46 protein-coding genes, 2 tRNA genes and 1 pseudogene (1 of these 49 running past the window's edge) are annotated in these 57,671 nt (G+C 65.0%); 16 read left to right on the top strand and 33 right to left on the bottom strand.

The genetic code is table 11. The features are described from left to right. Positions 1 to 713, bottom strand: the 5' end (the start) of a protein-coding gene (locus tag ACXDF8_RS12905; RefSeq protein WP_457223655.1) for an ABC transporter substrate-binding protein. Its footprint begins 1,948 nt before the window's first position; only the first 713 of its 2,661 coding nucleotides appear in the window; the start codon lies at positions 711 to 713; its stop codon lies beyond the left edge, outside the window. 101 nt (positions 714 to 814) lie between these two features. Here ACXDF8_RS12905 and ACXDF8_RS12900 point away from each other — a divergent pair, with 101 nt between their 5' ends. Further along, a complete protein-coding gene (locus tag ACXDF8_RS12900) occupies positions 815 to 1,993 on the top strand; it encodes a M20 family metallopeptidase (RefSeq protein ID WP_457223654.1) in 1,179 nt (392 codons plus the stop codon). Positions 1,994 to 2,222: 229 nt separating this feature from the next. Here ACXDF8_RS12900 and ACXDF8_RS12895 read toward each other — a convergent pair whose 3' ends face one another. The 12 genes from ACXDF8_RS12895 to ACXDF8_RS12840 all read right to left on the bottom strand — a co-directional run bounded on the left by ACXDF8_RS12895 (position 2,223) and on the right by ACXDF8_RS12840 (position 16,500). After that, positions 2,223 to 3,716: an aldehyde dehydrogenase family protein gene (locus ACXDF8_RS12895; protein ID WP_457223653.1), complete on the bottom strand. Its 1,494-nt coding sequence runs from the start codon at positions 3,714 to 3,716 to the stop codon at positions 2,223 to 2,225. Between the two features lie 38 nt (positions 3,717 to 3,754). Continuing rightward, positions 3,755 to 5,389 (bottom strand): GMC family oxidoreductase, encoded by a 1,635-nt coding sequence (locus ACXDF8_RS12890; protein ID WP_457223652.1) that lies wholly within the window; start codon positions 5,387 to 5,389, stop codon positions 3,755 to 3,757. A gap of 36 nt (positions 5,390 to 5,425) precedes the next feature. Beyond that, positions 5,426 to 6,826 (bottom strand): hypothetical protein, encoded by a 1,401-nt coding sequence (locus tag ACXDF8_RS12885; RefSeq protein WP_457223651.1) that lies wholly within the window; start codon positions 6,824 to 6,826, stop codon positions 5,426 to 5,428. Positions 6,827 to 7,090: 264 nt separating this feature from the next. Then, the gene (locus ACXDF8_RS12880; protein ID WP_457223650.1) at positions 7,091 to 7,729 is read right to left on the bottom strand and encodes an SRPBCC family protein; all 639 of its coding nucleotides are present in this window, start codon (positions 7,727 to 7,729) and stop codon (positions 7,091 to 7,093) included. Positions 7,730 to 7,772: 43 nt separating this feature from the next. Further along, positions 7,773 to 8,270: a (2Fe-2S)-binding protein gene (locus ACXDF8_RS12875; RefSeq protein ID WP_457223649.1), complete on the bottom strand. Its 498-nt coding sequence runs from the start codon at positions 8,268 to 8,270 to the stop codon at positions 7,773 to 7,775. Further along, the gene (locus ACXDF8_RS12870; protein ID WP_457223648.1) at positions 8,267 to 10,645 is read right to left on the bottom strand and encodes a xanthine dehydrogenase family protein molybdopterin-binding subunit; all 2,379 of its coding nucleotides are present in this window, start codon (positions 10,643 to 10,645) and stop codon (positions 8,267 to 8,269) included. Before ACXDF8_RS12870 ends, ACXDF8_RS12875 begins: the two co-directional genes overlap by 4 nt. After that, positions 10,642 to 11,499, bottom strand: a complete 858-nt coding sequence (locus ACXDF8_RS12865; protein ID WP_457223647.1) for an FAD binding domain-containing protein — start codon at positions 11,497 to 11,499, stop codon at positions 10,642 to 10,644. Before ACXDF8_RS12865 ends, ACXDF8_RS12870 begins: the two co-directional genes overlap by 4 nt. A 30-nt stretch (positions 11,500 to 11,529) precedes the next feature. After that, on the bottom strand, positions 11,530 to 12,789 hold the full coding sequence (locus ACXDF8_RS12860) for an FAD-dependent monooxygenase (protein ID WP_457223646.1): 1,260 nt from the start codon (positions 12,787 to 12,789) through the stop codon (positions 11,530 to 11,532). A 1-nt stretch (position 12,790) separates the two neighbouring features. Beyond that, entirely contained in the window at positions 12,791 to 13,822 is a 1,032-nt protein-coding gene (locus tag ACXDF8_RS12855) for a 2,5-dihydroxypyridine 5,6-dioxygenase NicX family protein (RefSeq protein WP_457223645.1), read from the bottom strand. A 1-nt stretch (position 13,823) separates the two neighbouring features. Further along, positions 13,824 to 14,687: a carbon-nitrogen hydrolase family protein gene (locus ACXDF8_RS12850; protein ID WP_457223644.1), complete on the bottom strand. Its 864-nt coding sequence runs from the start codon at positions 14,685 to 14,687 to the stop codon at positions 13,824 to 13,826. Then, complete coding sequence (locus ACXDF8_RS12845) at positions 14,684 to 15,289, bottom strand: flavin reductase family protein (protein ID WP_457223643.1); 606 nt, start codon at positions 15,287 to 15,289, stop codon at positions 14,684 to 14,686. Before ACXDF8_RS12845 ends, ACXDF8_RS12850 begins: the two co-directional genes overlap by 4 nt. Positions 15,290 to 15,459: 170 nt before the next feature. Beyond that, positions 15,460 to 16,500, bottom strand: a complete 1,041-nt coding sequence (locus ACXDF8_RS12840; protein ID WP_457223642.1) for a formamidase — start codon at positions 16,498 to 16,500, stop codon at positions 15,460 to 15,462. A 234-nt stretch (positions 16,501 to 16,734) separates the two neighbouring features. Here ACXDF8_RS12840 and ACXDF8_RS12835 point away from each other — a divergent pair, with 234 nt between their 5' ends. Beyond that, entirely contained in the window at positions 16,735 to 17,628 is an 894-nt protein-coding gene (locus ACXDF8_RS12835; RefSeq protein ID WP_457223641.1) for a LacI family DNA-binding transcriptional regulator, read from the top strand. Positions 17,629 to 17,759: 131 nt separating this feature from the next. On the opposite strand, the gene ACXDF8_RS12830 is transcribed toward ACXDF8_RS12835, so the two are convergent. Together ACXDF8_RS12830 and ACXDF8_RS12825 are read right to left on the bottom strand one after the other, a co-directional pair. Beyond that, entirely contained in the window at positions 17,760 to 19,934 is a 2,175-nt protein-coding gene (locus ACXDF8_RS12830; protein WP_457223640.1) for a glutamine synthetase III family protein, read from the bottom strand. A gap of 214 nt (positions 19,935 to 20,148) precedes the next feature. Continuing rightward, entirely contained in the window at positions 20,149 to 21,147 is a 999-nt protein-coding gene (locus tag ACXDF8_RS12825) for a LysR family transcriptional regulator (protein WP_457223639.1), read from the bottom strand. Positions 21,148 to 21,248: 101 nt separating this feature from the next. On the opposite strand from ACXDF8_RS12825, the gene ACXDF8_RS12820 reads away from it, so the two are divergent. The 6 genes from ACXDF8_RS12820 to ACXDF8_RS12795 all read left to right on the top strand — a co-directional run bounded on the left by ACXDF8_RS12820 (position 21,249) and on the right by ACXDF8_RS12795 (position 30,522). Continuing rightward, positions 21,249 to 23,618, top strand: a complete 2,370-nt coding sequence (locus ACXDF8_RS12820; protein WP_457223638.1) for an FdhF/YdeP family oxidoreductase — start codon at positions 21,249 to 21,251, stop codon at positions 23,616 to 23,618. After that, positions 23,606 to 24,430: a formate dehydrogenase accessory sulfurtransferase FdhD gene (fdhD, locus tag ACXDF8_RS12815; protein ID WP_457223637.1), complete on the top strand. Its 825-nt coding sequence runs from the start codon at positions 23,606 to 23,608 to the stop codon at positions 24,428 to 24,430. The genes ACXDF8_RS12820 and fdhD overlap by 13 nt, the downstream gene beginning before the upstream one ends. A 108-nt stretch (positions 24,431 to 24,538) precedes the next feature. Continuing rightward, on the top strand, positions 24,539 to 25,876 hold the full coding sequence (locus tag ACXDF8_RS12810; protein WP_457223636.1) for a nucleotide disphospho-sugar-binding domain-containing protein: 1,338 nt from the start codon (positions 24,539 to 24,541) through the stop codon (positions 25,874 to 25,876). A 92-nt stretch (positions 25,877 to 25,968) separates the two neighbouring features. After that, complete coding sequence (locus ACXDF8_RS12805) at positions 25,969 to 26,340, top strand: SpoIIAA family protein (protein WP_457223635.1); 372 nt, start codon at positions 25,969 to 25,971, stop codon at positions 26,338 to 26,340. 182 nt (positions 26,341 to 26,522) lie between these two features. Continuing rightward, complete coding sequence (locus ACXDF8_RS12800; protein WP_457223634.1) at positions 26,523 to 29,546, top strand: pyruvate formate lyase family protein; 3,024 nt, start codon at positions 26,523 to 26,525, stop codon at positions 29,544 to 29,546. Positions 29,547 to 29,553: 7 nt separating this feature from the next. After that, complete coding sequence (locus tag ACXDF8_RS12795) at positions 29,554 to 30,522, top strand: glycyl-radical enzyme activating protein (RefSeq protein ID WP_457223633.1); 969 nt, start codon at positions 29,554 to 29,556, stop codon at positions 30,520 to 30,522. Between the two features lie 64 nt (positions 30,523 to 30,586). Here the strand turns inward: ACXDF8_RS12795 and clpX are convergent, their stop codons facing one another. From clpX to ACXDF8_RS12770, 5 genes are all read right to left on the bottom strand, one after another. Beyond that, a complete protein-coding gene (clpX, locus tag ACXDF8_RS12790; protein WP_457223632.1) occupies positions 30,587 to 31,867 on the bottom strand; it encodes an ATP-dependent Clp protease ATP-binding subunit ClpX in 1,281 nt (426 codons plus the stop codon). Between the two features lie 358 nt (positions 31,868 to 32,225). Beyond that, positions 32,226 to 32,873 (bottom strand): ATP-dependent Clp protease proteolytic subunit, encoded by a 648-nt coding sequence (locus ACXDF8_RS12785; RefSeq protein ID WP_457223631.1) that lies wholly within the window; start codon positions 32,871 to 32,873, stop codon positions 32,226 to 32,228. Positions 32,874 to 32,877: 4 nt separating this feature from the next. Then, a complete protein-coding gene (locus tag ACXDF8_RS12780) occupies positions 32,878 to 33,510 on the bottom strand; it encodes an ATP-dependent Clp protease proteolytic subunit (protein ID WP_457223815.1) in 633 nt (210 codons plus the stop codon). A gap of 82 nt (positions 33,511 to 33,592) precedes the next feature. Continuing rightward, positions 33,593 to 35,014 carry a trigger factor gene (gene tig / locus ACXDF8_RS12775; protein WP_457223630.1) on the bottom strand — a complete coding sequence of 474 codons (1,422 nt, stop codon included), beginning with the start codon at positions 35,012 to 35,014 and terminating at the stop codon, positions 33,593 to 33,595. A gap of 58 nt (positions 35,015 to 35,072) precedes the next feature. After that, positions 35,073 to 35,146 (bottom strand) — tRNA-Pro (locus tag ACXDF8_RS12770). Between the two features lie 137 nt (positions 35,147 to 35,283). Here ACXDF8_RS12770 and ACXDF8_RS12765 point away from each other — a divergent pair. Continuing rightward, positions 35,284 to 35,357, top strand: a tRNA-Gly gene (locus ACXDF8_RS12765). Between the two features lie 61 nt (positions 35,358 to 35,418). Here ACXDF8_RS12765 and madM read toward each other — a convergent pair. The 3 genes from madM to ACXDF8_RS12750 are packed head-to-tail and all read right to left on the bottom strand — an operon-like array spanning position 35,419 to position 39,406. Next, on the bottom strand, positions 35,419 to 36,183 hold the full coding sequence (madM, locus tag ACXDF8_RS12760) for a malonate transporter subunit MadM (RefSeq protein ID WP_457223629.1): 765 nt from the start codon (positions 36,181 to 36,183) through the stop codon (positions 35,419 to 35,421). A 1-nt stretch (position 36,184) separates the two neighbouring features. Next, entirely contained in the window at positions 36,185 to 36,586 is a 402-nt protein-coding gene (gene madL, locus ACXDF8_RS12755; RefSeq protein WP_457223628.1) for a malonate transporter subunit MadL, read from the bottom strand. A 27-nt stretch (positions 36,587 to 36,613) separates the two neighbouring features. Next, on the bottom strand, positions 36,614 to 39,406 hold the full coding sequence (locus ACXDF8_RS12750) for a malonyl-CoA decarboxylase domain-containing protein (RefSeq protein ID WP_457223627.1): 2,793 nt from the start codon (positions 39,404 to 39,406) through the stop codon (positions 36,614 to 36,616). Positions 39,407 to 39,618: 212 nt separating this feature from the next. Between ACXDF8_RS12750 and ACXDF8_RS12745 the strand changes: the two genes are divergently transcribed. Further along, positions 39,619 to 40,281, top strand: coding sequence for a GntR family transcriptional regulator (locus ACXDF8_RS12745; RefSeq protein ID WP_457223626.1), 663 nt, complete (start codon positions 39,619 to 39,621; stop codon positions 40,279 to 40,281). A 24-nt stretch (positions 40,282 to 40,305) separates the two neighbouring features. Here the strand turns inward: ACXDF8_RS12745 and ACXDF8_RS12740 are convergent, their stop codons facing one another. From ACXDF8_RS12740 to ACXDF8_RS12730, 3 genes are all read right to left on the bottom strand, one after another. After that, on the bottom strand, positions 40,306 to 41,610 hold the full coding sequence (locus ACXDF8_RS12740) for a hypothetical protein (protein WP_457223625.1): 1,305 nt from the start codon (positions 41,608 to 41,610) through the stop codon (positions 40,306 to 40,308). 165 nt (positions 41,611 to 41,775) lie between these two features. After that, positions 41,776 to 42,027 (bottom strand): hypothetical protein, encoded by a 252-nt coding sequence (locus ACXDF8_RS12735; RefSeq protein ID WP_457223624.1) that lies wholly within the window; start codon positions 42,025 to 42,027, stop codon positions 41,776 to 41,778. A 163-nt stretch (positions 42,028 to 42,190) separates the two neighbouring features. Then, positions 42,191 to 43,819, bottom strand: coding sequence for a metallophosphoesterase (locus tag ACXDF8_RS12730; protein ID WP_457223814.1), 1,629 nt, complete (start codon positions 43,817 to 43,819; stop codon positions 42,191 to 42,193). A gap of 340 nt (positions 43,820 to 44,159) precedes the next feature. Here ACXDF8_RS12730 and ACXDF8_RS12725 point away from each other — a divergent pair, with 340 nt between their 5' ends. Together ACXDF8_RS12725 and ACXDF8_RS12720 are read left to right on the top strand one after the other, a co-directional pair. Then, a complete protein-coding gene (locus ACXDF8_RS12725) occupies positions 44,160 to 45,341 on the top strand; it encodes a serine hydrolase domain-containing protein (protein WP_457223623.1) in 1,182 nt (393 codons plus the stop codon). Positions 45,342 to 45,395: 54 nt separating this feature from the next. Next, positions 45,396 to 46,247: a DUF1542 domain-containing protein gene (locus ACXDF8_RS12720; RefSeq protein ID WP_457223622.1), complete on the top strand. Its 852-nt coding sequence runs from the start codon at positions 45,396 to 45,398 to the stop codon at positions 46,245 to 46,247. On the opposite strand, the gene ACXDF8_RS12715 is transcribed toward ACXDF8_RS12720, so the two are convergent. Genes ACXDF8_RS12715 through ACXDF8_RS12690 form a run of 6 tightly spaced genes read right to left on the bottom strand, consistent with a single transcriptional unit; the run spans position 46,244 to position 52,085 of the window. Continuing rightward, the gene (locus tag ACXDF8_RS12715; RefSeq protein ID WP_457223621.1) at positions 46,244 to 47,935 is read right to left on the bottom strand and encodes a cation:proton antiporter; all 1,692 of its coding nucleotides are present in this window, start codon (positions 47,933 to 47,935) and stop codon (positions 46,244 to 46,246) included. The two genes, ACXDF8_RS12720 and ACXDF8_RS12715, sit on opposite strands and share 4 nt — an antisense overlap. A gap of 46 nt (positions 47,936 to 47,981) precedes the next feature. Continuing rightward, a complete protein-coding gene (locus tag ACXDF8_RS12710) occupies positions 47,982 to 48,773 on the bottom strand; it encodes an Fpg/Nei family DNA glycosylase (protein WP_457223620.1) in 792 nt (263 codons plus the stop codon). Positions 48,774 to 48,776: 3 nt separating this feature from the next. After that, on the bottom strand, positions 48,777 to 49,256 hold the full coding sequence (locus ACXDF8_RS12705; protein ID WP_457223619.1) for a ribose-5-phosphate isomerase: 480 nt from the start codon (positions 49,254 to 49,256) through the stop codon (positions 48,777 to 48,779). A gap of 23 nt (positions 49,257 to 49,279) precedes the next feature. Further along, on the bottom strand, positions 49,280 to 50,233 hold the full coding sequence (locus tag ACXDF8_RS12700; RefSeq protein ID WP_457223618.1) for an isopenicillin N synthase family dioxygenase: 954 nt from the start codon (positions 50,231 to 50,233) through the stop codon (positions 49,280 to 49,282). Continuing rightward, on the bottom strand, positions 50,230 to 50,679 hold the full coding sequence (locus ACXDF8_RS12695; RefSeq protein ID WP_457223617.1) for a nucleoside deaminase: 450 nt from the start codon (positions 50,677 to 50,679) through the stop codon (positions 50,230 to 50,232). The genes ACXDF8_RS12700 and ACXDF8_RS12695 overlap by 4 nt, the downstream gene beginning before the upstream one ends. After that, positions 50,676 to 52,085 (bottom strand): purine-cytosine permease family protein, encoded by a 1,410-nt coding sequence (locus ACXDF8_RS12690; RefSeq protein WP_457223616.1) that lies wholly within the window; start codon positions 52,083 to 52,085, stop codon positions 50,676 to 50,678. Before ACXDF8_RS12690 ends, ACXDF8_RS12695 begins: the two co-directional genes overlap by 4 nt. 1,119 nt (positions 52,086 to 53,204) lie before the next feature. Between ACXDF8_RS12690 and ACXDF8_RS12685 the strand changes: the two genes are divergently transcribed. Next, the gene (locus ACXDF8_RS12685; protein ID WP_457223613.1) at positions 53,205 to 53,645 is read left to right on the top strand and encodes a MarR family winged helix-turn-helix transcriptional regulator; all 441 of its coding nucleotides are present in this window, start codon (positions 53,205 to 53,207) and stop codon (positions 53,643 to 53,645) included. Between the two features lie 302 nt (positions 53,646 to 53,947). Next, a complete protein-coding gene (locus ACXDF8_RS12680; protein WP_457223615.1) occupies positions 53,948 to 55,114 on the top strand; it encodes a hypothetical protein in 1,167 nt (388 codons plus the stop codon). 225 nt (positions 55,115 to 55,339) lie between these two features. Here the strand turns inward: ACXDF8_RS12680 and ACXDF8_RS12675 are convergent. Next, a pseudogene (locus ACXDF8_RS12675) lies at positions 55,340 to 56,021 on the bottom strand (transposase); the annotation flags it as partial. A 370-nt stretch (positions 56,022 to 56,391) separates the two neighbouring features. Between ACXDF8_RS12675 and ACXDF8_RS12670 the strand changes: the two are divergent. Beyond that, a complete protein-coding gene (locus tag ACXDF8_RS12670; protein ID WP_457223614.1) occupies positions 56,392 to 56,946 on the top strand; it encodes a hypothetical protein in 555 nt (184 codons plus the stop codon). Positions 56,947 to 57,230: 284 nt separating this feature from the next. Then, positions 57,231 to 57,671, top strand: a complete 441-nt coding sequence (locus ACXDF8_RS12665; protein WP_457223613.1) for a MarR family winged helix-turn-helix transcriptional regulator — start codon at positions 57,231 to 57,233, stop codon at positions 57,669 to 57,671.

The following is a 57,671-nucleotide window of genomic DNA, read 5'->3' as shown; positions in this document are numbered from 1 at the left end:
GAGTCGCGGGCGGCGGCGGGGCGCGTGATCGCCGCGGCCACCGCGTCGCTGCAGGTTCCGTCGCCGATGATCCACGGCTGATCGGCGAGCGCATCCGGGCTGACCCGATCGCCATCGAACTCCACGTCCGCCGCGGTGACCGCCACGATCTCCTCCGCGAACAGGAACGTCGACCGGGTGCCTGCAGGCCGGCGGCTGCGACGATGACCGCCTGGACCGATGACGTCGAAGACGATCGCCAGGTCGGCACGTCCGCCCTGCACGGTCGCAATGGCGTGATCGGAATCGGTGGCTTCGGCCACCGTGACATCGAGGTTGGGGAAGTGCGTGGCCAGCCACGACGACACCGGGGCCAGGATCACGCCGATCGATTCGGGGGGGCCGATCAACCGGACGGTGCCCGCGCGGCGGCCGAGCAGTCGCGACAGTTCCGTGGCAGCCGCCGTCAGGCTGGCGTCGATCCGCGGGGCGTGTTCGGCCAGCAGTGCCCCGGCCGGGGTCAGCTGTGCCGAGCGGGAGCCGCGAACTACCAGAGCTGCACCGAGTTTGGACTCCATGCGCTGCACATGCTGGGTGATGGTCGGCTGCGAGTACCCCAGCTGGCGGGCGGCCCCGCTAATCGATCCGGCTTGGTCAATGGCGACCAGGATGCGCAGCGCATGCAGATCGAGCGCCCGGGTCAGCGCGTCGATCTCGGTATGCACATCGTCCATGGTCGGCAAGTCTGACACAGATATAGCCTGATGCAATCGTTATATGTAAACCCATTGTTAATTGTGATGCCAGGACGCGATCCGCTGCCATACTCGTGCCTATGCCCCACTGCGATCCGGTGAGCACCGTCGAATCCGAAGTCGGCCGTCGGCGCCACGACCTGGTCGAACTGTCCCATTCGCTGCACGCTGAACCCGAGCTCGCCTTCGACGAGCACCGCAGCTGCGCCAAGACTCAGACGCTGGCGGCCGAGCGCGGTTTCGACATCGCCCCCGGCGTCGGCGGCTTGGCGACGGCGTTCCGCGCCGTCTACGGCAGCGGTTCGCTGGTGCTGGGCATCTGCGCCGAGTACGACGCTCTGCCCGAGCTGGGCCATGCATGCGGACACAACGTGATCGCCGCCGCCGGGGTCGGCGCAGCGCTGGCGCTGGCCGAGGTCGCCGACTCCCTTGATCTGACCGTCGTGCTCCTGGGCACCCCCGCCGAAGAGGCCGGCGGAGGCAAGGTGCTGATGCTTGAGGCGGGTGCCTTCGACGACATCGCGGCCTCGGCGATGATCCATCCCGGACCCCGCGACATCGCAGCCCCGCGATCCCTGGCACTCTGCGACGTCGCCGTCGACTACCGCGGCCGAGAGGCGCACGCCGCGGTGGCTCCGTACGCCGGCCTCAACGCCGCCGACGCGGCGACAGTGGCGCAGGTGGGAGTCGGGCTGTTACGCCAGCACCTGGCTCCGGGCCAGATGGTGCACGGCATCGTCACCGACGGCGGACAGGCGGCCAACGTGGTCCCCGCCCACGCGGCGATGCGTTACATCATGCGCGCCGACGACACCGCATCGCTGGACCTGCTACGAGAGCGGGTGACCGCCTGCGTTCAGGCCGGCGCGATCGCCACCGGGTGCGAATTCAGCATGGCCGATACCGAGCCGCGCTATCTCGACCTCACGCCGGACGAGTGGCTCTCCGAGGTCTTCGCCGACGAGATGCGCCGACTGGGCCGGGCACCGGTCAGCGCCCGGGTCGCGGCTGCCGCCCCGTTCGGCTCGACCGATATGGGCAATGTCAGCCAGGCGATGCCGGCAATCCACCCCATCGTCGGCATCGACGCCCAGGGCGCGTCGATCCATCAGCCGGAATTCGCCCGCGCGGCAGGCGGACCCAGCGGCGACGCCGCCGTCATCGACGGGGCGAAGATGTTGGCCCGCACGCTCGTCCGGCTGGCCCAGTCACCAGCCGAACGAGCGCGCCTTCACGAACTGGCCGATCAGAGGATGTAGAGCAACGTTGTCCTGAGCCCAACCGCCGTGATCAGGGCACAATCGCGCCCGCTCGATCCGACTCGTCTGTTCGTCGACGGCATGAGCACTACCGAAAGCGCATCCGGCAACTCACGTCCGATTGCAGCCCGAGGCCTTCGGCCCCAAGTCGCCTCCAATACCAACTTGTTCAATAACGGTCAGGGGAACGGGGTCTGCAGCCTCGATCTCTGAGGCGCCGTCTAGCTGATCACAGGGCGGCGCAGACGGATTTGACCTCGGTGAAGGTACGGATGGCCTCTGAGCCTTCTTCGCGTCCCCAGCCGGATTGCTTGTAGCCACCGAAAGGCAGAGCGGGATCGTAGAAATTGTGGGCGTTGATCCACACGCTCCCGGCCTTGATCAACTTGGCCATCTTGTGCGCGACTCCGATGTTGCTCGTCCACACACTTGCGGACAGGCCGTAGACCGTGTCATTGGCCTTGCGCGCTACTTCGGCGAGGTCGTCGTCCTCGAACGACTGGGCACACAACACCGGTCCGAAGATCTCCTCGTGCACTACCGACATGAATTCGGTCGTGTGCGCCAGCACCGTCGGCTCCATAAAGAAGCCGTCGCCGGCTACTGCGTGGCCGCCGGTGACCAACTGGGCGCCCTCGGCCACGCCGGCCTCGACATATCCGGTCACCTTGTCGCGCTGGGCCGCTGAGATCAACGGGCCCATCGTCGTCGAGGTATCCAATCCGTGCCCGAGAACCAGCTTGCGACTTTCGGCCACGATGCCCTCGAGCACCTGATCGTGAACCGAGGAATGCGCGTAGAGCCGGGTACCTGCGGTGCACACCTGGCCCTGATGGAAGAAGATGGCACTGGCCAACGCCGGGATCGCCGCATCGAGATCGGCATCGGGGAACACGATCATCGGTGCCTTGCCCCCGAGTTCGAGGCTGACCCTCTTGAGGTTGCCGGTGGCCGAGGCGGCGATCCTCTTTCCCGTTGCCGTCGATCCGGTGAAGGCAATCTTGTCCACCCGGGCGTGCTCGGCGAGCGCGACACCGGCCTCGGCGCCCAACCCGGTCACCACGTTGATCACCCCAGGCGGGAAGCCGACCTCCTCGGCAATCTGCGCAAGCCGAATCGTGCTGAGCGGCGTCAGTTCCGACGGCTTGAGGATCGCGGTGCACCCGACGGCGAGCAGCGGCGCCAGCTTGTACGCGGTCAGTACGAGTGGAAAGTTCCACGGCGTGATGGCCGCGACGACACCGACTGGCTCACGCAGCGTGTATGCGTGGAAGTCACCAGGGGTGGACACCGATACGGTCTCGCCACTGACCTTGCTCGCCCATCCCGCCATGTAGTGGTAGATGTTCGCGGTGAGGCCGACGTCGACTGCCCGCGCATACGCCAAGGGCTTGCCGCAGTCGATGGCCTCGATCTCGGCAAGCTCGTCGCCCAGTTCTTCGATTCTTTCGGCGAACCTCGAGATCAGCTTGCCGCGTTCCAGACCGGTCATGGTCGACCACGGACCAGAATCGAACGCCGACCTTGCCGCCGTGACTGCCCGGTCCACGTCTTCGGACCCGCCTGCCGCCGATCGCGCGATCTCCCGCCCCGTCGCCGGGTCGAGAACCGCGATGGTCTCACCCGAGGCGGCCGGAACCCAGGCACCGCCGATGTAGAGACCGTGAGTAGCTTCGATGAAGTCCCGGGTAGCTGCGCTGCCGCGCTGAAGTGAGAGTGTCATGTCTGAGCCTCGCTCTTGGATCGGAAAGTGATGGCGGGTCACACTGCAGCATGAGTGTGGGCAGAGCCGTGTGTCGCCTGAATCAGGCGAGCGGCGCGCTCCCCGATCACCACACACGGCGCCATGGTGTTCCCCGTGGTGATAGCCGGCATGATGGATGCGTCTGCGACACGGAGATTCTCGACACCGTAGACGCGCAGTTCGGAATCGACGACCGACATTGCGTCGCGTCCCATCTTGGCGGTGCAGCTCTGGTGGAAATAAGTCCCTGCGGCATCTCGGATGAAGTCCCTCATCTCGCGAACACCGAGATTGCCGGGCATCACCTCCCTGGCACGGAAGGGTTCGCAGTCATCAGAATTTCCGATCTCCCGGCACATCTCGACGCACCGGATCATGGCGGCCATGTCCGATTCGGCACTGAGAAAGTTCGCGAAGATCAGCGGCGCGGCAGACGGATCGGCGCTCGCCAGCACCACCTCCCCGCGCGAATCCGGGCGTGCCAGACCAGGAGCCAGGGTCCACGCCGAAGCAGCGCCAACCGGAAGGGCGTACTGGACCGAGGTCACTTCACTGCCGAACGGGATCTCTTCGAGAACCGGCATCAGGTCCGGCGTCTCGAGGTCGTCATGACTCTTGGCGAAGAACACGAACTCGGCGGCGTTGTTGCGGGGGGGTTCGGGGGTGACGTACTCGAAACAGCAACCGGCCAGCAGGATGTGATCCTGGAAGTTCTTGCCAACCCCGGGAAGGTTCGCGACGACCTCGATACCGTGCCTTCGCAACTCCTGGTCCGGCCCGATTCCGGACAGCATCAGGATCTTGGGGGTGTTGATCGCCCCGAGCGACAGAATCACTTCGCGGTCGGCCCCGACTTCGAACGCCTTGCCCTCCCGGACGAAACGAACGCCGGTGACCTTCGATCCGGCCATCGCCAGTGAGGTGATCTCGGCATGCAGCAGGATGTCGAGATTCGGGCGGTCCATGTGCGGGTGCAGGTACGTCGCTGCCATCGACACCCTGGTATTGCCCTGCTGAACGAGCACATTCGGAAGACCGCAGCCGCCTTCGCCTTCCATGGCAGTGCCGTTGATGTCATCAACGAAGGGGATGCCAATCTTCTCCGACGCCGAAACCAGTCCGGCGACAAGGGGAATAGGATCCTGGGGGCTGACGATGTTGAGCAGTCCGCCTTTGCCTCGCCGTTGCAGGTCGGGAGCGCCCTGCCAGTCTTCGATGCTGCGGTAGATACCCAAAACGGATTGGTAGTTCCAGCCGTCGTCACCACTCTCGGCGGCCCACATGTCGAAATCGTTCTTGTGTCCGCGGGCCCACACCGATCCGTTGATACTCGAGCCGCCACCGAGCACCTTGCCCATCGGGAGCAGCGGCGTCCGTCCGTTGAGGCTGTCGGCCGGTTGCGCCTTGTAGCCCCAGTCCCGCTCCGAGCCGATGTTGGACATCCACAGCGTGGTGTCCATGACGGCAGGCACCCGATCGCTTCCGCCGGCCTCGATGAGAAGCACGGACACGTCGGGGTTTTCCGAAAGCCTGCTGGCAACGACACTGCCGGACGAGCCGCTCCCGCAGACGATGAAGTCGTAGGATCGCCGAGCGCTTTCGACGGTCCGCTCCGCGGTGCTGCCGAATGCTGCTGAGTTGCGTGCATCCATGGTCATCTCACTTTCTGCCCAGGTTCAGTGTGCGGGTCATCTACGAATCGGCTGCTCGGTGAGCGCGTCGTCGCGCTGCGGCACGATCGGCGCCGCATCGACGACGGCAGCGTAGGGCGAGACAGTCCAGCCCGCCGCCTCGTCTTGGCCGAGGACTTCATCGGCTTCACTGATGCGCAAGCCGGTGGTGCGGCCGAGTACCGTCGCCAGCAGCCAGCCCGAGACGGCGGGGATGGCAACCGCGATGGACACACCAAGAATCTGCATCCAGGGAGTGATGGTTGCCGACTGAAGTGCGTAGCGTCCGGTCAGATCTGGGTAACCACCGGTCCGGGCACCCCACGTCAGGAATCCACCGACGACGACGCCGAGCACCCCGGGGCCGAGTGCCAGCGGCGCCAGTTTCGCATCGTCGATCTTCAGGGCCGCCAATGCGCGCGCGGCGATTGCGAACAGCACCGGACCGAAGAGCGCGACGACGAAACACACCAGCGGGGAACTCACGTCGAGAATGGTGCCGCACATGACGTATCCGAACAACGGACCGACGAGTGCGGGCAACAACTCGCGCCGGCGGTAGGCGATGATGCCGCCGGTGACCCCACCTCCGAGGAATGCTGCGAAGGTGTTGGACAGCACCAGTCCGATTCCTGAACTCGTGAAGGAGATTCCGTAGTATCCGACGCCCGGTACGAGGTAGCCGGATCCAAGGACGATGAACGGGATGGCGAACATCAGCAGCAGCATCCCGGTTCCGGCCAGCACCGGGCTGGGATCGGCCGGCGCGACGCCGTCGGCGTGGGGTGCGAACCTGCCGAGCCGGGCGCCCATCTTGATGTTGAACACCAACGAAAGCACTCCGACGAAGATGTAAAGCGAGGTCACGGCGACGTAGTCGTGGAAGCCGCGTGTCGTGAGGGGGCTCAACGAACCCCAGAGCAAGTAGGCGACGATCGGCTGGCCGACTGCGCCGGCGAGGAATGAGGTGATGTACAGCGGAAGAGGTTTGATGCGTTCCCCGAGCGCGCCCTCGAGCAGGACACCGGCCAGCATCCCGAAGGTTACGAAGAACACTAGGAAGATCTGCATCACGTCGGCTTCGGGCAGCGCAGCCGGGTCGATCGCCGAGGACGGGACACGTGCGAAGCTGCCCTGCATCCACCAGTCCTTCATCGCGGTCAGCAGGGGGTGATCGACGCCAAACGCCTCGTTGAACTGCAACTGCCAGATCGGGTAGCCGACGAGAAACATGCCGAATCCACCTGCAGCGGCGGCGATCATCTTCTGCACCATCGCGGTGCGAACGTTGCCGGGCCGCGTGGACGCGAGATCGATCAGCACCACCCCGACGATGGCGATCAGCACTGCGAGTGTGCCGGACAAGTACATCAGGTCTGAGACGATCCAATCGAGCTTGTACTGCTGGGATCCGAACATGTGCGCTTTCCTTCGAGGAATGTGTCAGCGGTTCACGGCCCGCACCGAGGGGGTTCAGCGAGACGTGCAGTCGGTTGTGCAACCGGTTGCGCTAACGATGTCACGGCAGGCAGGAAGACACCAGTCCGAAGGCGACAATTTACACTCGTGTTACAGGGACTGCCGGAGGCACTACGAGCAGGAGCTACCACCTGACACCGATCACCGTGGACGGCGATCGGCAGCACTGCGAAACCCTTTGCAGCACAATGCGACACATCGATCCTATCGACGCCCGAACGCACGCGAGATCAGCCAACCCTGTGCCATTCCTGCGACGAAGACCGCGGCCATCGGCCCATAGCGCCGGATCGGCGCGGGCAGCAGGGCCAACGCATCGAACTCGGCGCCGGCGACAGGCGCGGGGCCCACGCGCGAGGGGTGCGTGACGGCGGCAGCTCCCACCGGCTGAAGCGAATCCCCGCCGGCGAGCATCGCGGCGAGGTTAACTGCGAATTGCTGAAGGACCTTGTCGGACACCGCGACGATAGCGCCCTTGCCGAACGCGACGATCTTTCCGCTGATGACCAGGTCGGTACGCAGTACCAGCCGTGACCCCGTGCCGACGGGCTCGATCGCCAGGTCCACCTGCGCCTCGGCGTCACCGTTGCCGAAGGTGTCGGCACCCTTGGCTTCGAGTTTGAGGGTCTGCGCGGACTCGTCGACCTCGAGGAAGCGGATGGTCCCGGCGTAGGACGCACTGATCGGCCCGACCTTGACCTTCACGCCACCGCGGTAAGTCTCTCCGTCCCTGCCAGTGATGGCCGCGCCGGGTACGCAGGCGGCCACCTTCTCCACGTCGTTGATCAGCCGGAACACATCCGACGGCGATGCATCTATGTCCAGGGTGTTGTTCAGAATCAACGGTTCTCCAGGTCTTTCGGGTTCTCGGGCTCGAGTCGAAATCTCAGGCGTGCTTGACGCAGCCCGCGGTGCGGCGCCGCACTGCGCACGCCTCGATGGCTTCGACGATGGGCTGGTATCCGGTGCAGCGGCAGTAGTTGGAGGCCACTACTTCCCGAATCTCTTCTTTGGTCGCCTCGGGGCGATGCGTCAGGAACCCCTCGGCCAGCATCAGGAATCCCGGTGTGCAAAAGCCGCATTGGAGTCCGTGGCAGTCCGCGAAAGACTGCTGAAGGTCGCTCAGCTCACCATCGACACCGAGATCCTCGACAGTGCGGACCGACGAATTCTCCACCTGGGCAGCGAAGGTGAGGCAGGCACGGGCGGGTTGGCCGTCGATCAGCACCGTGCACGCACCGCAGACGCCGTGCTCGCACCCGACGTGTGTGCCGGTTAGACCCAGTTCGTGGCGCAGCACATCGACCAGTGTCATGCGTGGCTCCGCGATCACCTCGTGCACGGTGCCGTTCACCGTCAACTCGATGAGCTGCCTGTTCTTCATACCGGCCCTTTCGCCAGGGCACCGAGAACGGCGACCGGAGTTATGGGAGTGTCGTTCAATTCCACGCCAGTGGAGCGCAGTCCATCGTTGACGGCGTTCAGCACCGCGGCTGGAGCACCGATCGTGCCGCCTTCTCCGGCGCCCTTGGCGCCAGATTCGGTGAACAGGCAAGGGGTCTCGAGATGATGGATTCCGACGTCGGGGACCTCGCACGCCGTCGGCACCTTGTAGTCGATGAAGCTCGCCACCAACGGCTGGCCGTTCTCGTCGTAGGGCACGTGCTCGAACAGTGCACCAGCGATTCCCTGCGCGATCCCGCCCCGACACTGCCCTTCCACGATCTTGGGGTTGATCGCGACACCGCAGTCCTCGACGCAGAAGTAACGCAGTATCTCCACTTTGCCGGTGCCCCCGTGTAATTCGACGACGGCTCCGTGAGTCGCATTGGAGAAGGTGCCGTCGTTGAACACGTCGAAGCTCGCCGTGGCCGACAGCCCGGGGTCGACGCCCTTAGGCATCAGGTGCGCCCGCAGGTAGGCGACTTCGGCAATGTCGCGATAGGTGACGAACTTGGTGCTGTCGTCGAGCTGGCGGACCCGGCCCTGCGCGAGCTCGACGTTGTCCGTGCGTGTTTCGAGTAGGTGGGCGGCGATCTCGCAGAGTTTGCCGCCCAGCTGCTCCGAGGCCGCCGCGACCGCACTGCCGCCGATCGTGATCGATCGGCTCGCGAAACTCCCGAAACCATAGGTGATTCGGTCCGTATCACCCTGGACGATCTTGACCTGTTCGAGGCCGATGCCCAACTTGTCGGCGACGATCTGGGCCATAGTGGTCTCATGGGACTGGCCGTGACTCATCGTGCCGGTGGTGACCACGACGGTACCCGAAGTGTCCATCCGAACCTCGGAGATGTCGAAACCGGGCACGACGTTCATCTTTCGGGCCGCGAACGCACTGCTTCCATAACCCGTCCGCTCACTGAAGCAGGAGTAACCGATGCCCACGTGCCTGCCCTCGGCGCGTGCCCGCTGCTGAAATTCGTACCAACCCTCGTCGCGCAACGCCCGCTCGCACTCGTTCAACGACTCGAGGTAGGAGCCCGGGTCGTAGGTGATGTTGTTGACCCCGGTGTACGGGAACGCTGTGATGACATTGCGTCGACGGATCTCGACCGGATCGAGGCCCAGCTGCGTTGCGGCCCTTTCGAAGATCCGTTCCATCACCATGACGTACTGGGGCCTGCTCACACCGCGATACGGTGCAGTGGGTGCCTTGTTGCTGAAAATCGACCGTCCCCTGACCCGGTAGGCGGGCACCCGGTACACGCTGGGCATCTCCGCAGAGGCCATCAGCGGCTCGATACCCGCAGTGAAGGGGTAGCACGAGTAGGCGCCCATGTCGCACACGACGTCGACGTCGAGGGCAAGGATGTGGCCCCTCTCGTCGAAAGCGGCTCGTGCCTCGTACTGTTGCTCGCGGGCCAGGAATGACGCCGTGAGCGCGTCCTTTCGGTCTTCGATCCACTTCACGGGCCGACGCAGGCGCAACGCCGCAGCGGCGACGGCGATCTCCTCGCGACCGACGACGCACTTCTGCCCGAAGCCGCCACCCATGTCGGGGACGATCACCCGGACCTGACGCTCGTCCAGTCCGAGAGAGTGGGCAGCAACGGTGCGCACCTGGTGTGGCACCTGGGTGCAGATGTGTAATACGAGTTGCTCGTCGCGATCGTCCCAATGCGCCACGCAGCCTCGAGTCTCCAACGGAAGCGCATTCTGCCGCCCGGTGCGAGCGCGCACGTCAACGACGGTGTGGGCGGTGGCGAAGACCTCGTCGATGCCCTCGGTGGCGAACATACGGACGTCGACCACGACATTGTTCGGAACGTCCGCGTGCACCCGGGGTGCCCCGTCGGACATCGCCTGGTCGGCCGAGGTGATTGCGGTGACCGCGGCGTAGGCCACCCTGGCAACATCGAGGCCGTCCTCGACCGCGTAGGCGTCCGTGCCAAGTACCACCGCCAGCGGCTCCCCGACATAGCGGACGACATCGCTGGAGAGGATCGGCATGTCCGTCGGAACGAACTCCTCGAGCGGGCGGCTCAATTCGGCGCGGATGGGCCGGAGGTCGAGATCCGGGGCGGTGAATACTGCGGTGATCCCATCCACATCGGTGACGGCCCCGAGGTCGAGTTCGGTGACCGAGCCGGCGGCGACGGTGCTGCGGACAAACTGCGCATGAAGCATGTTCGGCATCGTGATGTCGTCGACGAATCTGCCGCGGCCGGTGAGCAATCGTGGATCTTCACGGCGCGCGACCGACGCGCCGACGTACTTGGCACGCCCGTCGAAACGTGGCTCGGCCGCTCGGCTCACGGGATGACCCCTTCCGACACGAGAGCGTCCTGGCACGCCTCGGCGACCAGGGTTCTGACCAGTGTGCGGCGGTACTGAGCGGTGAAGATGCCCTCGTCGGACAGTTCGAGCTCATCGGCAGCGGCCTCGGCGCAGTCGGCGAAGGAGCCGCCCGCGCTCAGGACCGCTTCGGCGGCGGTCGAACGGTGTGGCACCGCGCCCACTCCGCCGAGCGCGATGCGACCACCACCAACACTGCCGTCCTCAGCGACGTCCAACGACGCGGCCGCGGCGACGATCGCGAAATCGCCGTGCCGCTCGGCGAATTCGGTGACCGCCGCGTGGGGTGCCGCGGTCGGGAAGACGACCTCCACGACCATCTCGTCGAAGGCGAGATCGGTGGTGTAGTAACCGAAGAAGAAGGATTGGGCTGCGATCGAGCGGCAGCCACGTACGCTCTGCACCACGATCCGGGCGTCCAGCAGTACGGCGAGCAGACACCATTCCGCCGTTGCGTCCGCGTGAGCGATGCTGCCGCCCACCGTTCCGCGGGTCCGTATCGGGTAGTGGCCGACCCAGCGCATCGTCCGCCTCAGTAGGTCGAAGTCGCTACCGAGGTCGAGGTTGTTCTCGATGTCGTGGTGAGTGGTCAAGGCGCCGATGTGCAGTCCGTCCTCGGCACGGCGGACGAACCGCAGCGCATCGAGTCCGCCGACGTCGATCAGGTGAGCGGGCCTGGCCAATCGGAAGTTCATCATGGCTACCAAGGACTGCCCGCCGGCGAGGATCTTGGCCTCCTCCCCCAGCTCGGCGAGCAGTTCGGTTGCTCCCCGGACGTCACGGGCCCGGTGATACTCGAAACTGGCCGGTTTCATCGGATGTGGGGGTCGGTCGGCATCGGTCGGCTATCGGACGAACGAGTAGTGGAAGTTCTCGTCATCGGCGTCGTCCAGCGGCGTGCCACGCCAGAGCCAGTCGTAGGAGATGTCGGATTCCCCGGCGAACGAAGCCAGTTTCGCATCGCGTTCCTCCTGCTCGGGACCGTCGGGAAGGTGATAGAACGTCTTGTTCTGCAGGCTTGCGTTCTGCACCATGCGCGCGTGCCTGGCGCGACGATCGGCATATCGCAACAGCGCGGTCTCGACACCGGCCGCGGTGGTCCTGGCGAGCTCCTCGGCGAGGACGGCGGCATCCTCCATGGCCTGCGAAGCACCCTGCGCCTGATACGGCAGCATCGCGTGACAGGCGTCGCCGAGTAATGCGACGTGGCCGTCCGTCCATCGCGGGTCGGGCCTGCGGTAGTAGAGCGCCTGACACAGCACGTTCTCGTCGGCCTTGGACAACATGGCGTGCGCCCGGTCGTCCCAGTCGGCGAACGCCTCGAGCAGCTCTGCGGGGCCAGCCATTCGGGGTCCGAGCTCACGCACCTCGTCGGTGCAGGGTGTCAGTGCCACGACGTTCAGGTACTCGCCGTCACGGATCATGTAGTGCACGAGGTGTCGGCCGGGTCCATACCAAATGGTGCTCTGGTACCTGTCGACCAACCAGCGGGTGGCCGGATCCTTGACGATCCGGTCACCGGGAATCAGGGCGCGATAAGCCATTTCCCCCGAGTACACCAGGGTGTCGGGTAATCCGATGATGTCGCGCACCGCCGAGCGAAGGCCGTCGGCCCCGATCAGCACGTCCGCCTCGTAGCGGCCGCCGTCCGCGGTGACCGCCACCGGCCGGGCGGGATGGGTGCGGTCGACGTCGATGACCTTGGCATCGGTGCAGAACTCGACGACTGGGCCAGGGCCAGTCGGATCCAGGCATTTCGCGTGGATGACCGAGTGCAGATCCGCTCGGTGGTAGTGCCAGTACGGCGCGTTGAACTTCTGTTTGCAGAACTCGCCGAGCGACGTCAGCGCGATGATCTTTCCGTTCTCCCATCGCCTGCGTACCTGGTCCATGGGTTCGGTCTTGATCGCCTCCAGTTCCCGGCGCAGACCCAGCGCGATCAGGATGCGGCTGGCGTTGGGCGCAGTCTGAATGCCTGCTCCCACCTCGCCCAACGCGGTGGCGGCTTCCAGAACCGTGACCTGCAGGCCGCGCTGGCGCAGCGCCAGCGCGGCGGTGACCCCACCGAGGCCACCGCCCGCCACGACGACGTTCAATGGCGCCACCTCAGCCCTCCACCAGTTCACCCGCGGTGACCACATTCACGCCGTCGATTGCCACGGTGCAGCCGCGCATACCGATGTCCAAGTGCGCGTACGAATCCCGCCCGAGCACCGGGTGTGGACCAGTGGACCACAGGAAGCTGCCGGCGAATGCGCGCGCGTCCATACCCATGATGTCGTCTTTTCCGTACATCGCCGTGGCGAACCAGTCACCGGTTCGCATCAAACCCCAGCCCATGTGGGACAGATACCGTGCCCACTTGTCACCGGAGTCCTCGAAGAACATGTTGAGCAGCGCGGCTTCACCGCCACCGGTGACCTTTTCGATGTAGCCGTTGGTGACGGTCAGGGTCGTCGGCTCACGCACGTACTCCTTGAACGGCAGCAGGATGTCGCCCTCGGCGAGCACGATCGTGCCGTTGGAAATCTCAGGCCAGCACAGGACCATGGTGCTCGGCCAGTGGTCCCAGCGACCCTTGTCGTCGGCGAATCCCACCTGGAACTCGGGACGGGAGTTCGACAGCTGGACCGTCAGGTCGGTGCCTGCGTCGTTGGTGATCCTCATGATCGTGCCATTGGCGACCAGATTGACGCCGGCCTGGACCCGTTGCTTGTCACCCTCACACGGCATGTTGCGGATGAGCACGTCAGGTGCATCGCAGACGAAGATGATCCGGGTACCCGTGGCCAGGATCTCCTGCTGGATCGGTGCGTGGATGAAGCCCTCCCGGGTGAGATCGACGACGAGGTCAGCACCCTTGAGAAGGTCTTGTGCCAGCGTACTTTTCAGCACAGAAACCAGACCGGGACCCGCGCCGGTGCGGGTGCTGGGCATCGGCGCGGGGCTGCCGCCGGGAACGGTTGCCGACAGGACATGCGCGCCCAGGCTTTGGGCGGCCCCGAAGGCCGCGGCGACGTAGTCACCCCGGCTCGACGGCTCAGCCAACACGACCACCTGTTCTCCTGGCTGCAGGTTGCACAGCTGCAACTCGCGGGTGAACGCAGTCAGCAGGTCGGCCGAACGCAGATCGAACATCTCAGATCCTCTCTTGGCTTTGCTCGGCGATTCCGCCCAACCGGGCGAGGTCACTCAGATAGGGAACTTCGTTGCGCGCGTTCGCAAGAGACTTGCGTTCTACGACAGCGCAGACCGAACCAATTGATTCGTCCATCTCGACAAGCATCCGCCCCTGCGGGCCGACGATGACGCTGTGACCCGCGAAACGTGGTCCGTTGCCGGTCTGACCGGTCAAGCCTGCCGCCGCAACCACCACCCCGTTCTCGAGCGCACGAGAGCGAGTCAGCAACTTCCAGATGTGCAGGCGCACGTGGCCGAATGCGGAGGGCACCGCGATGACCTCGGCACCGCGCGTGGCCAGGTCGCGAACCGTCTCGGGAAAGCCTGCCTCATAACAGATGACAACCCCCACCCGGCCGTGGGGTGTGTCGACGACAAGGCCGCTCGCAGTGCCCGGTGCGAAGACGTCGTTCTCCCTGTCCCAGAGAAATCGCTTGCGTCCCAATCCCAGGACTCCACCCGGACCGACGACCAGCGAACTGTCGAACAATGCCCCGTTGTCGCCGCGAGTGACCAGTGCGGTGGCGATGACCGTGCCGGTTGCCTTGGCCACGGCTGACAGCGCATCCGTGGTCGCGCCCGGCACCTCTTCGGCAACCATGTCCATGTCGATGTCGAGGTCGTAGCCGGTGGCGAACAGTTCGGGCAGGACGATCACCCTGGCACCCTTCGCCGCCAGCGCGTGAACATGCGTGGCCGCATCATCGAGGTTGGCCTGCCAGGCATTGGTGCGCGAACTCATCTGCACGACACCGACGTTCAATGTCGCCGGCACGGCTCGGCTTGTCGCATCCGACGCGGCGGCCGTGACCGTCCTCGTCACTGGGCCACTCGGTTCATGTCGGTCGTGTAGTAGGGCCCGGCAAGGCGGCCGAGAAACTTGTGTTCGAGAGTGTCGACGTGCATGGTGTCCGTCAACAGCCCGGGCCGTGAAGTCGCGGCCAGCACGGAGCCCAGCACGAGCGTGTCCACACCCAAGGCGATCTCTTGCAGCAGCCGGCACTCCAGCGATACCAGCGACTCGAGCACCGATGGGGCTGCAACGGTCTGCGACTCGATCGCCGTCACTCCGGCAAGCTCGAACTCGTCGACATCGGGATGCACTGTGGCGAACGACGCGGTGACGGCCTCGACCGATTCCGCGGCGGGGATGTTGACCACGAACGAGCCGGTCTCTCGGATGTTGACCAGCGTGTCCTTGAGCTCGCCCGGAAACCCGATGCGCTCGCCGATCGAGATCATCACGGTGGCAGGGTCTCGTGACGCGACGTTGAAGAAGCTGAACGGGGCCAGATTCCGCACCCCGGCACCGGAGACCGTCGAGACCCACGCGATCGGCCTCGGCTGCACGGCGGCGGAAAGCAGCTTGTACACGTCGGCGGCGGCCATAGTGGCGATGTCGTGCTGCTTCCGATCCGAGACCAACGCTGGGCTCCTCGACTCCGATGCCATGTCCGGCGATACTCCTTCATGCGTGCGCAACTGATTGTGCAACCGTTTGCGTGAGTGATTCGACAGTAGATCGGTTCACCGCCGATGTCGAGCGGGGAGCGACGATCCTGGTGCCAGTTAACGACACCGTTACTTGCGGCGAATCATCCCTGCGCCGCACGCAACCCGGCCCGCGCCGAGTCCACGCGGCTGCCCGGATCCCGTGGCGGTCCATACCCTTCGGACGTGCCGTCGACGATCCTGACGTCGCGCTCCCATGGCGGCGAATACCTTCCCGCCACCAGATCCGTCATGAAGGTGTACGGACAGTCGCCAGCCCCTCCCCGCAGGGCGGTGTAACCGCGATGGCCGAGCTGGTAGATGTTGTTCTCGACCCCCCACTCGCGCCTCGCAGCGTCCGCCAAGGACGGATTGATCGACGCGGTCACGATACGGTCGGGAGTCGAGTCTCCGCGCTCGATGATGGTGCCTTCGAAATCACACACCATCGCCTCGCCCATCGACGGTATTCCATTGCCGTCATGCCCGGCCAGACAAACCGACGCCGTGTAGGCCAGATTGTGGAACGCGTTCGCCTCGTTGGTAATTCGCCAGGACTGCTTCAGCGGGAACTTGTAGCCGGCGGTCCGGATCAAAACGTTGGCGCCGCGGTAACTCGCCTCTCTGGCCACTTCGGGGAACATCCCGTCATGGCAGATGAGCAACGACAGGATCGAGCCCTTGGGCCCCTCGCACACCGGCAACCCCAGGTCACCAGGCTCCCAGGGTTCCTTGGGGGTCCATGGGTGGAGTTTGCGGACATACAGCGCCACCTCGCCGGTGTCGTCGACGATGATTCCCGAGTTGAACGGCGCGCCGTTCGGATTTCGCTCCATGACACTGAAGCAGCCCCAGACGTGCGCGTCGCGGCAGCCCTCACGCAGGCGGAGCACCTGCGGCCCGTCGATCTCACACATGAGGTCATCGTCGGCCCAGGCACGTTTCCGCAAACCGTGCAGTGAATACTCGGGGAACACCAATAGATCGAGGGTGGAGAACGCCGCCTTCGACTCTCGCACGACGGCACACACGCGGTCGGTCACCGCGTCGAGGTCGGCGATGCCCTCGATCCGTGGCACCTGTTGCTGGACAAGACCCAACGTCATCGACTCCGAGGACGGGTTGAGCCCGCCAAGACCGGACATGACACTCCATCCATCAGAGGGCAACTTATTGCGCAATCGCTTGCGCAATAAGCTAGCTTAGAGACCGCTGACAATCGCAGCAGCGCGAACGACCGAAGGGGGATCGTGGGGAGCAGTCCGCCCGGCAGCGTCACTCTCCGGGACGTAGCCCTCGCAGCCGGAGTGCACACGTCCACGGTGTCTCGCGCGTTGCGCCGGGTGTCCGCGGGGCAAAATCCGGCTAGTGACGGCGATTTGAAGCTGTTCGCGCTCGCCCAGGACATGGGCTACATTCCGAACCCGAACGCCGCCAGCCTGACCACCAAGAAGTCAACGGCATTCGGCGTGCTCGTTCCACGACTCACAGATGTCGTGCTCTCGGCGATGTACGACGCCATCGAAGAGACTGCCAATCGTGCCGGATACGAGACCTTCGTCGCGAACACCCACGACGACCCCGTCGAGCAGCGCCGACGAATCGATCTTCTCCTCGGCCGCAACGTCGATGGTCTCATCTTCGGCGACGCACGTCTGGACAGCACCAATCTCGACGACCTGGCATCCAGGGGAGTCAAATTCGTGCTGGTCAGCCGGCGTTACCCGGGGATGATCTCGGCCACCTGCGACGATTACCGCGGCGGGTGGCTCGTCGGTGAGCACCTGGCCAAGATCGGTCATTCCCGGGTCGGAATCGTGTCGGGTCCCAGCTGGGCCAGCACAGGCATCGATCGCCTCGACGGCTGCCTGGCGGCGCTCGCCGAAGCCGGCGTTGACGTTCCCGGCGAATACGTTCGCGAGGAGGGTTTCGACCCCGCAGCGGGCCGGCGCGGCGCGGAAGCGCTTCTGGCACTAAGCAAGCCGCCGACCGCCATCTTCGCCACCAACGACTTCAGTGCGATCGGGGTGTTGGGCGTCCTGCGCGAGCACGAGCTGGCACCTGGGCGGGATATCGGCGTCGTCGGCTACAACGACATCTCCATTTGCGGTGATTTGACGGTGCCGCTCACCACGATTCGCAGCCCACATCAGGAAATCGGGATGCGCGCCGCCGAGATGTTGCTCGCTGTCACTCATGGCTTGCCGGTGTCCTCGGTGGCCCTGGCCCCCACGTTGGTGGTGCGGCAGTCCACCGTTGCGGACCTCCGCTAGGACATCGGTAGGCGCGCCGAACCGAAACTCCAGGGACACCACGAACAGAGCAGGGGTCCCAGGAGTCCCGGCCTCACGATGGTGTTTCGATGTCGGCGCCCCGCATGGCACGGGGCGCCGGCATCGTCATCTCAGAGGATGTAGAGCATCTCCTGGTAGGTCGGCAGCGGCCACAGATCGTCGGCGACAAGGCCTTCCAAGGCGTCGGCGGCCGCACGGACCGCGTCCATCTTGGGCAGCAGGCTCTGGGCGTGTGCGGCCTCCTCGGCCGCCGATTCGCCACCGTGTTCGGCCATCCCCGCCTTGAGCGCCGCCAGCGCCGCGGTCAGGTCGGCGATCGGCGCCGAAACCGCCTGCAGCAGCGAGGTATCCGGCTCGATCCCTGCCGCCTTGAGCGTGGCCACGTTCTGCGCCAGCTCGGTCTGGTAGCGGATCGCCGCCGGCAAGACGACCGTAGAACCGATCTCCAGCGTCAGCTTGGCCTCGACCCCCACCGTCAGCGCGTAGGTCTCGTACCGGACCTCCACACGGCTGTGTAGCTCACGAGCGTTGAAGACGCCGTACCTCTCGAACACCTCGATGGCTTCCTGGGTGACCAGCTGCGGGATGGCATCCAGCGTGGTCTTCAGGTTCGGCAGTCCGCGCTCGGCGGCCTCGATCTGCCAGTTGTCCGAATAGCCGTCGCCGTTGAAGACCACCGCGCCGTGCTCGGTGATGATCTCCGTCAGCAGCTTCTGTACCGACGAGTCGAAGTCCTCACCGGCGGCGACCGCGCTCTCCAGCACCGTCGCCATGTAGTCCAGCGAGTCGGCCATGATCGTGTTGAGGATGATCATCGGCACGTTGATGGTCTGGCCCGACCCCGGCGCGCGGAACTCGAACCGGTTGCCGGTGAAGGCGAACGGGCTGGTGCGGTTGCGATCGCCCGGATCGGTCGGCAGCTCCGGCAGGGTGTCGACACCGATGATCATGCTGCCCTTGCCCTTGGACGACGTCGCGGCGCCCTTGGCGATCTGATCGAAGACGTCGGCCAGCTGCTCGCCCAGGAAGATCGAGATGATCGCCGGCGGTGCCTCGTTGGCGCCGAGCCGGTGGTCGTTGGTGGCCGAGGCCACCGACACCCGCAGCAGGCCCGCGAACTTGTGCACGGCGCGGATCACCGCGGCACAGAACACCAGGAACTGAGCGTTCTCGTGCGGGGTGTCACCGGGCACCAGCAGGCTGCCGAACTGGGCGTTGCCCATCGAGAAGTTGACGTGCTTACCGGAGCCGTTGACCCCGGCGAACGGCTTCTCGTGGAACAGGCACTCCATGCCGTGCTTCTTGGCGATGGTCTTGAACATGGTCATCAGCAGCTGCTGATGATCGGCGGCGATGTTGGCCCGCTCGAACATCGGCGCGATCTCGAACTGTCCGGGTGCGACCTCGTTGTGGCGGGTCTTGGCCGGGATGCCGAGCTTGAACAGCTCACGCTCGGTGTCCATCATGAAGCCGAGCACCCGCTCGGGAATGGCGCCGAAGTAGTGGTCGTCGAACTCCTGGCCCTTGGGCGGCTTGGCACCGAACAGGGTGCGCCCGGCGTTGATCAGGTCGGGACGGGCCAGGAAGAAGTGGCGATCGACCAGGAAGTACTCCTGCTCCGGGCCGCAGAACGACACGATGTGGTCGAAATCTTTGTGCCCGAACAACTTCAGGATCCGCTCGGCCTGCGCGCCCATGGCCTGCTGACTGCGCAGCAGCGGCGTCTTGTAGTCCAGCGCCTCACCGGTCATCGACACGAACACGGTGGGGATGCACAGCGTGTTGCCGTTCGGGTTCTCCAGGATGTAGGCCGGGCTGGTGACATCCCAACCCGTGTAGCCGCGGGCTTCGAACGTGCTGCGCAGCCCACCCGAAGGGAAGCTGGAGGCGTCGGGCTCGCCCTGTATCAGGGTCTTGCCGGCGAACTCGGCCAGCGTCTGGCCGTCGGAGACAGGTTCCAGGAAGCTGTCGTGCTTCTCGGCGGTCAATCCCGTCATCGGGTAGAAGACGTGCGCGTAGTGCGTCGCACCCTTCGACAACGCCCAGTCCTTCATCACCGATGCGACGGAGTCGGCGACCGCCGGATCCAGCTTGGCGCCCTTCTCGATGGTGGCGACCACCGACTTGTACACCGACTTCGGCAACCGCAGTCGCATCTCAGCCAGCGTGAAGACGTTCGCCCCGAAGATCTCACCCGGCTCTTCGGTCGGGTCGAAGCTGATTGCCGGGGGCTCATAGGCCTCGACGTTGTTGATCGCCGACAGACGCACCGCGTTTCCGCTCAACTGTTTTTCCTCCGCAACAAGACACCCGCGTCTGCTTCGCGGACGTGTGACCGGCCCACACTAAGAAGCTCGGGTTCCGAACTTGTTACGCCCGCGTCACCGACAGATGGCGCAAATGACGAAGCGTCGTCGAAATGGTGCTTAATTGGTCTTTCCGGAGATTGCCGCCTCGCCAGCAAAGCCGCTATCCCGTCATGTCTCCCAAGTCCGGGGCTCAATCTGGTGGTGGCGACCGACCTGCGGGCAGCGGTATCGCCGCGTCGTCCGCGGCCGCCGCACGGTCACCGAACTCGTTCCAGAACTGGTCGATGCGGACGGCGACATCGATGTCGGTGGCCACCGCGACGAGGGCTGTCGCCACGATGGACACCGGAGCACGGTCGAGCACCACCAACCCAACCGCGGGACTCGGTCCGTGTTTGACCATCGGGCGCGCCGAGAATCCTTGTGGCACAGATAGTTGCGGCAGCCACGCCGTACTCGCGATGGTGGCCCGGCGGGTGTGTGTCAGGTGCGCGTAGAGCGCGTCAACCGAGTTCGCCTCCACCACGGGTCGGTAATGAACGCCCTCGGCGGCCATGTTGGCATCGAGAATCCGGCGGTTGCGCATCGTGGTGGCCAGCACGCACAGGTCGAGTCCGGCCGCATCCGACCACGTCACCTCGTCCTTGCTCATCGACGGATCCTCGGCCGATGCCACCAGCACGTACTGCTCGCGGTACAGCTCGATCGACCGGGTGCCCGGCAGCGCTTCGTCATCCAGGTAGGTCAACCCGGCGTCGATCTCGAAATCGGCCAATCGTCGGGCGATCTCCCGCGAGGACAACGCTTCGATACGCACCGACGCCGCGGGATTGCGGGACAAAAACTCCGCGGTGATGAACGGGCTCGCCGGTACCGCCGTGGGAATCGCACCCAGCCGGGCGGTTGCCGTCAGCCGTCCCTGCATCCGGTCGAGGTCGGCCAGCATCTCGTCGCGTTCAGCAGTGATGCGCTGGGCCCACGCCACGACGCGCTGCCCCTCTTCGGTGAAACCCTCGAATCGACGACCACGTTGCACGATGACGATGCCCAGATCGCGTTCCAACCTGCGAATCGCCACCGACAGGGTCGGTTGGCTGATGTGGCAGCGCGCGGCCGCGCGCCCGAAGTGGCGTTCGGCGGCCAGCGCCAACAGGTAGTCCAGATGCTGCAGCACCACGTCGCTCGCCATCGATCTGACGATAGACGCCGGCTATCACCGCATGTCAAATACCAATTAACGACCAGCTACATCCGGTGTAGGTGGTCGATACCGCGGACTAGATTGGACCCATGGCCACTGCCAGGGACGTCAACGCCGACTACGACGAACGCGATATCGAGGTCTCCGGCGCCAAACACGAGGCAGCCGGAGTCAAGGCCGTCATGGTCAGCATGCAACGCGGCCTGGCTCAGATGGGCCCGGTCCGCACCCTGGAGACGCTGTCGCGGCTGAATCAGCGGCACGGATTCGACTGCCCTGGCTGCGCGTGGCCGGAAGACCACGGCGGACGCAAACTCGCCGAATTCTGCGAGAACGGAGCCAAGGCGGTCGCCGAGGAGGCCACCAAACGCCGGGTCACCCCCGAGTTCTTCGCCCGCCACTCGGTGGCCGAGCTGGCCGACAAGCCGGAGTACTGGCTGTCCCAACAGGGCCGCCTGACCCACCCGATGGTGCTCGCGCCCGGCGCGCAGCACTACCGTCCGATCAGCTGGGACGATGCCTACGCGCTGATCGCCCAACACCTGAGCGCCCTCGGTTCGCCGGATGAATCGGTGTTCTACACCTCCGGTCGCACCAGTAACGAGGCGGCGTTTCTCTACCAGCTGCTGGTGCGCAGCTTCGGCACCAACAACCTGCCGGACTGCTCGAACATGTGCCACGAGTCGTCGGGCACGGCGCTGATGGAGTCGATCGGTGTCGGCAAGGGCTCGGTGACCGTCGAGGACGTCGAGCACGCCGACCTCATCATCATCGCGGGACAGAATCCCGGTACCAACCATCCCCGAATGCTGTCGGTGCTGGAGAAGGCAAAGGCCAACGGCGCCGGCATCGTTGCCATCAATCCACTTCCCGAAGCCGGTCTGATCCGGTTCAAGGACCCGCAGAAGGTCCGCGGCGTCGTCGGCAACGGGGTGCCGATCGCCGACGAGTTCGTCCAGATCCGCATCGGCGGCGACCTGGCGCTGTTCAAGGCGCTGGGCCGATTGCTGGTGGAGGCCGACGACCGCGCCCCCGGCACGGTGATCGACCGCGACTTCATCGCTGCGCACTGCCACGGCGCCGACGACTACATCGCCGACGCGCGCGCCGTGGACCTAGCTGTCGCCACCGAAGCGACGGGGATCGCACGAGGACAGCTCGAACGGGTCGCCGAGATGATGGTCCGTTCGAAGCGCACCATCGTGTGCTGGGCGATGGGCATCACTCAGCACACCCACGCGGTGGCTACCATCGCCGAGATCACCAACCTGCTGCTGCTGCGCGGCATGATGGGAAAGCCCGGCGCGGGGGTCTGCCCCGTGCGCGGCCATTCCAATGTCCAGGGCGACCGGACGATGGGCATCTGGGAGAAGGTGCCCGAAACCTTCCTGTCCGCCCTGGACAGCCACTTCGGCATCGTCAGCCCCCGCAAGCACGGCTTCGACACGGTCGACGCGATCAGGGCGATGCGCGACGGGCAAGCGTCGGTCTTCATCGGAATGGGCGGCAACTTTGCCTCGGCCACTCCGGATACTGCGGTGACCGAGGCCGCGCTGCGCAACTGCGCATTGACCGTTCAGGTTTCGACCAAGCTCAATCGCAGCCATCTGGTGCACGGGCGCACCGCGCTGATCCTTCCGACCCTGGGCCGCACCGACCGCGATGTCATGGGCGGACGCAAACAGGTTGTTTCCGTTGAGGATTCGATGTCGATGGTGCACCTGTCCAGGGGCAGCTTGGCGCCGCCTAGCGACGAGGTGCGCAGCGAGGTCGCCATCGTCTGCCAGCTGGCCCGGGCAGTGTTGGGCCCCGGGCACCCGGTGCCGTGGGAGGGTTTCGTCGCGGACTACGACACCATCCGCGACGCAATCGCCGCGGTGGTGCCCGGCTGCGCCGACTACAACACCCGGGTGCGTCAGCCCGACGGTTTCCAGCTGCCTCACCCGCCGCGCGATTCCCGTGAGTTTCCGACGCTCACCGGCAAGGCCAACTTCGCGGTCAATCCGATGCAGTGGGTGCCGGTCCCGCCGGGCCGGCTGGTGCTGCAGACGCTGCGCAGCCACGACCAGTACAACACCACGATCTACGGTCTCGATGATCGCTACCGCGGCGTGAAGGGCGGGCGTCGCGTCGTGTTCGTCAACCCCGCCGACATCGAGGCGCTCGGGTTGTCCGACGGCGAGCGGGTGGATCTGGTCTCGGAGTTCACCGATGCCCACGGCGACCTGCAGGAGCGTCGGGCCGACGATTTCCTGGTGGTGCCCTACGCGACTCCGGTGGGCAACGCCGCCGCCTACTACCCGGAAACCAATCCCCTAGTCCCCCTGGATCACGTTGCGCTGAAATCGAATACGCCGGTGTCGAAGGCGATCGTCATCCGGTTGGAGCGTCCCAGCGGGCAGGAGCGAAGCGACTCGGGGATCAACACCAGCGGGCAGGAGCCCCCATGGGGCGGGTAACGGCGCGGCGGCGGGCCCGCCACCTGGCCGACGGCGTCGTCACTGACCGGCCCGAGACCCTCGTCGTCGAAGAGCCGCTGGAAATCCGGGTCAACGGTTCGCCGCTCACGGTGACGATGCGCACACCCGGCTCCGATGTCGAACTGGCACAGGGCTTCCTGCTCACCGAAGGCGTGATCGTCCACCGCGACGACGTGCTGACGGTACGCTACTGCGGAGGAACGGGCGAGGACGGGACGAACACCTACAACGTGCTCGACGTGACACTGCGTCCCGGTGTCGCGATGCCGGACACCGACGTCACCCGGAACTTCTACACCACCTCGTCGTGCGGGGTGTGCGGCAAGTCGTCCATCGATGCGGTCCGGTTGACCAGCCAACACCCGCCCGGTGACGATCCGACCGTGATCAACGCCGCGATGCTGACCGCGATGCCCGCTCAGTTACGCTCGGCCCAAAAGGTTTTCGCAAGTACGGGCGGTCTGCACGGCGCGGCCCTGTTCGGGGCCGACGGTGCCATGCTCGCCGTGCGCGAGGATGTCGGCCGCCACAACGCCGTCGACAAAGTGATCGGCTGGGCGCTGGAAGCCGGCCACGTACCCCTGAGCGGTACCGTCCTGCTGGTCAGCGGTCGGGCATCGTTCGAACTCACCCAGAAGGCGGTGATGGCAGGTATCCCGGTACTGGCCGCGGTGTCCGCGCCGTCGTCGCTGGCCGTCGATCTGGCCGCCCAGTCCGGGCTGACTCTGGTGGCGTTCCTGCGCGGGGAATCCATGAACGTCTACAGCAGGGCCGCCCGCATCCTGCGCTGAGCCGTCCGCCGGCAATCTCCACCCAATCTCCACAGAACCTCCAAGCCGGCGCGGCGCGATCCCGGCGACCATTCAATCCCGATCACCCACCGAACGATTGGGAGCAAGATGGCCGAAATTCTGATTGCGGGGCTGTCTGCGGCCGGGCACATCACCCCGTTGCTGGCCGTGGCCGGTGGCCTGGCCCATCGCGGTGACCGGGTCACCGTGCTGACGTCGCCCAGGCACGCGGCGAGCGTCCACGCCTGCGGCGCCAAGCTGCACCTGCTGCCACCCGAAGCCGACCTCGTGGACGGCAAGGTCCACCAGTTTCCGGAACGGGCCCAACTGACCGGGCTGCGGCGGCTCAATTTCGACATCGCCGAGATGTTCGTCGCACCCATGCCCCGGCAGGCGGCGGTCCTCGCCGAACTGTTCACGTCGACCCGCTTCGACGCCGTGATCGTCGATTCGGCGTTCCTCGGGATCCTGCCGTTCCTGCTGGGTTCGCGGGCCTCTCGCCCGCCGGTACTGGCATTCACCCCGATGCCGTTGATGATCGCCAGCCGCGACACCGGCCCCGCCGGGCTCGGCCTGCCGCCCACCACCGGCCCCCTGGGGCGGCTTCGCAATCGGACCCTCACCGCGCTGTCGCACAATGTGCCGCTGGGACCCTCGCACCGCGCCGCCAATCGGCTTCTGGTCGCCATGAACGCCGCGCGACTACCGGTGTTCGTCCTGGACGCGGGGCTACTGGCCGATCGCTACATCGTGCCCACCGTGCCGGCGTTCGATTATCCACGCAGCGACCTGCCCGCCACTGTGCGCTACGTCGACGCGGTACATCCGCTGCCGGCCCGAGGATTCCGGCCGCCACCGTGGTGGAGCGAGCTCGACGACGATCGGCCCGTCGTGCACGTCACCCAGGGCACCGTCGACAACGCCGAGCTGGGCCGCCTGCTGGAACCGACCATCGAGGCCCTCGGCGGCCAGGACGTCGTCGTGGTCGCCACCACCGGGGGCCGCGACATCGCCGACGTCAAGGTGCCGTTGCCGTTGAATACCTACGTCGCCGAGTTCATCCCGCACGATGTCCTGCTGCCCAAAGTGGATGTCATGGTGAGCAACGGCGGCTACGGCGCCGTCCAGCGCGCTCTGTGCGCGGGCGTTCCGCTGGTGGTGGCCGGCGATACCGAGGACAAGCCGGAAGTGGCCGCCCGGGTCGGGTGGTCGGGAGCGGGGATCAACCTGAAGACACCGACACCCACACCGCGAGCACTGCGCCATGCCGTCAGCGCGGTGCTGCACAACCCGCACTACCGGAACTGCGCCCGCAACCTGCAGACCGCATTCGCCCAGCGCGACGGTGTGGCCGAGATCGCCGCCCTGGTCGACGAGGTGATCGAGGGCCCCCCGAGTCGGATGGCACTGGACAGCGGTGTGTCGAGTCATCACCAGCGGTCCTAGCCCGAGGTGACCTTCTGCCCTTCCTTCGTTGTCCCGCCGATGCACACCATGGGCAATAGGACGCAGTTCCATCACCTGCTTGGGGGAACATCATGATCAAGGCCCTGTCCGGATTACCCGACAACGTCGCGGCATTCTCCTGCCACGGCCACGTTTCGAAATCGGACTACGAAACGGTACTGATACCTGACGTCGAGAAGCGTCTCGCACGGCATGACAAGGTCCGCATCTACTACGAGATCGATCCTGACTTCGACGGTTTCGATCCCGGTGCCATGTGGGACGACACCAAGCTCGGGTTCAGCCACTTCCTGCGATGGGAACGGTTTGCCGTTGTCACCGACATCGAGTGGATCAAGCAGACGATGAAATTCGTCGGCTACCTGATGCCGGGTGAGATGCGCGCGTTCCCCATCGCGGAGGCCGAAAAGGCGCGCGAATGGATCAGCGAGTCGTCAAGCTGACTTGTCGCGGCGCTCGGGGCGGGGCGGGGCGTTGTCCTCCATCTGAATGACACGAGGTGAGGACATAGGTCCTGGGGATCGGTGGCTGTCGGCCGTCCCGGCGACCAGCGCATGAGAATTAGAGTGCGATTTCGACGCCATATGCCCATCTCGATAACAGCCGAAGCAGGTGCCCAGAACTGATGAAGAACTTCAGCAACACCGTTGGCAACGGCTCTTTGGACAGCGAGTACGAGGATGCCGAAGCGCTCCTGTTCGCGACGTTGAAGAACATCGAACGCGCGCTGAACACCGAGCCTGCTCTCAACCGGGAGATGACGGGTGCCTTCGGTCCGATCGACGCCGTCGTCGGGATCAGAACCGAAGACGATGCCGTGCAGTGCACAATCGAGATTCGAAATGCCGAATGCACTGTGATCAAGGGAGTCTGCCGGCCGGATGCGGGGGCGACCCTGGTGTTCGATTCGTTGCAGGAGTTCGCCTCCTATGTCAACGCCGACCACGACCAGGCCATCCGGATGTTCCTCGCCAGCCGGGTCCGCCTCGAAGGCAATCCCGCGGTTTTCGGCTATGTGAGCTATTTGACCTCCCTGCTCAGTCGAAGCGCGGACGTCGAGTCGTACCGCAAGCAAATCGAGGAACACCGGCAGAAAGCTCTGGTGAGCGCGGAGCAAGCAGGTGAACCGCAGCGCGGTATGCAACGAAGCCGGATCAAGGGACGGCTGCGCGCGGAGAAGGTGGATCCCGGAGTGAAGTACCTCGAGGAGCCCTTCCTGTCGCAATACGTCCTGGAGGACTTTCCCCGCCTCAGTAGATTCCGCCAAGAGCACTACGACACCATGCCGGAAGTGACTGCCGAACAGGGGCGGCTGCTTACCGACTTCTACGTGATCAACGGGTTCGAGACCAAACCAGACGGTACCGCTTGGGATCCGACTCTGCGCACGGCCAGAGCTTTCGAGTATCTGATGAGGAACAAAGAGCCTCTGCTGCGCAAAGACGGTCTGCTCGCCGGGACCATCACACCCAATCCGATCTGCGGGTCGATCCAGCAGCCCTACACGGTGGGCTGGTCGATTTGGGGTGAAATGACCACGTTGCAGGATCGCGAGCTGGATCCCTTCTTCATCAGCGACGAGACGCGGGAAACGTTGCACCGGTACGTGTTCCCGTTCTGGATGGACAAGCACACCGTGCAGATGTGGAAGGCCCAGAACGACTACCCGCTCTCAGCGAAGATCAACGACCGGATGTTCTGCTTCAATCTCTGGAGCTTGAATTCACTGAACCCCGGCAGCCCCGGCTTCGAACGGGTGGTGCGCCAAGGCTTGGACAGCATCCGCGAAGAAGCACTACAACAGCGGGCCGCCCACGTCGACGCATCACCCGACAACGTCGACCCGAACAAAATGAACACCTGGGAAGCGATGCTGGCCGCCATCGACGGTGTGCTCGCCTATACCCGCAACTTGTCAGCCATGATTCGCACGGCGGCCGACAATGAAGCCGATCCGACCCGCAGGCAAGAACTCGAGACCATCCACGCCAATCTGCTACGCGTGCCCCGCTACCCGGCGCAAACCCTGCACGAGGCCGTTCAAGCACTGTGGATCATGTTCATCGCGCTGAGCCTGGACAGCATGGACGACGACATCACCGTCGGCCGTCTCGACCAGATCCTGCAGCCGTATTTTGCCGCGGACATCGAGAAGACCCCCGTCGAGGAGCGAGAGGCCTACGTCAAGCGCGCCATCGAGTTGGTCGGCTGTCTTTTCCTGCGCTTCACAAGCCATCGGATAGCGGCGGCCACCATTGCCTCGTGGCAGAACAGCGGGGCGCCGGGCGTCGCCTCGGTGACGGTTGGGGGCGTGACCCCCGAGGGCAAGGACGCCGTCAATGACATGACCTACATCGTGCTCAAAGTGGCCGAGATGCTGTCTTTGGATGATCCGGACATGGATGCGCGCTACATGGTGGGCGTCAACAGCACCGACTACATCCGTCGGGTGGCAGAGCTGAACTACATCACCAGCGGAACCCCGTCGATCCACAACGACGAAGCCATCATCGACTCGCTGTGCCAGCACGGGTGGAAGGTCGACGATGCCAGAGACTGGGTTCCGTGCGGGTGTGTCGAGCCGGTGATCCACGGCAAGCACTTCGCCGCCACCGGCGATGTCGACTCCAATCTGATGGTTCCACTGACCATGGCCATGTACAACGGGTATCACCCGACGGCCCGATGGGATTTCGGCCCGAAGACCGGCGAGCTCGAAGTGTTCGAAACATTCGACGACTTCTTCGAAGCGTTCGAAACTCAGTTCAAATTCATCTACCAGGAGGCGATCGAGGCCTCCCACCAGATCCTGCGGGTGCATCAGCAGATCATGCCGGCGCCGTTGTATTCGGTCACCCTGCAAGGTTGTGTCGAGTCCGGCGTCGGTATGACGCACGGCGGTGCCCGATACAACTCCTCGGGTGCGGCCTTCATTGCGCTGTCTGATGTCACCGACTCCCTCCTGACAATCAAGCAGGTCGTCTTCGACGAGAAGAAGTACACCTTGCGGGAACTCAGGGATGCCATGGATGCCAACTTCGAGGGCTATGAGGCCATGCACGCCTACATCATGAATCGCGTGCCGAAGTTCGGTTCCGGTGATCCGAAAGGGCGGGCCATGGTGAGTCGGGTCACCCGCATGACCGCCGATTTCCTCCACGATCAGGACAACGGCAGGGGCGGGCATTACAGCACCGGTTACCGCACCAACAACAACCACACGGTGTACGGACGGGTGTCGGGGGCTTCGCCTTCGGGAAGGCTTGCGGGAACGCCTTTTACCTCAGGCCTGACACCCAACCCGGCCGCCTCGAAGAACCCGCTGGACAACTTCAACGACGTCGCCAGCATCGACCCGCTCACGTGCGACAACAACTACACCCTCAATGTCCGACTTTCGTTCTCGAACAAGGATTCCCACAAACAGAACGTCGACCACATCGCCAGCTACGTCCAGGCCTATTTCGTCAACGGTGGCATGCAGGTTCAGTTCAACATGGTGGACGGCGACACCTTGCGGGACGCGATGGCACATCCTGAGTTCTATCCGGATCTGATTGTTCGCGTCTCCGGCTACACCGGGTATTACACCCGTATGCAGCGCGACCTCCAGTTGGAGATCATCGGGAGGACCGAGTTTGTCATCTAGACCTGCGGTGAACCTGGCCGCGCCCGATCTGGTTCACGGAGTGCCATATGTCTTTGCGATGAAACACAACTCGCTGGAGGACGGACCGGGAATACGCTCGGTCATCTTCTTGAAGGGCTGCAACCTGAATTGCTCCTGGTGTCACAATCCGGAAAGCAAGCGCCGTCGAAATGACTTGTACTACGACAAAGGTGCCTGCATCAGCTGTCGGGAATGTATCGGAGTGTGCCCCCCGAGCGCTCTGAGAATGGGAGATCCGTCAATCGGCGAGCCGCCGGTGGTGATCGACCGGCAGGCCTGCACGACCTGCTTCCGATGCGTGGATAGTTGCCCGTCACGGGCGCTTTCGGCGGTGGGCCGCACCATGAGTGTGGACGACCTGGTCGACGACGTCGTCCAATACAAGACGTACTTCCAAGCCTCTGGCGGTGGAGTCACAGTGTCCGGCGGCGAGCCGACCCTGTTTATGGAGTTCCTGTCCACGCTGCTGCAGCGCCTGAAGGCCGAGGGTCTGCACACATTGGTCGAAACCAACGGAAGATTCCGCTTCGACGATTTCGAACGCGTGATACTGCCGCATACGGACGTGATCTACCTGGACATGAAAATTCTGGACCGCGATGACCACAAGCGGTTCTGCGGAACCTACAACGACGTGATCAAGGACAATTTTGTGCGCCTGCACCGGATGTCGCATACTGGCCAATTCTGCGTGGTACCGCGGACACCGCTGATTCCGGACATCACGGACACCGAGAAGAACATCAGGGAGTTGGCCCAGTTCTACGAGGCCAACGGCGTCACCCGAACAATCGTCCTGAAGAGCAATCCCCTGTGGGCCGAAAAGTATGTCAAGCTCGGCATCGACACCATTCGCATCGAAAGCCCCGCCACTCGAGCGCTTTATGACACCAGTCGGTTAGAACAGCTTTCGCGGATCTTCCAGGAATACGGAGTCACGGCAGAAACCGGCTGAGCGGGACAATGTGTGCCGAAACGCCCTGCTACCGATTCCCACCCGAGCCCAGGCGAACCCGCTCCTAGGCCGACTTGTCGCGGCGCTCGGGGCGTGCCGGCTTGCGGGGCACGATCGTCGGCAGGACGTTGTCCTGGACGGTCTCCTTGGTCACCACGACCTTGGCGACGTCGTCGCGGCTAGGGATGTCGTACATCACCGGCAGCAGGACTTCTTCCATGATCGCGCGCAGACCGCGCGCACCGGTGCCGCGGTGGATCGCCTGATCGGCGATCGCGTCAAGCGCGTCACCGGTGAACTCCAGCTCGACACCGTCCATCTCGAACAGCCTGGTGTATTGCTTGACCAGGGCGTTCTTCGGCTCGGAGAGGATCTTGACCAGCGATTCCTTGTCCAGGTTGGTCACCGAGGCCACCACCGGCAGACGACCGATGAACTCCGGGATGAGGCCGAACTTGATCAGGTCCTCCGGCATGACCTCGGAGAAGTGGTCCTGGGTGTCGATCTCGGCCTTGGACTTCACCTCGGCACCGAAACCCAGACCACGCTTACCGACGCGGTCGGAGACGATCTTCTCCAGGCCCGCGAATGCACCCGCCACGATGAACAGCACGTTGGTGGTGTCGATCTGGATGAACTCCTGGTGCGGGTGCTTCCGCCCGCCCTGCGGCGGCACCGATGCCTGGGTGCCCTCGAGAATCTTCAGCAGGGCCTGCTGCACACCCTCACCGGACACGTCGCGGGTGATCGAGGGGTTCTCGCTCTTGCGGGCGATCTTGTCGACCTCGTCGATGTAGATGATGCCGGTCTCGGCACGCTTGACGTCGTAGTCGGCAGCCTGGATCAACTTCAGCAGGATGTTCTCGACGTCCTCGCCGACATAGCCGGCCTCGGTCAGCGCGGTGGCGTCGGCGATCGCGAACGGCACGTTGAGCATCTTGGCCAGTGTCTGCGCGAGGTAGGTCTTGCCGCAGCCGGTAGGGCCGAGCATCAGGATGTTGGACTTGGCCAACTCGACAGGCTCGGAGCGAGAGTCGCGGTGCTTCTCTCCGGCCTGGATGCGCTTGTAGTGGTTGTAGACGGCGACAGCCAGGGTGCGCTTGGCGGTGTCCTGCCCGATGACGTAGCTCTCCAGGAACTCCCGGATCTCGGCCGGCTTGGGCAGCTCGTCGAGTTTGACGTCGTCGGCGTCGGCCAACTCCTCTTCGATGATCTCGTTGCACAGGTCGATGCACTCGTCGCAGATGTAGACGCCCGGGCCCGCGATGAGCTTCTTCACCTGCTTCTGGCTCTTACCGCAGAACGAGCACTTCAGCAGGTCACCGCCGTCTCCGATACGCGCCATGGTGGTGAGGTCCTACTTTCTTCGCCGGGTCTTCGATCGTTGCCAATGAGTCAGTGTCGGGGTATGTCCCGACGCTACCCGCTTGCTCCGCCACGGGGCGACAGATAAAGCCGAATAGCGTCGGTGGTATTCGTGCGTGATGGTGAACATATCCCGTAAGACCGCTCTCGTCGCTTCGGAACGCGCCGCCGTGTTATTGGCGTGTCGCCGCCGTTACTGAACCGAGAGGCGCTGAGCCGCCTCGAACGTCGAGTTGCGTCCTGGTGTTCGCCCAGGTCAACAGTACCGTCCCGATCGCCGGCCGTGCTCTGGCGACCGCGATGGCCCGGACGCTCGAGAAGCCCGGAACGACCCCCACTCACGCGTTCTGGGCGGAGAGCTTCCGGTACTCGAGCACGGTATCGATGATGCCGTACTCCTTGGCCGCAGCGGCGGTGAGGATCTTGTCGCGGTCGGTGTCCTTGCGAATGACCGCGGCGTCCTTGCCGGTGTGGCGCGCCAGCGTCTCCTCCATAAGGGTGCGCATCCGCTCGATCTCGGCGGCCTGGATCTCCAGGTCCGAGAACTGGCCCTGGATGACACCACCGAGAGACGGCTGGTGAATCAGGATGCGGGCGTTGGGCAGCGCAAGACGCTTGCCGGGCGTACCGGCGGCGAGCAACACCGCGGCCGCCGAGGCGGCCTGGCCCAGGCACACGGTCTGGATGTCGGCGCGCACGTACTGCATGGTGTCGTAGATCGCCATCAGCGAGGTGAACGAGCCACCCGGCGAGTTGATGTACATGGTGATGTCGCGGTCGGGATCCAGCGACTCCAGCACCAGCAACTGGGCCATGATGTCGTTGGCCGAAGCGTCGTCAACCTGCACGCCGAGGAAGATGATGCGTTCCTCGAACAGCTTGTTGTACGGGTTGGATTCCTTGACGCCCCAGCTCGAGTGCTCGACGAAGGACGGCAGGATGTAGCGCGCCTGGGGCGCCAAGCGGGGATCAGGTGTTCCAGGCATCGAATTAAGCATTGGACAGTCCGTTCACGTGGGCGCGGGTGATGATGTGATCGACGAAGCCGTACTCCAGCGCCTCCTGGGCGGTGAACCAGCGGTCGCGGTCGGAGTCGGCCTCGATGCGCTCGATCGGCTGGCCGGTGAACTCGGCGTTGAGCCGGAACATCTCCTTCTTGATCAGCGCGAACTGCTCGGCCTGGATCGCGATGTCGGCCGCGCCACCGGTGATACCGCCCAACGGCTGGTGCATGAGGATGCGTGCGTGCGGTAGGGCGAAACGCTTGCCCTTGGCGCCCGCGGCGAGCAAGAACTCACCCATCGAGGCCGCCATGCCCATGGCGTAGGTGGCGACGTCACATGGTGCGAGCACCATGGTGTCGTAGATCGCCATGCCGGCGCTGATGGAGCCGCCGGGCGAGTTGATGTAGAGCGAGATGTCCTTCGTCGGATCCTCCGCGGCCAGAAGCAGAATCTGGGCGCACAACCGGTTGGCGATGTCGTCATCGACCTGCGAGCCGAGGAAGATGATGCGCTCGGCGAGCAACCGCTCATATACCGAGTCACTGAGGTTCAGCCCTGGCGCGCTCGAACGCATGTGAGTCACGACTTGATACCTGCTTTCTACAGACCTTGACTTCAGGCTCGACTTCTCGAGTACTACCCGACCCTAACCAACCGACCGGCCAGCGCACGCCGAGGAGCGCGCGCTTTCGCTGTCGGCGTTATTCGGCTTTGTCAGCCTGCGGCTCGGCGGAGGCGTCATCCTCGGCCGCCTCGACGGCCTCGGCGGCCTCGTCGGCGACGTCGACACCCTCGTTGTCAGCCGGCGAGCCGAAGAACTCGGTGGTGTCGATGACGGCGCCCTCGGTGTCGGTGACGGTGGCCGCCTCGACGACCGCCGCCACGGTCAGGCCACGGCGTACGTCGGCGAACATGGCCGGCAGCTGGTTGTTCTGCTGCAGGATCTGCAGCAGCTGCGCGGGCTCCAGACCGTACTGGCGGGCCATCAGGACCAACCGCTCGGTGAGATCGTTCTGGCCGACCTGGATCTCCAGATCATCGGCGATCGCATCCATCAGCAGCTGGGTCTTGACGGCCTTCTCGGCAGCCTCGCGGGTCTCGGTGTCGAACTTCTCGCGCGAGCTGCCCTCGGCCTCCAACGCCTCGGCGAACTTGTCCTCGTCGTGGTCGAGGCCGTGGATGGCGTTGTGCAGGGTCTGGTCGACCTGGGCCTGCACGATCGCCTCGGGCAGCGGCACCTCGGTCTTCTCCAGCAACAGTTCCAGCGCGTTGTCGCGGATCTGCTCGGCCTGCTGGATGCGCTTGACCCTCTTCACCTGCTCGACGAGGCTTTCACGCAGCTCGTCGATGGTGTCGAATTCGCTTGCCAGCTGGGCGAACTCGTCGTCGGCCTCGGGGAGCTCACGCTCCTTGATGGACTTGACGGTGACCGTGACCTCGGCGTCCTCACCGGCGTGCTCGCCGGCGGCCAGCTTCGTGGTGAAGGTCTTCGACTCGCCCTCGGAGAGCCCCACGATGGCGTCGTCGAGGCCGTCGATCAGCTGACCGGAGCCGACCTCGTGCGACAGGCCTTCGGTGGCGGCGTCCGGCAGGTCCTCGCCGTTGACCGTCGCCGAGAGGTCGATGGAGACGAAGTCACCGGTCTGGGCGGGCCGCTCGACACCCTTGAGGGTGCCGAAGCGGGCGCGCAGCGACTGCAGTTCGGCGTCGACCTCGTCGTCACCGATCTCGATCGCCTCGACGGTGATGGTCAAGGTGCTCAGGTCGGGCAGCTCGATGTCGGGCCGGATGTCGACCTCGGCGGTGAAGACGAGCTCCTCGCCGTCCTCGATCTTGGTGACCTCGATCTCGGGCTGACCCAACGGGGTCACCTCGGTAGCGGTGACGGCCTCGCTGTAGCGGCTGGGCAGGGCGTCGTTGACGACCTGCTGCAGCACCGCACCGCGCCCGACGCGGGCCTCGAGAAGCTTGGCCGGAGCCTTGCCGGGACGGAATCCGGGCAGGCGGACCTGCTTGGCGAGCTCCTTGTAAGCGCGGTCGAAGTCGGGCTGAAGTTCCGTGAAGGGCACCTCCACGTTGATGCGAACCCGGGTCGGGCTCAACTTCTCGACGGTGCTCTTCACTGCGGTACTCCTTGGGTCAGTCTTCGTACGTAGGTCGTGATCGGACATGGTGGGCGTGTCGGGGTGACAGGATTTGAACCTGCGGCCTTCCGCTCCCAAAGCGGATGCGCTACCAAGCTGCGCTACACCCCGATGCTGGTGCTTTCTTGCGCCCGCGATCCTACGGCCCAACGCCTGTCCAGCGGCAATCGACCTTCTCGATCCGCTCTCAGGTGGGCCGATTGGATTTGATCTGGTCGGCGCCGGTACATTTGGGCACGCGCAAGCACGCGGGCGTAGCTCAATGGTAGAGCCTCAGTCTTCCAAACTGATTACGCGGGTTCGATTCCCGTCGCCCGCTCCAACGGACACGAGCAGGTCAGGCCGCTTTCGCGGCCTGACCTGCTCGTGGAGCCCGCTTTGCGTTACCCGCCGACGATGGCCCGCAAGGTCACATAGAACAGTGACGGGCCGAGCAGACACCCCATCCCCGTGTAGAACGTGGCGGTCATGGCCCCGTAGGGCACCAGCCGTTTGTCGGTGGCCGCCAGGCCGCCGGCGACGCCGGAGGTGGTGCCCATCAGACCGCCGTAGGCCATGGCCGACTTCGGGTTGTTCAGACCGATCAGCCGGGCAATCATCGGCGTGCCGACCATCACCACGACTGACTTCACCAGACCCGCCGCCACCGACAGGGCGATCACCTCTGAGGTGGCACCGACCGCGGTTCCGGTTACCGGGCCGACGATGTAGGTGGCGGCTCCGGCGCCGATGGTCGCCAACGATGCGGCATCCCGGTAGCCGAACGCCCCAGCGATGGCAGCACCCACGACGAACGACACCAGCACGCCCAACACGATCGACAGAATGCCGGTCAGGCCGGAGCGCCTGATCTCCTGCAGGTCGACACCGTAGGCGGTCGACACGATCGCCAGGTCGCGCAGCATCGAGCCGCCCATCAGCGCCAGCCCGGAGAACATCGCGACGTCGGCCAACCCGTGATCGCCGCCGGTAACCGCACCGCCCCAATAAGCCAGTGCCAGACCGAGGATGATCGCAATCGCAGACCCGTGCAGCCTGCCGCGAGTAAACGTCCTGGACAGCCAGCCCGATAGCAGCATCAAGGCGCCGACCACGACGAAGGCCACCAGCAAGGCGTTCTTGTCGAAGACCGAGGTCACCAGCTCCATCTCAGGCCTCCTGCAATTCTTCTTCGGTCAAGGGGGGAAGCGGCTCGGAGGGTTCGCCGATCCGCGCCAGAACCGGAACCAGGGCGGCACCCGCGGACAGGGCGCCAAGGCCCGCCAGGATCGCCATCGGGCCACCGGTGATCGCCTTCGCGACATTCTGGGTGGAGGCCATCGCAATCACGATCGGGATGTACATGGCACTCCAGAACAGCACCCCTTGTTCAGTTGGCTTGGGAAACATGCCCTTTCTGCGCAGCCAGTCAGTGGCGAAGATCAGCATGATCATCGCGAAGCCGACACCGCCGACGTTGGCATCCACGCCCAGCGCGACGCCGAGCAGTTCACCGACCACCGTGCCCGTGAGCATGCAGAGCGCCAGCGCTGCCACTCCGTAGAGAACCATCATTGACTCCTTGTTTCGTGAAGGGATTCAGGCGTCGACGCCGTCGAACAGGTCGGCGTAACGCTTGCGAAGTTCGGCTTTCTGCACCTTGCCCATGACATTGCGGGGTAGCGCCTCGACGACGCGCACCGCGCGTGGCTGTTTAAACCGCGCGAGGTCGCCGGCGACATGGTCCAGCAGCTCGTGGTCCTGGGGCTGTTCACCCGGCCTTGGAACGACGACGGCCACTACGGTCTCGCCGAACTCGGGATGAGGCACGCCGATGACCGCGGACTCCAGCACCTTCGGGTGGCTGTCGAGCAGCTCCTCGATCTCCTTGGGATAGATGTTGTATCCGCCGGAGATCACCAGGTCCTTGTCCCTACCGACGATGCACAGGTAGCCGTCTTCGTCGATGCGGCCGAGGTCGCCGGTGATGAAGAAACCATCCGCTCGGAACTCCGAGGCCGTCTTCTCCGGCATCTGCCAGTAACCGGAGAACACATTGGGACCGCGAACCTCCACGATGCCGACTTCCCCGTCCGGCAGCGACTGTCCGGTCTCCCGGTCGACGACTCGAATCTCCGTGCCGGACAATGGCTTTCCCACGGTTCCCGGCTTGCGTGGTCCGCCGTCGTAGGGATTCGTGGTGTTCATGCCGGTCTCGGTCATGCCGTAGCGTTCGAGGATGGCATGGCCGGTGCGAGCCGCGAAGGCCTCGTGGTCGCTGGCCAGCAACGGCGCGGACCCAGAGACGAAAAGTCGCATCCCCGCACAACGTTCCGGCGTGAGCCGGTCACTCTTGGCCAGCCTGGTGTAGAAGGTCGGTACCCCCATCAACACGGTGGCCTTCGGCAGCAGGTCGATGATCGCGTCGGTGTCGAACTTGGGCAGGTAGTACATGGACGCGCCGGCCACCAACGTCATGTTCGCCGCGACGAACAGGCCATGGATGTGAAAGATCGGCAGGGCGTGGATCAGCTGGTCCTCAGAGCTGAACTGCCAGGCGTCCAGCAAAGCCGCACAATTCGCGGCCAGATTGCCATGGGTAAGCACCGCCCCCTTGGAGCGCCCGGTGGTACCGGAGGTATAGAGGATGGCCGCCGGATCGGTGGCCCCCGCGTCGAACACCGCATCGTGGCGGTCCGCATCGCGCAGCAGGGTGCCGTCCCCTGACTCGCCGAGAGTTTCGACGACGAGGCCGTCGCGGTAACCGGCGTAGTCGGCGTGGCGCTCGGGCGCGCAGACGAGGACCCGAGGCTGTGCGTCGCCGAGGAAATACCGCATTTCGGCACCGGTGTACGCGGTGTTGAGCGGCAGGAAGACGCCACCGATCTGGAGGGTCGCCAAATAGAGTGCGATGGCCTCAGGCGATTTCGGCACCTGCATGGCGACCCGATCCCCCGGCGCGACACCGTCGGCGAGTAGCCGAGCAGCGATCCGATGCACGGTCTCGGCGGTGTCGCGGTAGCTGATTGTGCGGCCGTCGGGCAGCTCGAAGAGCACTGAGTGTGGTTGCCGCCGTACCTGCTCGGCGAATGATCGGTAAATGGTTGCGTAGGGCGCCATCGGCGGAAATCCTCTCGTGGGTTCTGGGCCGGCCTCGGGTTCTGGGCCGGTCTCGGGTTCTGGGCCGGGAAGTGTGTCGGCGAGGTGGGCAAGCGGCCCACTGACTGCGACGTTGCGCCGGCGCACGAAGTCCTCGTGGCGGCGTTCGAGCTGGTCGGGTTCGTAGCGGTAGTTGACCATCGCCCCGTAGGACTGTCGCCACGCCGCAGGCGCGGTATTCGCGGGCCAGTTCAGCCGCCAGGCGGTGGCCCCGTTACCCAGGTGGAAGCGGGCGACGGAGTCCACCGGACGACCGTCACTGCGCCGCTCGACAGTGAGGTAGGTGAACAGGGCGGGGATAAGCCGGCTCCGGATCCGCTCGGCCCGCTCGGGGTCGAGGTCCGCCGCCTCCTCGATGCCGTCCAGATCGTCGGTGAGCGACCGCAGCGCGAGGTCGTCCGCCGCCCGGGCGTCGAGCCAGCGCCGGAAACCCGGTATGGGTGAGAGCGTGACGAACTGCCGCAGGTGCGGCAGCTGTTGGCTCACCTGCTCGATGACCTGCTTGATCAGGAGGCTGCCAAAGGAGACGCCGGCCAGCCCGTCGAGGGCGTTGTTGATCGAGTACAGCGCCGCCGTGTCCGCGGTCGACGCGTCGAGCGCGGGGCCCGGTTCCAGCAGCGGGGCAATCTGATCCGGGACGCCGCGTACCAAGGCGATCTCGACGAAGATCAGCGGCACGTCTCCGGTCGCGGGATGGAAGAAGGCATATACGCGGCGATCCTCTGGTTGCAGCCGCCGACGAAGCTCGGCTTCGGTCGTCATCGGATGGACCGTCTCGTAGCGCAACAGGTGCTGGCGCAACTCGGCCGGCGAATCCCAGGTGACCTCCTCCATCCGTAGGAAGCCGCGGTTGAACCATGACGTGAGCAGATGATGGAAGTCGTGGTCGACGGGCCGCAGGCCGGAATCGTCGCGCATCAGCCGGCGCAGGTCCGACCGCATTTCGACCAAGGCCAGCGTCGCGCCCGGGGCGTGGTTGATGCGGCGCAGCAGCTGCTGACGGGCGGGCTCGACTGCGCTGAACAGCCCGGTCAACTCCTCACCGGCGTCCGAGCCGGTGCGGCGGGCATCGTCCCACCGGCGGAACGCGGCCCGGACCCGATCGGCATCGGCGTCGTAGACGGTGTTGACGTGGCGGAAGAATCGAAGCTTGCCGGCGTCGTCGAGTTCAGCGTAGGCATCCAGGGCCTGGCCGGCGACCGCCCGCATCGAGGCCTCACCCACGCCACTCATCAACGTTTCGCACGCGGCAAGGAGCCGGGTTAGCGACCGGTGCTCAGCGCTTCCCATATCGCGTCCTTACTGTCCGCATCGTCGGCTCGGGTCCAGAGCGTGGCCCCCGCCATATATATCCATCAGCGTGATATATATAACAGCGACCCTAGCGTATAAAAGTGAGCTGCGCCACCCACCAGCAGCAGATAATCTGAGCCGAGGAGGTGCTCATGGCTCGAGTTCCGGAATCCCAGCGTGTGCGGGATGCGCTGGAAAACGCCGTTGTCGACGGCCACTACCGGCCCGGCGAACGGCTGGATCCGGCTCAGCTGGAAAAGGAGTTCGGCTGCTCACGCACGCCGATCCGCGAGGCATTGCAGGCGCTGGAACGCTCAGGTTTGGTGCAGATCCGCCCTAAACAGGGCACCTATGTCACCGAGCTGAGCATCTCCGAGGTGGCTGAACGCTTCGAAGTCATGGCCGAACTCGAGGGCATGGCCGCGCGACTCTCCGCCGGCCGGATCGAACGCGACGCATTGGCCGAACTCGAACTCGCTCTCCAGGACTGCGAGAACCACGCGATCGCCGGCGATGCCGACGCCTACTACTACGCCAACGCACGCTTCCATGGGATCGTCTACAACTCGTGCGGCAACGAGTACCTGCGCCAGCAGTCGCACGCCTTGAAGCGGGTGCTTCAGCCCTACCGACGCTTACAACTGAGGGTGCCCGACCGAATGCGGCGTTCGCTGACGGAGCATCGCGACATCGCCGACGCCATCGCGCGGGGAGACGCGGGCAGCGCCGAGAACGCCGCCCGCGACCACGTTCTGGTCCAGGTGAAGGAGTTCAGCCAGCTCATGCGTACATGGCGGCAGTTGTCAGCGAGCTGAGGCGGCAAGCCCCCGGCCAGAACGTCACATGCTGCGCTGCCAGGACCGGTATACGACTCGATCGACAGTCCCGGGGTCCGCTTCCGGCGCGGCCACCGACAGGTCCAGCCCGCTGATGTCCCCCAGCGCCAGGACGGCTCGCAGATGGCCGGTGACGTCATCTGCGGCGGCACGATCGGCGTGGGCGAAGTACTTGGTCTGCGGCAGGCCGGGCCGCAGCCGCTCGGGCCGGTTGCCCTGCACTGCGATGTCACGGATCCCCGACCCGAACAGCGGGGCGAGCATGCCGCCGAACCAGTCGCCGCGGATGCTGCCGCGGCGCACCGGAAACCAGAGATTGGTCCACCGGGTCACGGCGAACGGCGACAACCCGCCGAGGGTGGTCGCGGTCGCTGACTGGTCATGCGCCGGCGGGCACGTGACAACGACTCCGCGGCGGGTCAATGCAGCAAAGAGGGCGTGCCGCCGGTCCATGCGGCCGAGCCCGGCGAGAACCGGCGGACGTGCCACGAACAGGTCGGCCAACGCCATGGGCGTGCCGACTGTTACGAAATCAGTTGTTCGCCATGGATTTCCGTTCCGGCGCAACTCCTGCCAGAGACGGAACTGCCGAACCTGAAACTCCTCGACGTCGCGGATCTCGGCGTCGGGCAACGCAGCCAGGCCCGTCGCCGCGGGGGCACGCAGCTGGTGCGTCTCGGCCCACAGTGCACTCAGCGCGTCGTAGGCGACGTACCCACCGAGTCCGTGACCCACCACGACCACGCGGGCATACCGGCCCTGATGCAACGTGTACAGCAGGTCGACCAGGCCACCCCGAATGGCCCGCCGGGCCGCATACGACTCGGGCAGAGGGCTGAAGTACCGGGCGACGTTGACAAAGCCGGTCGTCAGGAAGCTTCGGGTCAACGCGCGCGGCGCGGTGCGAACCAGGGCCAGACCGATACTCAGAACCACGACGCTGGTGGCCAGCCCGATGATCCAACCCGCCACCCCGGTGTGCAGGAAGTAGCCACCCACCACGAACAGGATGGCCAAGACCGCGAGCGGGACCAGCAGCGCCAGCCAGGCCACCCGCCAGACACCGGCCAGCTGATCGGGCACATGCCGTGGGCGGCGCAGGAACACCCGCACGAACGCACCCACGAAACCCGCATACCGGGCACTGGTCATCAGGAAGGACCAGTCGTACTCGAAGAGGTCGACTCCGGGCGCACCGCAGCGGCGCGCCTCGTAGGAGTCGGTGACCTCCAAGGGCTGCGCGTGGTACTGCCAGCCGCCGTCATGCGGAGCCAACACCGTTCTAGCGAAGGCGTCCAACGTTTCCATGGGGCGACGTTCGAGGAGCCCGTGCACTAAGACCACCGCAGTCCGCACCTCTGTTTCGCCCGTGTCGCCGCTCATCGCCCTCCCGGTGGTGCGTGAATCTCCGGGAAGTAAGGTAACCCCGAAACCGACGAAGCGGGCCGCATCAACCGCGCGACGGAAACGCCATCACGGCTGGAAGCCGTTCCATTTCGGGTTGTACCCCAGCGGCCGCCACTTCGGATCGGATTGACCACCGGACGCCGGCATAGCGTGCGGCGCGGTGTAGATCTGGACATTGCCAGGCGCCTGGCAATCGGTCGCCCCACCGGTCGACACACATGTCGAACCGTCGGCGGCCGAGGCCAACGGCGCCGAGATCAACGCCGAAGCCGCGAATACCAACAGTGCCCCGGCCAAAGTCTTCACACAGATAGCCATCAGGGCCTCCTCACTCTCGCCACCCACTATACCCCCATGGGTATAGTGGGTGACCAGACTGAGCCGGAGTTCGGCAAGTAGCTTTCGGCGCCGGAGTCCGCCACTGATGTTGGCGTGCAGCCGCTTTCAGCGGAATCGGGCCGTGCGGACGGGCCGATGCAACTCAGGTGCGGACCGGGCGGCGGTAGGTCACCTTGTCGAACTCCCGGCCATATTCGTCGACCGCGGTGACGTCCATCTCGCTCAGCAGGCTGCCCGGACGCACGTCGACGCGGATGAAGGCGTAGTTGCGGAATCGCACCCGCGACCAGCCGACACCCTCGGGCCGCTTGGCTCCTTCGGCGGTCCACACATAGCTGTTCGGCACGAAGGAGTCGGCCACCTCGTGCCCGCGGTAGCTTTCCGACTCGCCGGGCTGGAAGCTGTAGCGCGGCCGCCCCGCCGACCCCACCGTGTAGTAGACGGTGCCGTCGGTCTCCGGGTAAACGATCGAGTTGTCCTCGGCGACACGCGTCGGCGCGCCGCCCCTGATCGGATCGGATCGTTCGAAGGCATGGTTGTGACCCTGCAACACCAGGTCGACCTGGTAGCGGTCGAACAGGGCAGCCCAGGCCGCCCGCACACCCCCGTCGCTGGCGTGATCGGACACCGTCGAATAGGCGCAGTGATGGAAGAAGCAAACGATGAAATCGATATCGGGGTTGGCGCGGTGAGCGGCCAATGTCCTTTCCACCCAGGTGTTCTGGGCCCCGCCCGAGTATCCCGTGTTGGCAGTGATCTCGTAGCTCACGTCATTGGCGTCCAGCGAGAGCACGGCGACGTTGCCGTAGGTGAAGGAGTAGACCGAGGGGCATCCGGCCGGGCCGTTGCCTGGGAAGTCGAGCCGAGCCAGGTGTCCGCCGTAACCGTGTACCGGGTAGGCGGCCTCCATGTCGTGGTTGCCGGTGGCGAACATCCACGGCGTAGTCGACGCGCTGGGTTCGATCGATGCCAGGTAGACGTCCCACACGTAGGGATTGAACTTGTCGAAACCTTTGGGCGGGTTACCTTTTCGGACGAACTTGGCCGGCTTTCCCTGCCCCGACGGATCAGCGTAGGCGATGTCGCCGGCCAGCACGTGGAAGTCCGGTCGGGTCGCGACGATTTGGCCCAGCACGTTGGCGGTGTGCGCCACGGACGGATCGTTGTCCGGCTTGTAGTAGTTGTCGTCGTAGATGCCGGGCTCCAGCCCCGGCGGAAGCGACGGGGTCTCGTCGGTGCCCTGGTCCCCCATCATCGTGAACCGGAACCAGCCCATGGCATTTCGCGCGGTGGGCATCGCCGTCGCCGCGGAGCGCACGTCGCTGACGAATCCGTCGGCGGTGCGCCATTGGTAGAAGTGCGGCATCCGGGCGGGCAACCCGTCGATCGGGGCGTGGACGTAGAACTGCTCGGCGCCGAGCACTCCGCCGTCGACGTCCGGGATCTGGGTCACCAGGTTGCGGACCTCCGCTTCGACGGTGGCGCCCAGCGCGGGTGTGGGGCCATGGTCCAGGTAGACCTTCGTGCCGGTGGGATTGGCGGACAGCTGCGCGGACAGACGCAGCTGGCTGGCGGCGTCAGCTCCGTAGCCGACCCGGCGGTTGGCCACCGTCAGCGGCGCACCCTGCGCGTAGGCGCGCCGGCCGAACGGGCTGACGCCCAGCGCAGCAACGGCCGCCGCGGCCGCCGAACCGCGCAGGAAGTTCCGCCGGGAGACCGGATGCCGCCGCAGCCCGCTGCGATGCCATTCATGCTGCTCGGCGATGGTCATCCGGGCAGCAAGTGCGCGCGGGATCCCGGTGTCGGGGATATCCCCGGCTGCGGTGAAGCGTTCTGCAGTCACTACAGAATCGTCGCCGAAGGTTCCAGCACGCGCCTCGCCAGCACCGGGAAGCAGGTCGAAACAGCTGGTGAACATCTCTGGTGAGGAGTTTGCTACGCCGGCGCTGATTACGACCTGATTGCGATTGCGCTCCAATTGTTCTCCCAGCTTCTGGCGGTAGCGTCGCCGCCGTAGATTCAGCGTCAGTACCCGGCGTCAGAAGCGAAGCGGGGCACGTCCGTCCCGACGCCCGCCGCGGGCGGGACCCATCGGTCGGCCAGGAGGCGCCTTGAGCCACCCCATCCCCATCGGCGGCACGTGCGCCACGGGATTCGGCGCGGTCCGCGACGCCTTCGAGAAGAACTTCACCGACGACGACGAGGTCGGTGCCGCCGTCGCGGTGTGGGTCGACGGCGACCTGGTGGTCAATCTGTGGGGCGGCTACGCCGATGCCGCGCGCCGGCGCCGCTGGCGAGAAAACACCCTGGCCAGCGTGTTCTCCGGCACGAAGGGCTTGACCAGTACCTGCGTACACCTGCTGGCCGACCGCGGCGAACTGGACCTCGACGCACCCGTCGCGACGTACTGGCCGGAGTTCGCATGCAACGGCAAACAGGACATCACGGTCGCCTCGGTACTGGGCCACCGCTCCGGGGTGATCGGTCCACGCACCCGGTTGCACTGGCGCGACACCGCCGACTGGGACCGGGTGTGCGACGAACTCGCCGCCGCTGAACCGTGGTGGCAGCCGGGCACCGCCCAGGGTTACCACATGGTGTCGTTCGGGTTCATCCTCGGCGAGGTCGTGCGGCGGCTCACCGGCCGTACCATCGGCCAGTATCTGCGCACCGAGATCGCCGAGCCGATGGGCATCGACGTGCACATCGGCCTGCCACCCCCCGAGCATCACCGCTGCGCGGAGATGGTCAACAAGCCCCACATCCGCGACGTGCTGGCCAAGGGCCAAGCCCCTGGCGATCCGGCCAGCCTCGCCGAGCATCCGATGGCCGGGCTGTCGGTCGCCATGGGCTTCGTGCCTGACGACGAATTGGGGTCCAACGAACTCAGTCTGTGGCGCACCTGCGAATTCCCCAGCACCAATGGACATGTGTCGGCGTTGGGCCTGGCCACCTTCTACAACGGGATGGCGCAGGAGAAGCTGCTCAGCCGGGAGCAGCTGGACCGCGTGCGGGTCAGCCAGGGCGGGTTCGACACCGACGTCGTGCTCGGAGCCCGAGTCGCCGACCACGGCTGGGGGCTGGGCTACATGCTCAACCAGCGTGGGGTGGCCGGGCCCAATCTGCGTTCCTTCGGCCACGGCGGATCCGGCGGCTCCTACGGGTTCGTCGACCTCGAGCACCGGATCGGCTATGCCTACGTCATGAACTACTTTGACGCCACCAAGTGCAACGCAGACCCCCGCAGCACCGCCCTGAGCGACGAGGTCTACCGCGCCCTCGGCGTGCTCTGACAAGCAAATTCTCGGCCCTCGGAGCATCTTCACAGGATCGGTACTGTGGACGCCATGAACGGTGTGCTGGTGGTGCTCATTCTGGTCGTGGTGGTGGCGATTGCGCTGGCGGTGTGGAGTTCGTCGCGCGCTACGGGCAATCGCAATGCGGCCTCGCTCGCTGACGCCAAGGCCGACGCGCGCCGCGTCATCGAGCGCCTCGGCGGGCAGGTCCTCAACCTCAACGGCACCAACGACGCAGCCAACCAGGCGCTGGCCGACGCCTCGGAGCGGTTCACCGCCGCGTCGTCACAAATCGAGCAGGCGACGAGCGCCAAGCAGGCGATGCTGGCCAAGGAAAGCGCGATCGAAGGCCTCTATTACGTGCGGGCGGCACGCACCGCGATGGGCATGGATCCCGGCCCGGAGCTGGAGACGATAGCCGGTCAGAAGGCGGCCGGCACCGTCACCGAGGACCGCAAAGTCGCCTTCGAGGGCCGCGAGATCGAGGCCTCGCCGGTGCCGAGCGAACGCACCCCGAACTACTACCCCGGCGGCCGGGTGGCGGGCCGCCCGGTGCCCGCCGGCTGGTACTCCGAACCGTGGTGGAAGACCGCACTGGTCGCCGGCGCGTGGGGGGTGGGCTCGGTGCTGCTGTTCGATGCGCTGTTCTCCGGTATGGGCGGTGTCGGCTACGACGCCTCGGGGTTCGAGAACGGCTACGGCTCCGGGTTCGACCAGGGCTTCGATCAAGGTTATGACCAGGGTCTCGACGCCGGCCAGGACGGTGGCTGGGCCGGCGACGGTGGCGGCTGGGGCGGTGACAGCGGCGGCTGGGCCGACAGTGGTAGCGGCTGGGGCGGTGACGGCGGTGGCCTCGGCGACTTCGGCGGGGGCGACTTCGGCGGCGGGTTCGGCGACTTCTAAAACCGACTCTGCACCCGGGCAGACACGCTGGCCTCCTGCAGATCCAGTCGCTCAAGCATGGCGCGCACGGCCTCCTCGTCGAGACGGCCCTCGTCACGCTCGCTGATCAGCGCCTCCCGCTGAGCAGCCAGCACGTCGCGGTACAGCGCCGAGAAGACTTCGGCGCGCAAGTTGTGCGCCTCGGGGTCCGGCATCTCGTCGGCGTCCTGGGAGTGGCGGGCGATCCGGTTGCGGATCTCGGTGAGCACGAACGGGTCGAGCCCTTCGGGCGGATTCGCCTCGAACCACGCGAGCACCTCGTCGGCGGCGGAGTGCACGATCCGCTCCGCCTTGAGGGTCTCCTCGCGGTCGTAGGCTTCCTCCTCCTCGGGCGCCGACAACTTCAGCCGCCGGATCAGCGGCGGCAGCGTGGATCCCTGCAGCAGCAAGGTGCCGACGGCCACCACGAAAGCGATGGCCTGGATGGTGGCCCGCTCGGGGAACGGCTCGCCGCTGGCCGTGGTCAGCGGGATACCGGCGGCGGCGGCCAGCGTCACCACGCCGCGCATCCCAGTCCAGGACACCACGACGTTCTCCTGCCAGCTCAAGATGGAGTGGTCGATCATCGAGCGCCACTTACCCGCCGGCTTGGTCCGTTTACGCACACCGAGCGCCCCGCGTCCGCCGCCTTCGGGAACCGGCACGGACAGTTTGCGATCCACGTGCCGGAACAACATGCGGCGGCCGAACATGACGAACACCGACAGCGGGCGGATCACCAGGACGATGACCAGCACCAGTGCCGAGGCGACCGCAACCTCGGCCAGCGATTCGTGGGCCTCCTGCAGATCGTTCAGTACGAATCGAAGGTGCAACCCGATGTAGGCGAAGACGAATGCCTCGAGCAGCACATCGACCGAATTCCAGACATAGCGTTCCTGCACCCTGGTCTGATAACCCGAGCGCAGCGTCCCACTGCCGACGACGAACCCGGCAGCCACCACCGCGAGCACGCCCGAAGCGTGCAGCCGCTCGGCAGCGATGAACGCGGCGAACGGCACCACCAGGCCCTGGATGGTCTCCAGGCTCGGGCTGTCGAGCCGTCCCCGGATCCACAACGTGACGTAACCCAGGACCACACCGACCACCGGGCCGACCAACGCGCTGTAGCCGAAGAGCAGCAACGGATCGGCGATGAAAGTGTGGCTGCCGGCCACCTGGGCGACGGCGATCGAGAATAGCGTCAGCGCCGCCGCGTCGTTGATCAGGCTTTCCCCGGTCAGGATTGCCATCACCCGTTTCGGTAGCCCGAGCTTGCGGCCGACGGCGACCGCTGTGACGGCATCCGGCGGAGCGACGATGGCCCCCAGAACCAACGCGGTGCCGAAGGTCAGCGGTACCAGAGCCAGCCAGGACGACACGACGGCGACGGTGAAGGCGGAGACGACCACCAATCCCACCCCGAGACCCAGGATCGGCCTGATGTTGCGCACGAATGTGGGGAACGAGAAGTCCAGTGCCGCGGAGTACAGCAGCGGCGGGAGAACGACGGCCAGCAGGACATGCGAGTCGAGTTCGGGTGCCCGGAAGCCCGGCACGAATGACACGACGATTCCGACGACGACGATCATCAGGGCAGGCTCCAGGCCGCGGCGATTGGCCAGGGCGGAGACGGCGATAGCGCCGACGACGACGAGAATCAGTTCCATGCAGGCATTCTCGCGGGTACCGCGGTGCGGCGCTCGACTGGCAGCCTCACACCTGGCAGGTGGGGCACCAGAAGACGTTGCGCCCTTCCAGTTCAGCGGTACGCACTTCGGTGGCGCAGACCCGGCACGGCTCCCCCGCGCGGCGGTAGACGTAGGTGCGGGGCCGGTTCGGCGCATAGGACGGCGCGCCGTGATCGTGCTCGGGCCGGACCACGACGATCTTGCCGCGGCGCACCCCGACTTTCATCAGCGCGACCAGGTCGGTCCAGGCGTCGGCGAACTCGGCCTCGTCGATCGCGCCGCCCGGCCGGTAGGGGTCGATGTGATGGCGGAACAGCAGCTCGCTGCGGTACACGTTACCCACCCCGGCCAGCACGCTCTGGTCCATCAGCAGTGCACCTATTGACTTGCGGGACTTGGCGATCCGCGCCCACGCCGGAGCCGGGTCGGCGTCGCGGCGAATGGGATCGGGACCGAGGCGGGCCACGATCGCCGACACCTGGGCTTCGTCGATCACCTCACAGGCTGCGGGGCCGCGCAGGTCGGTCCCGTACTCGGCTCCGACGATGCGCATCCGCACCTGGCCGACCGGCAGCGGCATCGGCACCGGAAGTTCGGTGAACGTGCCGTAGAGCCCGAGGTGCACGTGCACGATCGGACCGCCCTCGTAGTGGTGGAACAGGTGCTTGCCCCACACCGAGGCACGGGTGAACAACCGGCCGTTGACGATCGCCGCATCGGTGAACCGGCCCTGCGGGCTAGCGACCGCGACGTGTACTCCGGCGAAGCGGCGCTGATGCAGCCGGGCCAGCCGGTGAAGAGTATGCCCTTCGGGCACGACTCAGGCGGGTGCGCCGGGCACCGGCGGCGGCACGTGGGTGCGCTCGTAGTCGGCCAGGATGTCGATACGACGTTGGTGGCGTTCGGCTTTCGACCAGGCGGTGCTCAGGAAAGCATCGATGATCGCCAGCGCCTCCTCGACGGTGTGCATCCGGCCACCGATGCCGATCAGCTGCGCGTTGTTGTGTTCACGTGCCAGTGCGGCGGTCTCCACACTCCAGGCCAGCGCGCAGCGGGCGCCGGGCACCTTGTTCGCGGCGATTTGCTCGCCGTTGCCCGATCCGCCGATCACGATGCCCAGGCTGTCGGGGTCGGCCACCGTGCGCACCGCCGCGGCGATGCAGAACGCGGGATAGTCGTCCTCGGCGTCGTAGGTGTAGGCGCCGCAGTCGATCGGCTCGTGACCGCCGTTCTTGAGGTGCTCGATCACGGCCTGCTTGAGTTCGTATCCGGCATGGTCTGAGCCGAGGTAAACGCGCATGGCGGATACCTTACTGACGCGGGTCAGCCCACGGTGATGGCGTCCAGCCGTTCCTTGATGAACGTTGAACAGGTGACTGGCTCCAGCCCGGCCACCTTGCCGATCGGTGGGCTCAGCGGGGTGATCAGCGCGTCGTGGTTGGCCTCGTAGAAGTAGATCAGCGAGATGAGGTCCTCTTCCGGAGCGTGCGGCTGCGGGGGCAGCACCCGGTGCCGGCCGGACGGCCAGCGCCGCCCGCTCCAGTACTCGAGCAGGTCACCGATGTTGACCGTCAACGCCGCCGGGTCGTACGGCGCGTCTTCCCATCCCCCGGCTTCGGAGAAGACCTGTAACCCACCGGCGCCGGGCTCGCGATCCAGGATCGTCACGGTGCCGAAGTCGGTGTGGGGGCCGATGCGGAACTGTCCCGGCTCGGGCTCACCGACGACGCTGACCGGCGGATAGTGGTTGATGTTCATCGTCCAGGTCGGCCGGTCGGCCAGGGTGGCGAACGGATTGTCCGGCAGCCCCAGGACATGGGCCATCAGCGCCAGCAGGTCGTCGGCCAGCCCCCGCACGGCCGCGGTGTACTGCGACACCAGTGCCTGCAGCTCGGGCACCTCCTCGGGCCAGACGTTGGGGGCGAACCAGATGCGGTCGATCTCCGGGTCGCCGACGGTTGTCTCGGCGCCCAGGCTGTAGCTCTCTTTGAGGTCGGGCGGGGTCTCGGTGCCCTCGGCGTAGGCATTGGCTTCGGCACCGGGGGCAATCCACCCGTGTCCGCCTACCGGCACCGAATACCGCTGCTTGACCGCGGCCGGCAAGCCGAAGAACGCGCGCGAGGCGGCGCGCACGGCGGCGGCCAGCTCCGGATCGATGCCGTGACCGCGGACGAGGATGAAACCGGCCTCCTGCAGCCCGGCGTCCAGGTCGGCGGCCACGGCCTCGGCCTGCGCTCCCCCCGCGCGCCAGCGGGAGATGTCGACGGTAGCGATCACGTCTGCGCCACTCCTATGTCTTCGTTCCACAGTTCGGGGTTTGTGGCGATGAACTCCGTCATCATCGCCACGCAGCGGTCGTCGTCGAGCAGTGTCACCTCGACGCCGTGCTCGGCGAGCCAGTCGTGGCCGCCGGTGAAGGTCTGGCTTTCCCCGACGATCACCGCGCCGATGTTGAACTGGCGCACCAGCCCGCTGCAGTACCAGCACGGCGAGAGTGTGGTGACCATGATCGTCGATCGGTAGTCACGCTGGCGGCCGGCGTTGCGGAACGCGTCGGTCTCGGCGTGCAGCGACGGGTCACCGTTCTGCACGCGACGGTTGTGGCCGCTGCCCAGCAGCGTCCCGTCGGCGCCGAACAGTGCGGCACCGATCGGAATCCCGCCCTCCGCCAAGCCTTTTCGAGCCTCACCGTAAGCGACGTCGAGCATCTGCTCCGGTGTCATACGGCGGCGCGCTCGGCGGCGATCTTCGCGCGGCACAGCAGCAAGTAGCTGCCCCCGGCGAGCAGGAAGCCGACGAAGAACGTGACGTCACCGAGTTGCGGCACCGCCCTGGCGATGTAGCCGACGAACTTCTCCTGGTTGGAGAACAGCAGCACCGACACCACCAGGCCGACGGCGAACGACGCCAGCCCGGGCCAGTTGCTGTAGGACCGGTCGTAAAGGAACCCGGCGATCGACTGACCCTGGCGCAGGTACTGATCGGCGAACACCACCCCCAGCCACGGCCCGATCCAGTAGGCGATGATCAGCAGGAACGCCTCATAGCTGGCTGCGGCGTCGGCCAGCGCCCACCACGCGACCAGGAACCCGGCCACCCCGAAGAACACCGTCACCAGCGCGCGGGCGATGTGGTGCGGCAGCTTGACGCCGATGGTCACGAACGCCATGGCCCCGGAGTAGATGTTGATCGAGTTCGCCGCGATCGCGCCGATGGCGATGGCCAACAGAGTGGCCTTGGCCAGCGGCGAGGCCAACTCGCTGGTGAACGCTTCGGTCGGGTTATCCGACACGGCCGGGCCGATGGTCACCGAAGCCGCGCCGACGATCTCCAGCACGGCGCAGGACAGGAACAATCCCAGCGAGGCGAACAGCCCGGTACGAGTGGTCGACACCGTCGGCGGCAGGTAGCGGGTGTAGTCCGCGGCGTACGGCGTCCAGCCCGCCGCGTAACCGAACGCCGTGCCGACTGTCAGCAGGAAGCCGCCCATGCCGCCCATTCCGCCGTCGACGGCAGGGGCACCGAGGTGCGACTTGGCCAGGATGGCCACCGACGCGATCGCGAAGATGACCGCCAGCACCGGGAACGACCAGCGTTCGAAGGCCTGCACCAGGTTATGGCCGAAGAACGCGAACGCGGTCTGCACCAGCACGATGATCACCAAAGCCAGCAGCGGCCCGATGTGGAACAGCGTCGCCAGCGCGAAGGCGCCGCTTACGCTGTTGGTGGCGAACCAGCCGACGCCGGCGGTAACCGACATCAGGGCGGCCGGAACGGCGTTGCCCTTGAACCCGAACGCCAGCCGTCCCAGCACCATCTGCGGCACACCATGCAAGGGGCCACGCGCCGACAGGAAGTAGTGCGCGATCGCCCCCAACCCGGTGCCGATGACAATGCCGGCGACGGCCTGCCAGAACGTCATCCCGTAGACCGCCACCGCGAGCACACCAACGAAGATCGTGGCGAACTCGAGGTTCGGCGATGTCCACGTCCAGAACAGCTGGCGGGGGTGCCCGTGCCGGTCTTCGTGGGAGATGAATTCGTTCCCACCGGGTTCGACTGCCACCAACTTGTCGCGGTAGGTGCCGTCAGTCTGCACGCTCGGCTCTGCCGGGTCCGCCACTGTCATGCACAGAAGTCTCTACTTATTGGGCCGGCGCGCAACCGGGGAGTGAAGATCAGTCGAACCGCGACGCCAAGGTCGGCGCGGCCCAGTGACTACTGGACCTGGCACGCGTCAGCGCCGGCTTCAGATCCGAATGATGCTCGCGCACGCATAAGAACTTAATGCGGCACGCGTTTTCCTTGCCGGGTTTATGCCATTACATATCAACGCTGGGCCAACTTTTCACTTTTGCTGTTCAAACGTATTCAAGATGTGGAGGGAATTTCAGTGGCGGCAAGCCGTATGCCTCTTCACCATCAAGGTGCAGATCTCTGACGACATCGTTATTTTCTCTTCTTGAAGAGAATTACGCAATCCCCTACGGCCAAGCCGTTTCGCGCCGCCGTCGCCACTCCGGTATCACTTGCTGTCGCAATCTGTCTCGCCAGGACGGTGAATTCAGCCCTGAATGCGAACTGGATCTACAGGTGCATACCTCCGGGCGCAGCCCAGACGTCGAGCATGCCAAACCTGGGTTGCCGGCACCGGACCAGACTCGGCGACCGCACCTTGTGGCCCGTTCGCCAATGGACTCCCGCCTGCCGGGATGGTCGGCTTTTCGGGAGGCTATGCGCCAGATCCAAGTAGGCCAAAACGCCCTTCCGCGAACTTGCGGGAATGCCGAGATCGAGCAATGCCATCGATGCTGCACGAATCGATATTCCGTTTTTGGATAAACACTCCAACTCCGCGTGGGCATGAAACATCAACCACTCCGATCGCATACAGAACAGCGCTCCCCGGTGAGACGATCATGCACACCAGCCGCGGTTGCCGAATGCCAACACGCGCCGGCGGGAAACGCCCCAAACAGACCCTTGTCCGCGGGCCGGCCACACGCGTATTGGTATGGCGTTGCGACTGAATCCGTGAGCAGTGCTCGTTGTCAGCCAAGTTCGCTGTCGACACTTCAAGCAAAAGTGGCGATTACCGCCACGACGGACATTCGACCATGAGTATGATTCAGGCCACACCACAAGGAAGCCGACGGTCAACAGAACGGGGCCACGCCCAGCTTTGGGGAGGTCGTTTCATCCGATGCCAACTGAGCTCGCTCGGAGCGCCGTAGTGCTGCGGAAAACAATGGAATCACTTCATGCGTCCTTCGACGACGTAGCGCGCGAATTGGTCAGAGTGCTCGGCGTCAACCAAACAGACCGACGCGCCCTAGAACTCATCCTCTGCGCCGGCGAAAAGATCACAACACCAGGACTTCTCGCCGACCAACTCGGCCTCACCGCCGCCGGCACCACGATCGCACTCGACCGCCTCGAGAAACTCGGCTACGTCACCCGATCACAACACCCCACCGATCACCGCCGAGTCATCGTGGTGGCCACAGACCTCGCCGCCCGCCGCGTCACCGAACTCCTCGCCCCCCTGCTAAATCAAGGCGGCAAAGTGCTATTCAGCCACTACACGCCGGCCGAGATCGCCCTCATCATGGACTTCCTCACCCGCACCGACGAACTACAACAAGCACACGTGCACCGCATGCGCGAACTAGACCCCTACCCCCACTAGACACTCACCACCGCCGACGCCCCACACCACTCAGTCGAATTGCGAGCGTGGAGCAGTTCCACCCTCGCAGCGTAGGGCTCTGCAAGATGAGACAGGTTGGGTGCCGCCCGAGCATATTCGGCATTCAATAGCTTTGCATTAATAACTTTATCTAGTTAATTGTCTTAGACAGATAACTTTCTATCGTTAACTTTCGACATCGAATGCTGAGAATTTCTCAAAATATCCGCTGAAATACGCCCACACAGCAATCAGCGTGAAGTAATTTGCGAGTTCAGGTTACCGATGATTGAGGGAGAGTAATGCAAACGTTTGTGCGGACCAGTATGACCGGCGGTGTGGCACTGATCGGAGCGAGCGCCATCGCGCTGTCACCGATAGTGGTGACACCGCAGCAGATGCACATGCCGGCAATCCCGGTGTCGAGCATCGCGGCGGCATTGACCGCATCGGCGACCTCGACGGTCGATCCCTTCACCGAGTGGGTACAGGTCCTGACGACCACGTTCAACAACATTGCGGCCCTCGGCCAACAGGTACAGGCCGACCCCGATCCGATCCTGAAGCAGATCATCGCCAACCAGATCGACTACGCCACCACCATCTCCACTGGGCTGGCCAACGCCGGCGGGAGCCTCGTCGCGAACCTGACGGCGCTCCCACAGGCGTTCCAAACGGCAGCTCAACAACTGGCCGACGGCCAGATCAACAACGCCTTGTCCACGGTGTTTTTTGCCGTGCTCGGGCTGGTGGAGTACCCCGCCCTCCAGTTGCTTCCGTTGCTGAACATCCCCGGCCAGGTTCTGCAGAACATCACCAACGTCGTCAAGGCAGCCCCCACCGTGCTTGTCGTCGCGAGCTTCTCTGCGCTCTCCACGGTTAGCACCGTCGAGGGCGCGTTTGGGGAAATCGCGCAAACGGTGTACGACGCGGTGGGCGCTGGCGACTTCGGGACGGCTGTGAACGCGATCATCAACGCCCCCGCCGTGCTCACCGACGCCTTCCTCAACGGGGATCCGACGACGGGAGCCCCGGGGATTCTGACCCCGGTCGGCGACGGACAATCGGGTCTTGTCGCCGTACTACTCGGCTTGCGCGACACCATCGCGCAAGCGCTGGGCGCACCGGCGGCATTCGCGGCGGCGGCGGTCACGTCCTCCCGCGCGGCCGCAGCCCTACCGAAACCGGCCGCCACGGTGACACTGGACACCACCCCCGACACCGTTAGCCCACGAACCGCGCACAGCGCACGCAGCGCACGCAGCGCAGCAAGCACGCTCCGCGCAGCAACCGCATCCAGCGCGGCGAGCACAAAGGCCACACCCGAAGCAACCGACAACACCAGTGCGGGCAGCACCAGCAACGCACAACCCGCCCAAACTCATAACACCCACGACACTGCCGCCGGCGGTGCCTCAGGCACCGGCTCCTCAGCACGAAAAGCGGGGAACGCCAAACGCGCTAACTAGGATTCGCGCGTTCACTCGGATTGCAGCGGCTCCGTACGTAACCGCTTCAACTGCGGATGGGCCGCAAACACCACCGAGGCGTCCGATGCTTGCTGGCTTCCTCACCGGGGACCGTAGACGACACCGGGCCACAAAGCGCGACCTCGTTGGCGTGAATCATCGGCATGCCGACATATCCGCCGACCGCCGGGGGTATCTCGTTGACGGTGTTTCCGGCGGTTTCCATCAGTGGGTTTCGGCTGCCGGGAATCGGCCGCCGAATGTGATCGCAAACGCGTTGAGCGCTGGCTTCCACCGCATCATCCATCGTGCCCTGCCGGCCCCGGTTGGGTCCAGCGATCTGGCGACCAGGTAGAGGCACTTCATAGCAGCCTGCTCGGAGGGGAAGTGACCGTGGTGTAGATCGGTTTGATATCGCGTTTGATCTCATCCCAGTACTTGCGCGAGGTGAGCCGAAAAGTGTTGCGGATCAGATGAATGGGTCTGCTGCACGTCTGCACGATTGCTTGCGGCCAGATGTTGCTCACTACCTCCGGCAGCCCCTTGAGCCCGTCACAGACCACGACGAACACCTCCTTGAGGCCAAGGTGGTGACCCCGATGGCGGCGTAGAACGGCCGGTTAGCGACCTGGCCGTCGCGCGCCTTCACGACAATCGCGTCGATGAAGATCGCGGCGTAAGTCTCGTCCAGCGGCCGCACCGACCAGTCATTCATCTCCTCGATCCCCGTGTCGGTGATCCGGCTGATCGTCTCCTTCGACACCAAAGCGCCATAGATTTCGGCGAAGTGCGCCGAAATCTCGCCGGCGGTAATCCCTTTGGCCTACAGCGACAGCACGAGCTCGTCCACGCCAGACAGTCGACGTTGACGCTTTCTGACGATCTGCGGCTCGAAAGTCGCGGCCCGAACAACCCGTCGGACCCGGTCAGCGAACCGTGACGCATCTGCCAGAGCGAACGTGCACCTCTACAGGTCCTGGACCATTCGCTCGGCACCCCAGGGTAAGCGGCCACGATAATTCTATTCAATGTCTTTGTGGTAATAACTTTCTTTCACAAATAATCAATAGCGAATAATCACTCATGTGAATTATCAATAGCGAATAATGAATGCGACACTGCCATCAAACGTGTTCAAAATGTGCCGAGAATTTCAACCGCGACACGTTACATTTTATCCGCGGCGCGGCACCCCGGCTACGTCGCTACCTTCACCTTTGGAGAAGAATATGCGATCAAATACGTCCACGCTGCTTCGCGCTGGCGCCATCACTCCGATGGCCCTTGCCGCCGCACTTTGTTTCGCCGGGACGGCACATGCAGCCGTCTCTGTGAACTGGAGTTGCCAGGCCTCGGTTGCGACGTCAAGCATGACAACCTCTGTCACCGGCACCGCGCCGACCTCGGTGACCGCGGGTTCTCCCGTGGCCATTACCATTGCACCAGGTTCATCGACGATTCCGTCGACAGCGAGCGGCTTTACGATCAATAACGTCAACAACATGAAGATGCTCATCCCGGTCCCGGCAAATTCGACATACGTCTCCTCCAGCGCATCCGGTGGGACTTATCCCGGCTCGACGTCACTAGTGAGCGGTAATGTCGTGCTCTCCATTCCCGGCCCAATTCCCGGTGGCACGACATACACCCCGCCCTCCGTCACCATCAACGTGACGGCCACCGCCCCCGGCACGGTTACCAGCAAGTATGCCGGCACCAGCTATTCCAACCCCGGCATGACATTCAACACCAACCTTCCAATTCTCGGTAACGTCGCAACCTCGTGCTACCCGAATCCTTCTCCGACGCTCACCACCACGACTGTCACCTAACTCTGCAGGTCGGACAGACCAGCTGGTTGGTGCTGTTCGGTTAGGCGGTGTGGGGAGGCTGGGGCCTCCCCACACCGTCAAACCCGCGACCAAACCCCAAAACACGTTCCACGCAACACGATTTGGGTACAGTCAGGCTTGCGCCTCAAAGGAACTGACTCGACCAGTCGGCGCAGGCCGCTTGCTCCCCTATCGGCCAAACGGGGCCAAGCCGAGCTTTGGGGAGGTTTTTCCAATCGATGACGACCGAACTCGCTCGGAGCGCCGTAGTGCTGCGGAAAACAATGGAATCACTTCATGCGTCCTTCGACGACGTAGCGCGCGAATTGGTCAGAGTGCTCGGCGTCAACCAAACAGACCGACGCGCCCTAGAACTCATCCTCTGCGCCGGCGAAAAGATCACAACACCAGGACTTCTCGCCGACCAACTCGGCCTCACCGCCGCCGGCACCACGATCGCACTCGACCGCCTCGAGAAACTCGGCTACGTCACCCGATCACAACACCCCACCGATCACCGCCGAGTCATCGTGGTGGCCACAGACCTCGCCGCCCGCCGCGTCACCGAACTCCTCGCCCCCCTGCTAAATCAAGGCGGCAAAGTGCTATTCAGCCACTACACGCCGGCCGAGATCGCCCTCATCATGGACTTCCTCACCCGCACCGACGAACTACAACAAGCACACGTGCACCGCATGCGCGAACTAGACCCCTACCCCCACTAG

It is taken from the genome of Mycolicibacterium sp. CBM1, assembly GCF_054073305.1.
This window is presented reverse-complemented; position numbering and strand designations above follow the sequence as displayed.

Bases quoted from the DNA above. Each gene is read 5' to 3' on its own strand.
- ACXDF8_RS12900 (WP_457223654.1), top strand. From the start codon at position 815: ATGCCCCACTGCGATCCGGTGAGCACCGTCGAATCCGAAGTCGGCCGT.
- ACXDF8_RS12895 (WP_457223653.1), bottom strand. From the start codon at position 3,716: ATGACACTCTCACTTCAGCGCGGCAGCGCAGCTACCCGGGACTTCATC.
- ACXDF8_RS12890 (WP_457223652.1), bottom strand. From the start codon at position 5,389: ATGGATGCACGCAACTCAGCAGCATTCGGCAGCACCGCGGAGCGGACC.
- ACXDF8_RS12885 (WP_457223651.1), bottom strand. From the start codon at position 6,826: ATGTTCGGATCCCAGCAGTACAAGCTCGATTGGATCGTCTCAGACCTG.
- ACXDF8_RS12875 (WP_457223649.1), bottom strand. From the start codon at position 8,270: ATGAAGAACAGGCAGCTCATCGAGTTGACGGTGAACGGCACCGTGCAC.
- ACXDF8_RS12865 (WP_457223647.1), bottom strand. From the start codon at position 11,499: ATGAAACCGGCCAGTTTCGAGTATCACCGGGCCCGTGACGTCCGGGGA.
- ACXDF8_RS12855 (WP_457223645.1), bottom strand. From the start codon at position 13,822: ATGTTCGATCTGCGTTCGGCCGACCTGCTGACTGCGTTCACCCGCGAG.
- ACXDF8_RS12840 (WP_457223642.1), bottom strand. From the start codon at position 16,500: ATGTCCGGTCTTGGCGGGCTCAACCCGTCCTCGGAGTCGATGACGTTG.
- ACXDF8_RS12825 (WP_457223639.1), bottom strand. From the start codon at position 21,147: ATGGCGAGCGACGTGGTGCTGCAGCATCTGGACTACCTGTTGGCGCTG.
- ACXDF8_RS12820 (WP_457223638.1), top strand. From the start codon at position 21,249: ATGGCCACTGCCAGGGACGTCAACGCCGACTACGACGAACGCGATATC.
- fdhD (WP_457223637.1), top strand. From the start codon at position 23,606: ATGGGGCGGGTAACGGCGCGGCGGCGGGCCCGCCACCTGGCCGACGGC.
- ACXDF8_RS12810 (WP_457223636.1), top strand. From the start codon at position 24,539: ATGGCCGAAATTCTGATTGCGGGGCTGTCTGCGGCCGGGCACATCACC.
- ACXDF8_RS12805 (WP_457223635.1), top strand. From the start codon at position 25,969: ATGATCAAGGCCCTGTCCGGATTACCCGACAACGTCGCGGCATTCTCC.
- ACXDF8_RS12800 (WP_457223634.1), top strand. From the start codon at position 26,523: ATGAAGAACTTCAGCAACACCGTTGGCAACGGCTCTTTGGACAGCGAG.
- clpX (WP_457223632.1), bottom strand. From the start codon at position 31,867: ATGGCGCGTATCGGAGACGGCGGTGACCTGCTGAAGTGCTCGTTCTGC.
- ACXDF8_RS12785 (WP_457223631.1), bottom strand. From the start codon at position 32,873: ATGCCTGGAACACCTGATCCCCGCTTGGCGCCCCAGGCGCGCTACATC.
- madM (WP_457223629.1), bottom strand. From the start codon at position 36,183: ATGGAGCTGGTGACCTCGGTCTTCGACAAGAACGCCTTGCTGGTGGCC.
- madL (WP_457223628.1), bottom strand. From the start codon at position 36,586: ATGGTTCTCTACGGAGTGGCAGCGCTGGCGCTCTGCATGCTCACGGGC.
- ACXDF8_RS12750 (WP_457223627.1), bottom strand. From the start codon at position 39,406: ATGAGTGGCGTGGGTGAGGCCTCGATGCGGGCGGTCGCCGGCCAGGCC.
- ACXDF8_RS12745 (WP_457223626.1), top strand. From the start codon at position 39,619: ATGGCTCGAGTTCCGGAATCCCAGCGTGTGCGGGATGCGCTGGAAAAC.
- ACXDF8_RS12740 (WP_457223625.1), bottom strand. From the start codon at position 41,610: ATGGAAACGTTGGACGCCTTCGCTAGAACGGTGTTGGCTCCGCATGAC.
- ACXDF8_RS12735 (WP_457223624.1), bottom strand. From the start codon at position 42,027: ATGGCTATCTGTGTGAAGACTTTGGCCGGGGCACTGTTGGTATTCGCG.
- ACXDF8_RS12730 (WP_457223814.1), bottom strand. From the start codon at position 43,819: ATGACCATCGCCGAGCAGCATGAATGGCATCGCAGCGGGCTGCGGCGG.
- ACXDF8_RS12720 (WP_457223622.1), top strand. From the start codon at position 45,396: ATGAACGGTGTGCTGGTGGTGCTCATTCTGGTCGTGGTGGTGGCGATT.
- ACXDF8_RS12715 (WP_457223621.1), bottom strand. From the start codon at position 47,935: ATGGAACTGATTCTCGTCGTCGTCGGCGCTATCGCCGTCTCCGCCCTG.
- ACXDF8_RS12705 (WP_457223619.1), bottom strand. From the start codon at position 49,256: ATGCGCGTTTACCTCGGCTCAGACCATGCCGGATACGAACTCAAGCAG.
- ACXDF8_RS12695 (WP_457223617.1), bottom strand. From the start codon at position 50,679: ATGACACCGGAGCAGATGCTCGACGTCGCTTACGGTGAGGCTCGAAAA.
- ACXDF8_RS12690 (WP_457223616.1), bottom strand. From the start codon at position 52,085: ATGACAGTGGCGGACCCGGCAGAGCCGAGCGTGCAGACTGACGGCACC.
- ACXDF8_RS12685 (WP_457223613.1), top strand. From the start codon at position 53,205: ATGGAATCACTTCATGCGTCCTTCGACGACGTAGCGCGCGAATTGGTC.
- ACXDF8_RS12680 (WP_457223615.1), top strand. From the start codon at position 53,948: ATGCAAACGTTTGTGCGGACCAGTATGACCGGCGGTGTGGCACTGATC.
- ACXDF8_RS12670 (WP_457223614.1), top strand. From the start codon at position 56,392: ATGGCCCTTGCCGCCGCACTTTGTTTCGCCGGGACGGCACATGCAGCC.
- ACXDF8_RS12665 (WP_457223613.1), top strand. From the start codon at position 57,231: ATGGAATCACTTCATGCGTCCTTCGACGACGTAGCGCGCGAATTGGTC.